General features: G+C 57.6%; 50 protein-coding genes (1 of these 50 running past the window's edge). 24 read left to right on the top strand and 26 right to left on the bottom strand.

All coding sequences use genetic code 11. From position 1 onward, the window contains the following. The first annotated feature begins 25 nt into the window (after positions 1-25). Positions 26-463 (top strand): RrF2 family transcriptional regulator, encoded by a 438-nt coding sequence (locus QUE89_RS14115; protein ID WP_286220704.1) that lies wholly within the window; start codon positions 26-28, stop codon positions 461-463. Here QUE89_RS14115 and QUE89_RS14110 read toward each other — a convergent pair. Further along, positions 460-1,554, bottom strand: coding sequence for a fatty acid desaturase family protein (locus tag QUE89_RS14110; protein WP_286220703.1), 1,095 nt, complete (start codon positions 1,552-1,554; stop codon positions 460-462). The two genes, QUE89_RS14115 and QUE89_RS14110, sit on opposite strands and share 4 nt — an antisense overlap. 53 nt (positions 1,555-1,607) lie before the next feature. After that, positions 1,608-2,711, bottom strand: a complete 1,104-nt coding sequence (locus QUE89_RS14105; protein WP_286220702.1) for a ferredoxin reductase — start codon at positions 2,709-2,711, stop codon at positions 1,608-1,610. Positions 2,712-2,905: 194 nt separating this feature from the next. Here QUE89_RS14105 and QUE89_RS14100 point away from each other — a divergent pair, with 194 nt between their 5' ends. Next, positions 2,906-3,535 carry a TetR family transcriptional regulator gene (locus QUE89_RS14100; RefSeq protein WP_286220700.1) on the top strand — a complete coding sequence of 210 codons (630 nt, stop codon included), beginning with the start codon at positions 2,906-2,908 and terminating at the stop codon, positions 3,533-3,535. On the opposite strand, the gene QUE89_RS14095 is transcribed toward QUE89_RS14100, so the two are convergent. Next, entirely contained in the window at positions 3,525-4,967 is a 1,443-nt protein-coding gene (locus QUE89_RS14095) for a WS/DGAT/MGAT family O-acyltransferase (RefSeq protein ID WP_286220699.1), read from the bottom strand. The two genes, QUE89_RS14100 and QUE89_RS14095, sit on opposite strands and share 11 nt — an antisense overlap. Positions 4,968-5,164: 197 nt before the next feature. Here QUE89_RS14095 and QUE89_RS14090 point away from each other — a divergent pair, with 197 nt between their 5' ends. Next, positions 5,165-5,548 carry a CidA/LrgA family protein gene (locus QUE89_RS14090; RefSeq protein WP_286220698.1) on the top strand — a complete coding sequence of 128 codons (384 nt, stop codon included), beginning with the start codon at positions 5,165-5,167 and terminating at the stop codon, positions 5,546-5,548. Beyond that, the gene (locus tag QUE89_RS14085) at positions 5,545-6,276 is read left to right on the top strand and encodes an LrgB family protein (RefSeq protein ID WP_041339331.1); all 732 of its coding nucleotides are present in this window, start codon (positions 5,545-5,547) and stop codon (positions 6,274-6,276) included. Before QUE89_RS14090 ends, QUE89_RS14085 begins: the two co-directional genes overlap by 4 nt. Before the next feature lie 26 nt (positions 6,277-6,302). On the opposite strand, the gene QUE89_RS14080 is transcribed toward QUE89_RS14085, so the two are convergent. From QUE89_RS14080 to tmpT, 4 genes are all read right to left on the bottom strand, one after another. Further along, the gene (locus QUE89_RS14080) at positions 6,303-7,868 is read right to left on the bottom strand and encodes a SpoVR family protein (RefSeq protein WP_286220697.1); all 1,566 of its coding nucleotides are present in this window, start codon (positions 7,866-7,868) and stop codon (positions 6,303-6,305) included. Continuing rightward, on the bottom strand, positions 7,865-9,160 hold the full coding sequence (locus tag QUE89_RS14075) for a YeaH/YhbH family protein (RefSeq protein ID WP_286220696.1): 1,296 nt from the start codon (positions 9,158-9,160) through the stop codon (positions 7,865-7,867). Before QUE89_RS14075 ends, QUE89_RS14080 begins: the two co-directional genes overlap by 4 nt. Before the next feature lie 33 nt (positions 9,161-9,193). Then, on the bottom strand, positions 9,194-11,116 hold the full coding sequence (locus QUE89_RS14070) for a PrkA family serine protein kinase (protein ID WP_286220695.1): 1,923 nt from the start codon (positions 11,114-11,116) through the stop codon (positions 9,194-9,196). 389 nt (positions 11,117-11,505) lie between these two features. Continuing rightward, positions 11,506-12,159, bottom strand: a complete 654-nt coding sequence (tmpT, locus tag QUE89_RS14065; protein ID WP_286220693.1) for a thiopurine S-methyltransferase — start codon at positions 12,157-12,159, stop codon at positions 11,506-11,508. Between the two features lie 77 nt (positions 12,160-12,236). Between tmpT and QUE89_RS14060 the strand changes: the two genes are divergently transcribed. Continuing rightward, positions 12,237-13,172, top strand: a complete 936-nt coding sequence (locus QUE89_RS14060; RefSeq protein WP_286220692.1) for a D-2-hydroxyacid dehydrogenase — start codon at positions 12,237-12,239, stop codon at positions 13,170-13,172. Positions 13,173-13,255: 83 nt separating this feature from the next. Then, a complete protein-coding gene (locus QUE89_RS14055; protein ID WP_286220691.1) occupies positions 13,256-14,617 on the top strand; it encodes a YihY/virulence factor BrkB family protein in 1,362 nt (453 codons plus the stop codon). Here QUE89_RS14055 and QUE89_RS14050 read toward each other — a convergent pair. From QUE89_RS14050 to QUE89_RS14035, 4 genes are all read right to left on the bottom strand, one after another. Next, positions 14,600-15,649 carry an HDOD domain-containing protein gene (locus QUE89_RS14050; RefSeq protein WP_286220690.1) on the bottom strand — a complete coding sequence of 350 codons (1,050 nt, stop codon included), beginning with the start codon at positions 15,647-15,649 and terminating at the stop codon, positions 14,600-14,602. The genes QUE89_RS14055 and QUE89_RS14050 overlap by 18 nt on opposite strands. A 111-nt stretch (positions 15,650-15,760) precedes the next feature. Then, the gene (locus QUE89_RS14045) at positions 15,761-16,990 is read right to left on the bottom strand and encodes a DUF445 domain-containing protein (RefSeq protein WP_286220689.1); all 1,230 of its coding nucleotides are present in this window, start codon (positions 16,988-16,990) and stop codon (positions 15,761-15,763) included. 263 nt (positions 16,991-17,253) lie between these two features. Further along, on the bottom strand, positions 17,254-17,994 hold the full coding sequence (locus QUE89_RS14040) for a 16S rRNA (uracil(1498)-N(3))-methyltransferase (RefSeq protein ID WP_286220688.1): 741 nt from the start codon (positions 17,992-17,994) through the stop codon (positions 17,254-17,256). A 15-nt stretch (positions 17,995-18,009) separates the two neighbouring features. Further along, positions 18,010-19,359 (bottom strand): adenosylmethionine--8-amino-7-oxononanoate transaminase, encoded by a 1,350-nt coding sequence (locus QUE89_RS14035; protein ID WP_286220687.1) that lies wholly within the window; start codon positions 19,357-19,359, stop codon positions 18,010-18,012. Positions 19,360-19,529: 170 nt separating this feature from the next. Between QUE89_RS14035 and QUE89_RS14030 the strand changes: the two genes are divergently transcribed. Then, positions 19,530-20,030, top strand: a complete 501-nt coding sequence (locus QUE89_RS14030; protein ID WP_286220686.1) for a DUF2505 domain-containing protein — start codon at positions 19,530-19,532, stop codon at positions 20,028-20,030. A 65-nt stretch (positions 20,031-20,095) separates the two neighbouring features. Here the strand turns inward: QUE89_RS14030 and QUE89_RS14025 are convergent, their stop codons facing one another. The 7 genes from QUE89_RS14025 to QUE89_RS13995 all read right to left on the bottom strand — a co-directional run bounded on the left by QUE89_RS14025 (position 20,096) and on the right by QUE89_RS13995 (position 27,264). Next, a complete protein-coding gene (locus QUE89_RS14025; RefSeq protein WP_286220685.1) occupies positions 20,096-20,842 on the bottom strand; it encodes an amino acid ABC transporter ATP-binding protein in 747 nt (248 codons plus the stop codon). A 13-nt stretch (positions 20,843-20,855) separates the two neighbouring features. Continuing rightward, complete coding sequence (locus tag QUE89_RS14020) at positions 20,856-21,527, bottom strand: amino acid ABC transporter permease (protein WP_286220684.1); 672 nt, start codon at positions 21,525-21,527, stop codon at positions 20,856-20,858. Positions 21,528-21,618: 91 nt separating this feature from the next. Then, positions 21,619-22,377 (bottom strand): transporter substrate-binding domain-containing protein, encoded by a 759-nt coding sequence (locus QUE89_RS14015; RefSeq protein ID WP_286220683.1) that lies wholly within the window; start codon positions 22,375-22,377, stop codon positions 21,619-21,621. A 203-nt stretch (positions 22,378-22,580) separates the two neighbouring features. Beyond that, positions 22,581-23,450, bottom strand: coding sequence for a methylenetetrahydrofolate reductase [NAD(P)H] (gene metF, locus QUE89_RS14010; RefSeq protein WP_286220682.1), 870 nt, complete (start codon positions 23,448-23,450; stop codon positions 22,581-22,583). A gap of 12 nt (positions 23,451-23,462) precedes the next feature. Further along, positions 23,463-24,857 (bottom strand): adenosylhomocysteinase, encoded by a 1,395-nt coding sequence (gene ahcY / locus QUE89_RS14005; protein ID WP_286220681.1) that lies wholly within the window; start codon positions 24,855-24,857, stop codon positions 23,463-23,465. A 65-nt stretch (positions 24,858-24,922) separates the two neighbouring features. Then, entirely contained in the window at positions 24,923-26,113 is a 1,191-nt protein-coding gene (metK, locus tag QUE89_RS14000; protein ID WP_286220680.1) for a methionine adenosyltransferase, read from the bottom strand. A 155-nt stretch (positions 26,114-26,268) separates the two neighbouring features. Beyond that, the gene (locus QUE89_RS13995) at positions 26,269-27,264 is read right to left on the bottom strand and encodes an ArsR/SmtB family transcription factor (RefSeq protein ID WP_286222899.1); all 996 of its coding nucleotides are present in this window, start codon (positions 27,262-27,264) and stop codon (positions 26,269-26,271) included. Positions 27,265-27,520: 256 nt separating this feature from the next. On the opposite strand from QUE89_RS13995, the gene QUE89_RS13990 reads away from it, so the two are divergent. The 6 genes from QUE89_RS13990 (at position 27,521) to fba (ending at position 37,161) form a co-directional block, all read left to right on the top strand. Further along, the gene (locus tag QUE89_RS13990) at positions 27,521-28,093 is read left to right on the top strand and encodes a hypothetical protein (protein ID WP_286220679.1); all 573 of its coding nucleotides are present in this window, start codon (positions 27,521-27,523) and stop codon (positions 28,091-28,093) included. Between the two features lie 66 nt (positions 28,094-28,159). Next, on the top strand, positions 28,160-31,624 hold the full coding sequence (locus QUE89_RS17435; RefSeq protein WP_434784073.1) for a thrombospondin type 3 repeat-containing protein: 3,465 nt from the start codon (positions 28,160-28,162) through the stop codon (positions 31,622-31,624). Positions 31,625-31,815: 191 nt separating this feature from the next. Beyond that, positions 31,816-33,816: a transketolase gene (gene tkt, locus QUE89_RS13955; RefSeq protein ID WP_286220678.1), complete on the top strand. Its 2,001-nt coding sequence runs from the start codon at positions 31,816-31,818 to the stop codon at positions 33,814-33,816. Continuing rightward, a complete protein-coding gene (locus tag QUE89_RS13950) occupies positions 33,816-34,847 on the top strand; it encodes a type I glyceraldehyde-3-phosphate dehydrogenase (RefSeq protein WP_286220677.1) in 1,032 nt (343 codons plus the stop codon). Before tkt ends, QUE89_RS13950 begins: the two co-directional genes overlap by 1 nt. 29 nt (positions 34,848-34,876) lie before the next feature. Further along, positions 34,877-36,040, top strand: coding sequence for a phosphoglycerate kinase (locus QUE89_RS13945; RefSeq protein WP_286220676.1), 1,164 nt, complete (start codon positions 34,877-34,879; stop codon positions 36,038-36,040). 56 nt (positions 36,041-36,096) lie between these two features. After that, entirely contained in the window at positions 36,097-37,161 is a 1,065-nt protein-coding gene (gene fba / locus QUE89_RS13940) for a class II fructose-bisphosphate aldolase (protein WP_286220675.1), read from the top strand. 28 nt (positions 37,162-37,189) lie between these two features. Here the strand turns inward: fba and QUE89_RS13935 are convergent, their stop codons facing one another. After that, entirely contained in the window at positions 37,190-38,383 is a 1,194-nt protein-coding gene (locus QUE89_RS13935; RefSeq protein WP_286222898.1) for an MFS transporter, read from the bottom strand. Between the two features lie 227 nt (positions 38,384-38,610). On the opposite strand from QUE89_RS13935, the gene QUE89_RS13930 reads away from it, so the two are divergent. Both QUE89_RS13930 and QUE89_RS13925 read left to right on the top strand, forming a co-directional pair. Continuing rightward, on the top strand, positions 38,611-39,585 hold the full coding sequence (locus tag QUE89_RS13930) for a DnaJ C-terminal domain-containing protein (protein WP_286220674.1): 975 nt from the start codon (positions 38,611-38,613) through the stop codon (positions 39,583-39,585). 15 nt (positions 39,586-39,600) lie between these two features. Then, complete coding sequence (locus QUE89_RS13925) at positions 39,601-39,960, top strand: chaperone modulator CbpM (RefSeq protein ID WP_286220673.1); 360 nt, start codon at positions 39,601-39,603, stop codon at positions 39,958-39,960. Here the strand turns inward: QUE89_RS13925 and QUE89_RS13920 are convergent. Both QUE89_RS13920 and QUE89_RS13915 read right to left on the bottom strand, forming a co-directional pair. Next, entirely contained in the window at positions 39,945-40,676 is a 732-nt protein-coding gene (locus tag QUE89_RS13920; RefSeq protein WP_286222897.1) for a substrate-binding periplasmic protein, read from the bottom strand. The two genes, QUE89_RS13925 and QUE89_RS13920, sit on opposite strands and share 16 nt — an antisense overlap. 126 nt (positions 40,677-40,802) lie before the next feature. Then, the gene (locus QUE89_RS13915) at positions 40,803-40,976 is read right to left on the bottom strand and encodes a DUF6435 family protein (RefSeq protein ID WP_286220672.1); all 174 of its coding nucleotides are present in this window, start codon (positions 40,974-40,976) and stop codon (positions 40,803-40,805) included. A gap of 205 nt (positions 40,977-41,181) precedes the next feature. Here QUE89_RS13915 and QUE89_RS13910 point away from each other — a divergent pair, with 205 nt between their 5' ends. From QUE89_RS13910 to QUE89_RS13895, 4 genes are all read left to right on the top strand, one after another. Continuing rightward, a complete protein-coding gene (locus tag QUE89_RS13910) occupies positions 41,182-42,651 on the top strand; it encodes a DUF5666 domain-containing protein (protein ID WP_286220671.1) in 1,470 nt (489 codons plus the stop codon). Between the two features lie 81 nt (positions 42,652-42,732). Next, on the top strand, positions 42,733-43,590 hold the full coding sequence (locus tag QUE89_RS13905) for a DUF6502 family protein (protein ID WP_286220670.1): 858 nt from the start codon (positions 42,733-42,735) through the stop codon (positions 43,588-43,590). A gap of 2 nt (positions 43,591-43,592) precedes the next feature. After that, positions 43,593-45,110, top strand: coding sequence for a DUF5666 domain-containing protein (locus tag QUE89_RS13900; RefSeq protein ID WP_286220669.1), 1,518 nt, complete (start codon positions 43,593-43,595; stop codon positions 45,108-45,110). A gap of 129 nt (positions 45,111-45,239) precedes the next feature. Continuing rightward, complete coding sequence (locus QUE89_RS13895; protein WP_286220668.1) at positions 45,240-47,180, top strand: methyl-accepting chemotaxis protein; 1,941 nt, start codon at positions 45,240-45,242, stop codon at positions 47,178-47,180. 47 nt (positions 47,181-47,227) lie between these two features. Here the strand turns inward: QUE89_RS13895 and QUE89_RS13890 are convergent, their stop codons facing one another. After that, positions 47,228-48,193, bottom strand: a complete 966-nt coding sequence (locus QUE89_RS13890) for an NAD(P)H-dependent flavin oxidoreductase (RefSeq protein ID WP_286220667.1) — start codon at positions 48,191-48,193, stop codon at positions 47,228-47,230. Between the two features lie 142 nt (positions 48,194-48,335). Here QUE89_RS13890 and QUE89_RS13885 point away from each other — a divergent pair, with 142 nt between their 5' ends. From QUE89_RS13885 to QUE89_RS13875, 3 genes are all read left to right on the top strand, one after another. Further along, entirely contained in the window at positions 48,336-49,064 is a 729-nt protein-coding gene (locus QUE89_RS13885; protein WP_286220666.1) for a DsbA family protein, read from the top strand. Positions 49,065-49,220: 156 nt separating this feature from the next. Next, the gene (trhO, locus tag QUE89_RS13880) at positions 49,221-50,231 is read left to right on the top strand and encodes an oxygen-dependent tRNA uridine(34) hydroxylase TrhO (protein WP_286220665.1); all 1,011 of its coding nucleotides are present in this window, start codon (positions 49,221-49,223) and stop codon (positions 50,229-50,231) included. A 44-nt stretch (positions 50,232-50,275) separates the two neighbouring features. After that, entirely contained in the window at positions 50,276-51,007 is a 732-nt protein-coding gene (locus tag QUE89_RS13875) for a DUF481 domain-containing protein (protein WP_286220664.1), read from the top strand. 10 nt (positions 51,008-51,017) lie between these two features. Here QUE89_RS13875 and QUE89_RS13870 read toward each other — a convergent pair whose 3' ends face one another. The 4 genes from QUE89_RS13870 to QUE89_RS13855 form a co-directional block, all read right to left on the bottom strand. After that, positions 51,018-51,965, bottom strand: coding sequence for a YbgA family protein (locus tag QUE89_RS13870; protein WP_286220663.1), 948 nt, complete (start codon positions 51,963-51,965; stop codon positions 51,018-51,020). 80 nt (positions 51,966-52,045) lie between these two features. Next, on the bottom strand, positions 52,046-54,283 hold the full coding sequence (locus QUE89_RS13865; protein WP_286220662.1) for a glycosyltransferase: 2,238 nt from the start codon (positions 54,281-54,283) through the stop codon (positions 52,046-52,048). Further along, positions 54,280-55,338, bottom strand: a complete 1,059-nt coding sequence (locus tag QUE89_RS13860) for a lysylphosphatidylglycerol synthase transmembrane domain-containing protein (protein ID WP_286220661.1) — start codon at positions 55,336-55,338, stop codon at positions 54,280-54,282. Before QUE89_RS13860 ends, QUE89_RS13865 begins: the two co-directional genes overlap by 4 nt. After that, positions 55,335-56,000 carry a GntR family transcriptional regulator gene (locus QUE89_RS13855; RefSeq protein ID WP_286220660.1) on the bottom strand — a complete coding sequence of 222 codons (666 nt, stop codon included), beginning with the start codon at positions 55,998-56,000 and terminating at the stop codon, positions 55,335-55,337. Before QUE89_RS13855 ends, QUE89_RS13860 begins: the two co-directional genes overlap by 4 nt. Before the next feature lie 227 nt (positions 56,001-56,227). Here QUE89_RS13855 and QUE89_RS13850 point away from each other — a divergent pair, with 227 nt between their 5' ends. Together QUE89_RS13850 and gloA are read left to right on the top strand one after the other, a co-directional pair. Further along, positions 56,228-57,367 (top strand): alkane 1-monooxygenase, encoded by a 1,140-nt coding sequence (locus QUE89_RS13850; protein ID WP_286220659.1) that lies wholly within the window; start codon positions 56,228-56,230, stop codon positions 57,365-57,367. A 105-nt stretch (positions 57,368-57,472) separates the two neighbouring features. Beyond that, on the top strand, positions 57,473-57,671 hold the start of the coding sequence (gene gloA / locus QUE89_RS13845) for a lactoylglutathione lyase (protein ID WP_286220658.1). 350 nt of this gene lie beyond the right edge of the window; only the first 199 of its 549 coding nucleotides appear in the window; the start codon lies at positions 57,473-57,475; its stop codon lies off the right edge, out of view.

The following is a 57,671-nucleotide window of genomic DNA, read 5'->3' as shown; positions in this document are numbered from 1 at the left end:
ATGCAAAGCAGACCTGGAGTACCGAATGCACATCACCCGATACACTGACTACTCACTTCGAGTGCTGATCTATCTTGCGGTGCAGGGTGACCGCCTGGCTACCATCCAGGAAATTGCCGACAGTTATGAAATCTCCAAGAATCACCTGATGAAGGTGGTGCATCAGCTCAACAAGAAGGGCTACATCGAGACCATTCGCGGAAAGAAAGGCGGTATGCGCCTGCTGATGGCGCCGACTGAAATCCGAGTGGGAGTGCTGGTGCGGGAAACTGAACAGGACCTCAGCATCGTCGAGTGCTTTACCTCGAAAAACGCCTGTAAGATCGCGCCGGTGTGCGGAATGAAAGGCATGTTCGGTGACGCGCTGGAGGCATTTCTGCAGGTGCTGGATAAGTACACGTTGGCCGATGTGATTCAGGATCAACATCGGCCCCAGTTGTTACGACTGCTTCAGGTCGCCTAGGCCACATCCAGCGCGGGCAATCGCGCCCGCAGCCGGTCGGGCAGTGAAAAGGCAGCGATGCGTTTGAGCACGGTGCCGTACTGCCGGGCGAAGCTGCCGGTGTTGTAGTGAATGCCGTGCTTGGCGCACACCTCTCTTACACGATCGGATATTTCCGGATACCGATGGGCGGGCAGGTCCGGGAACACGTGATGTTCCATCTGGAAGCTAAGATGCCCACTCAGCAAATGCACCCATCGGCCACCGGTGAAGTTGGATGAGCCAGAGAGCTGGCGCAGGTACCAGTGGCCTTTGCTTTCATTTTTGCCATCGCCCCAGCACTCTTCTTCGGTAAAGGTTTCGGCATCCTGGGTGAAATGACCGCAAAAAATCACCGTGGACGACCACAGGTTGCGGATCAGGTTGGCGCCGATGTTGCCCGCCAACACGATGGGCGCGACCGGGAATGTCAGCAGCGGGAAAAACACATAATCCTTGAAGGCCTGACGCCCGCCCTTTCTGAAAAACTCCTTTAAGAACGGCAGCTTCGATCTTAATGTAATTTCCCGACGGTGCAGCCGTTCGGTTTCCAGTTCGTGCAGGCCCACCCCCCACTGAAAGAAGGTGCTCAGCAGAATGTAGTTAATAAACTGCAGGCTGTGCCTGGGCCGCCACGGCTCGTCGTCGCTCAGGCGAAGCACAGCATAGCCGTAGTCCCGATCTTTACCGATGATGTTGGTGTAGGTGTGGTGCTCGTAATTGTGGGTACGGCGCCAGGAGTCGCTGGAGCAAGCGGTGTCCCACTCGTAGGTCTGTGAGTGCAGGCTGGGATCGTTCATCCAGTCGTACTGGCCATGCATCACGTTGTGGCCGATCTCCATGTTCTCGATGATCTTGGACAGCCCCAGGGCCACGGTGGCCGCCACGAACACCGGAGGAATGAAGCCAAAGGGCATCAAAACCCGGCCACCTACCTCCAGGGTTCGGTGCAGGCGTACTACGCGGCGGATGTAACGGGCATCGCGTTCGCCCAGATCGGCCAGTACGTCATTCCGGATGGCGTTGAGATCCTGTTCCAGCTCTGTGAGCTGGGCTTCTGTCATCTGTTTCATGGTGTGCTCCTTGCCATGCTCTGAGGCACGACCGTTCTGTTCGAAAAAGAAGGTTAAATATCCAGGGACACTGGCCCCTGAGGGATGGAGATGCACAGTTGGATGGTGTCCTCTCCCGGGCCGGATGCTTGGCCGGTGAGGCGATTAACGACGGTGCCGCTGGTTTTCCGGCAGCTGCATTGGTGGCAGATGCCCATGCGGCAGCCGTGTTGTGGCGTCAGGCCCGCCGCTTCGGCGATTTCCAACAGCGGGGCATCACCGGTGGAATCCACATCCAGGTTGCTTCGGGCAAACCGAACCTTGCCGCCCAGGTCCTCGCTGTCGAGGTCTGTTTGTGGTGCAGAAAAATAAGTGCTGTGGATCTTGTCCCGGCTCACGCCCTTGGCATCGAGCAGTTCGCCCGCCAAAGCCATCAAGCCCTGCGGGCCGCACAGAAAAATATCGCGGCAGCCTAGATCGGTGATCTCGTTAAGATCGGATTGGGTCAGATAGCGCGGTTCGCTGCCACCCTGGGAAGCGACGATCTTAACGGTGAGCAGATCATGGAGGGCGGCCAGGTTTTGCAGGTGTTCACCGGCGATCGCATGGTCGTGGTCCCGCACGAAATACAGCAGTGTCACCGGGGCGCGGAAGCCATGGACCGCCATGGTTTTGAGCTGGCTCAGGATCGGAGTAATGCCACTGCCACCGGCAATAAACAGGATGGGGCGGACAGGTTCGGGTATCAGGAAGTCGCCAAACGCCTCGCTGAGGCCTACCACGGCGCCGGATTTCAGCTGATCGTGCAGCCAGTTGGTCACCCGGCCGCCAGGTAGTCGTTTGATGGTCAGGGTAACCAGTCCCTCGTCGTGCCAGAGTGTGGTTGAGCTGGACAGGCTGAACGTGCGGTGGTGACGAACGCCGTCGATCTCGACACAGATGTTCACATGCTGTCCGGCGGCGAAGCCCTGCCAGCGTCGGGCTGGTTTTAGCACGAAGGTTTGAGTGTCGGAGGTGTCCCGGATAATCCGCTGAACTCTGGCCGGTGTGTACTCTTGTACCCACATCGGGTTGATGCGCGCGAGCAGAGGATCGAAGAACGCACTCGCGTCATCCCGGTTAAAGAGCTGCCTGCCAAGCCATTGAAGCGGCGTGCTGTGGTTCTGTCGTGCCAACATGATCTGTTCTCCGAGATGCAGTCTGCATCTTTGTGTACAGTTGTTCACTAATGTGTACGACTGTACACCTGAGTTTGCGGACTCACAACGGGGAGTTCACATCTGGCGCAAAATGACTTGCTTTGGGTACCTTAATTTTTTCGGGTGTGTACACTTGTCACCAAAGCTTCAAGCGCAATGGCTACGGGTAGACGATGGCGGAAAGACAACGCAGAAAGCCGGGTGAGACCCGCGAAAAACTGATGAGTGCGGCGCTCACCCTGGTGGGTAAGGGCCGGCATTTTGCCAGTCTAGGCATCCGGGAAGTTACCCGGCAGGCGGGTGTGGTACCCACCTCGTTCTATCGCCATTTCCGCAACATGGACGATCTGGGCTTGCAGCTGGTGGACGAGTTAGGTCTGGTGCTGCGCCGCATGATGCGGGAAGCCCGTGAGCATGTGTCGCAGGCGGATAAGTTGATTGAGGAGTCAGTGGACATCTTTATCAGCCACGCCCGGGCCAACCGCAGTTTCTTTCTGTTCATGGCGCAAGGATTGGCGGGCGAGAGCAGGGCGGTTCAGGAGGGGATTCGCAGCGAGATGCGTTTCTTTGCCAGCGAACTGGCCAACGACTTGCGCCGGTTACGCCTGGTGGATCATCTCAGCGACAGCGATCTGGACATGACCTGTGATCTGGTGGTGCGCAGTGTTGCCTTCAGTCTGACTGACCTGCTGGGGGTGTCTGCCGACGATGACTACCAGATCGACCAGATCCGGAAGCGGACCATCCGCTTCCTTCAACTGATCTTTGTAGGTGCCGCCAACTGGAACAGCGTTAGCCAGTAACCTTCTTTTTGGTCGCGCGCCGGGTCGTTTTCGGTTTCGGCGGAATCACCAGGCTCTCCAGTTCATCCAGGGCTTCGCCGGTATAAACGGCCAGCTTCTGCATGCTGGGCAAAGTGTCCCGGCAACCGGTATAACCGAAGTTTAGTGAGCCGTCGTAGCTCAGGCAGGTAATGTTCAATGCACCACCGTGTGCAATCAGCGACACCGGGTACATGGCCTCAAGTTTCGCGCCCTCATAATAGAGCGTGCGCTGCGGGCCTGGCACATTGGAAATGGTGACATTGAACACCGGCCGCATGCGACCACCCAGCCCGGACATCAGCTGCAGGATATAGGGCGACATCAGCAGCATGGTGTACTGGGTCAGCGCACTCTTCGGCAGCTTCTGCAAATGTTCCTTGGCGCGCCGGGTGGAGGATTTGATCTCCTGCAGACGGTTTAGCGGGTCGGCTTCGTCGGTCGCCAGGGAAGCAATCATGAAGCTGATCTGAGTGCCGGTGCCCTCGTCGTCCGCCGGGCGAATGTTAACCGGAATGCCGGCTGTCATGGCGGTATCTGGCAGGTCATCCTGCTCCAGCAAGAACCGGCGCAGGGCAGTGCCGCACAGGTACAGCACGATGTCATTCAGTGAGCCGCCGCTTTCGTGGGCCACGGCTTTGATGCGGTCCAGCTGGTAGTGCTGGGTGGCGAATCGCCGCTGGCCAGTAACCCGGCGGTTAATCTTGGAGACCGGCCCCATGAAGGGCGCCGCCAGCCCATCCTCAGGGTGGCGCACGGAGTGCAGCAAGCGGTTGCCAGCTTGCCAAAGCCGTGGTGCCATATCGGCCTGCAGCTTGAGGGCATCTTTGGCCTGGGCAATGGCTGCGGGGATGCTGGCTTCCGCGTCCGTTTTGCTGCCGCGCCGACGCTCGGGCTGTACCGACCAGGGTGGTGCCATGTTGCGCTTGTCGGGATCCGTGGTCAGCACCCGCTGCAAAAGGCGCACGCCGCTGATGCCATCAATCAGGGAGTGATGCATCTTGGTGTAAAGCGCAAAACGGTTGTTTTCGAGGCCCTCAATGACGTGGCATTCCCACAGCGGCCGGGCAAAATCCAGCGGGTTGGAATGCAGACGGGACACCAGAATACCCAACTCACGCTCACCGCCGGGGCGGGGTAGCGCGGAATGGCGCACGTGGTAATCCAGATCGATGTCTTTGTCGATCTTCCATCCGGGAGCGACCAGTCTTCCCAACAATCCGGAGCCGGCCAGTTTGTAGCTCCAAGGCGGAGCAACCTCACCGGTTTCTTTCATGCGGGTGACCAGGTCACGCAAAAAGGTGTCGGGAGCGCCTTCTGGCAGTGAAAAGATTTGCAGGTTCCCCACGTGCATCGGGGTGTCCTCAGACTCCACGGCCAGCCAGGAGGCATCCAATGTTCCCAGGCGTTTCATTCCTTGTTGTACTCCACGAGTTAAAAAATTTACTTGTTAGCTGCAAGTATACTGGTAACGAATTGAGTTCACGATGCTCGCCCCCCTAAAGTTCCGTTTTTTGCAACATTTCTCGTTCGACTTCCGTTGAGTGTTCAGTACAGCCTTAAGTGGCTATGCTCTGAAAAGAACCGTATTCGCCGGCCGGAGCCTTTGCCATGCAGTTTCTCAATGGAATAACGCTGTTGCTGGTGTACCAGTTGGCCGGTGAAATCACCGTGCGCTTGGCGGGCGTGCCCATTCCGGGGCCGGTCCTGGGTATGGTGATGCTGTTCATCACCTTGTGGATTCGGGGCCGGACCCCGGATTCGGTTGAGCAGGCATCGTCCGCATTGCTGGCCCATTTGTCACTGCTGTTTGTGCCGGCCGGTGTTGGCATGATGGCACACTTCGATCGCATCGCTGATGAGTGGCTGCCTATCACTCTGGCGTTGTTGTTCAGCACCGTGATCACCATGATCGCAACGGCACTGATCATGCAGGTGACCACGCGCTGGCTGGTCAAGCCCGACAGCTCTGCGCAGGGAGGGTCGGAGCAATGAACGATCCCGGTCTGAAAGATATCTGGGTTTACCTGTCGGCGTCGCCTCTGCTGGGGCTGACTATCACCCTGGTGGCCTACGGCCTGGCCTATCGGTTTTACCTGCGCACCAGCTCCAACCCGCTGGCCAACCCGGTGGTGACGTCGGTGGCCATGTTGATTGGGCTGCTGCTGCTCACCGACACCTCCTACAACGACTATTTCGAAGGCGGCCAGTTTGTTCACTTCCTGTTGGGACCGGCCACCGTGGCCCTGGCAGTGCCGTTGTATCAGCAGTTCTCCCGGCTGCGTCAGCTCTGGCTGCCGGTGACCATTTCCCTGATCTGCGGCGTGCTGATTGCAGCCGGCAGCTCCATCGGTCTGGCCTGGCTGTTGGGCGGTTCGCTGGAAATCCAGATGTCGCTGGCGCCGAAATCGGCCACGGCACCGGTGGCCATGGGCATTTCTGAAAAGATCGGCGGGCTGCCATCGCTGACGGCAGTACTGACGGTCGCAACCGGTATCACCGGTGCGGTGCTGGGCACCAAACTGTTTGATTGGTTCCGGGTGAAAGACGATGCCGCCCGAGGCATCGCCATGGGCGTGGCCGCCCACGGCATTGGCACCGCCCGGGCGTTTCAGGTCAGCCGTCAAATGGGCGCGTTTTCGGGCTTGGCGATGGCGTTGTCGGCCTTCGCCACGGCTCTTATAGTGCCCTGGCTGGTGGACTGGATGCAGATGTTGCTCTGACCGATAAGCTTGTCGCGTCGAAGACTTCAATCGTCGTCTTCATCGAGAGAATGCCGGGGGCAGTGGTACTCCTCCACCACGGTGCCCTCATCAACACTCTCCAGGTGCACATCAAAACCCCACAGCCGATGTACGTGACGCAACACTTCCTCGGTTTCATCTCCCAGAGGCACTCGGTCGACCGGGACATGTCGGAGGGTTAGTGAGCGATCGCCGCGCACATCCACGTTCCAGACCTGGATGTTGGGTTCGCGGTAACTGAGGTTGTACTGCCGCGCCAGTTTTTCTCTGAGGATGCGGTATCCGGGCTCGTCGTGAATGGCTGTCACCCGGTACACGTCTTCCTGATCGTCATTCTGGATAGAGAACAGCTTTAGGTCGCGCATCACCTTCGGTGACAGGAACTGCTGGATGAAGCTTTCATCCTTGAAGTTGGCCATGGCGAAATGCAGGGTCTCGACCCAGTCGGTACCGGCGATGTCCGGGAACCACTGCCGGTCTTCATCGGTTGGGTGCTCGCAGATGCGCCGCAGATCGGTGTAGATCGAAAAGCCCAGGGTGTAGGGGTTCAGGCCGGAATACCAGGGGCTGTTGAAGGGCGGTTGGTAAACCACGGCGGTATGGCTCTGCAGGAACTCCAGCATGAAACCGTCGTTCACCAGGCCTTTCTCATACATGGCGTGCAACAGCGTGTAATGCCAGAAAGAGGCCCAGCCCTCGTTCATCACCTGGGTCTGGCGTTGGGGGTAAAAATACTGGCCCAGCTTGCGCACGATGCGAACGATCTCCCGTTGCCAGGTTTCCAGCAGGGGCGCGTTCTTCTCGATGAAGTAGAGAATGTTTTCCTGGGGCTCCTCTGGGAAGCGAACCTTATTGTTTACCGCATCGTCGTCATCGTTGAGCCGCGGAATGGTGCGCCACAAGTCATTGATGCGCCGTTGCTGGTATTCCTCTCGCTCCTGTTGCCGGCGCTGCTCCTCGGAGGCGGAAATCGGGGCAGGGCGCTTGTACCGGTCAACGCCGTAGTTCATCAGGGCGTGGCAGGAGTCGAGAATCTGCTCTACTGCATCTACGCCGTGACGCTCCTCGCACTCAGCTACGTAATTACGGGCAAACACCAGATAATCGATGATGGCACTGGCGTCGGTCCAAGTGCGGAACAGGTAGTTACCCTTGAAGAACGAGTTGTGACCGTAGCAGGCGTGCGCAATAACCAGCGCCTGCATGGGCAGGGTGTTCTCCTCCATCAGATAGGCAATGCAGGGGTTCGAGTTGATGACGATTTCATAGGCCAGCCCCATCTGGCCCCGCTGATAGCCCTTGGAGGTGCTCAGGAACTGCTTGCCGAACGACCAGTGGTGGTAGCCGACCGGCATACCGACCGAACTGTAGGCATCCATCATCTGCTCGGCACTGATCACTTCGATCTGGTTCGGGTAGGTGTCCAGCCCGAACTCCGCCGCGCATTTGGCAATCTCTTCGTCGTATTTGCGAATCAGATCGAAGGTCCATTCCGAACTGGTGGATATGGGCTGACGGTCCCCGGACTGCCCGTTTTCCGGCAGGTTGGGACGATCCATGGTGTCGGTCATGCGGCTTTCCTCTCAAACAGCTGGCGGAATACCGGATAGATCTCGCCCGGATCGGCGATCTGTTGCATGGCGAAGCTATTGGGGAAGCGCTCCATGATTTTTTCGTACTCGTACCACAGCATCTGGTGATCCTGGGGCGTGATCTCGGTGTAGGCGTAATACTGCACCAGGGGCAGGATGCCCTCGGCCAGGATCTTGCTGCACACTGGTGAGTCGTCGTTCCAGTTGTCGCCGTCCGAGGCCTGGGCCGCGTAAATGTTCCACTCTGATGGCGGGTACCGGGATTCAACAATCTTCTTCATCAGCTTCAGGGCGCTGGAGACGATGGTGCCGCCAGTTTCCCTGGAATAGAAGAACTCCTCTTCGTCCACCTCTTTGGCACTGGTGTGGTGTCGGATGAACACCACTTCGATCTTCTTGTAGTTCTTCTTCAGGAACAGGTACAGCAGGATGAAAAAGCGCTTGGCAATGTCCTTGTGCATCTGGGTCATCGAGCCCGATACATCCATCAGGCAGAACATGACGGCACTGGTGGCCGGCTGCGGGTGTTTCTGATGCTGGCGGTAGCGCAAGTCAATTTCGTCGATGAACGGAATGCGCCGGATGTTGGCTTTCAGGCGGGCGATCTCCTCCTCCAGGACCTGGATCTGGTCTTCGTGGCTGAAGGCCGGGTCCAGATCCTCGGGCGCCATTTTCAGCGCCTCAAGCTGGTCTTCCAGATCGCGAATCTTTTTCTTACGGGCGCCACCCAGACCCAGCCGTCGGGCATGAGCACCCCGGAGCGAGCGCACCACATCGAGTTTGGCCGGGACACCTTCGGTGGTGAAGCCGGAGCGGACGTACTTGAAGGATTCGGTGTCTTTCAGTTTCTTGCGGGCCAGGTTGGGCAGTTCGAGGTCGTCGAACAGAAAGTCGAGAAACTCCTCCTGGGTGATCTGGAAGGCGAATTCATCCATGCCCTCGCCATCTGGGCTGGCTTTGCCGTGCCCCTGCCCGCCGCCACCGCCGCCGGGCGGCTTGGGGATGGTGTCGCCGGCGACAAACTCCTGGTTGCCCGGGTGGACCATCTCGCGTTTGCCACCCTGGCCATGATGGAAAATGGGCTCCTCGATATCCTGGCTTGGAATGCTGACGCTCTCGCCCCGCTCAATGTCGGTGATCGAGCGCCGTTGCACAGCATCGGCCACGGCTTTCTTGATGTGGTGGCGGTACCGGCGCAGGAACCGTTCCCGGTTCACCGCGCTTTTGTTCTTGCCGTTCAGTCGCCGGTCGACGACGTGGGTCATACCCATAGCGCTACTCCAGTTCAGCGGTTGGCCGCTGACTTAGTGAGACTTACGAACCCGCAGGTACCACTCTGCAAGCAGGCGAACCTGTTTCTCCGTGTAGCCTCGATCGACCATTCGCTCGACGAACTGCTTGTGCTTCTTCTGATCTTCCTGACTGGCTTTCGGGTTGAAGGAAATAACCGGCAGCAGATCCTCTGTGTTCGAGAACATTTTCTTCTCGATCACGCTGCGCAGCTTCTCGTAACTGAGCCAGGACGGGTTGCGGCCCTGGTTGTTGGCCCGCGCCCGCAGGACAAAATTGACCACCTCGTTGCGGAAGTCTTTCGGATTGCTGATGCCCGCCGGTTTCTCGATTTTCTCCAGCTCATCGTTGATGGATGAGCGGTCGAGAATCTCGCCGGTTTCGGGATCCCGGTATTCCTGGTCCTGAATCCAGAAGTCGGCATAGGTGACGTAGCGATCGAACAGGTTCTGGCCGTATTCGCTGTAGCTCTCCAGGTAGGCGGTCTGGATTTCCTTGCCAATGAACTGGACGTAGTGCGGTGCCAGGAATTCCTTGATGAAGCGCAGGTAGCGCTCCTGAACCTCGGGCGTGTATTGCTCCTGTTCGATCTGTTTTTCAATCACATACAGCAGGTGGACGGGGTTGGCCGCCACTTCCGCGGTATCAAAGTTGAACACTTTTGACAGGATCTTGAACGCGAAGCGGGTGGACAGGCCGTCCATGCCCTCGTTTACGCCGGCGGAATCCCTATATTCCTGAATCGACTTGGCCTTGGGGTCGGTATCCTTGATGTTCTGGCCGTCGTATACGCGCATCTTCGAGAAGATACTGGAGTTTTCCGGTTCCTTGATGCGCGACAGCACTGAGAACTGGGCCAGCATGTCGAGGGTATCGGGGGCGCAGGGGGCACCGGACAGGGAGCTGTTCTTCAATAGCTTCTTGTAGATCTCGATCTCTTCGGTAACCCGGACACAGTAGGGCACCTTCACGATGTAGACCCGGTCCAGAAACGCCTCATTGTGCTTGTTGTTGCGGAAAGTCTGCCATTCCGATTCGTTGGAGTGGGCCAGGATGACGCCGTCGAAGGGTACTGAGCCCATGCCTTCGGTGGTGTTGTAGTTGCCTTCCTGAGTCGCGGTCAGCAGCGGGTGCAGCACTTTGATCGGTGCCTTGAACATCTCCACGAATTCCAGCAGGCCCTGGTTGGCTTTGCACAGGCCGCCGCTGAAACTGTAGGCGTCGGCGTCGTCCTGGGAGAAGTCCTCCAGCATGCGGATGTTAACCTTACCCACCAGGGCAGAGATGTCCTGGTTGTTGTCGTCACCAGGCTCGGTCTTGGAGACCCCAACCTGGTCCAGTACCGAGGGATATCTTTTTACAACCTTGAACTGGCTGATGTCGCCGCCGAATTCGTGCAGCCGCTTGACCGCCCAAGGCGAAATAATGTTTTGCAGGTAGCGGGAGGGGATGCCGTATTCTTCCTCCAGAATCTGGGCGTCCTCCGCGGGGTCAAACAACCCAAGGGGCGATTCGTTCACCGGCGAACCCTTGATGGCGTAGAAGGGCACCTTCTGCATCAGGGCTTTGAGTTTTTCCGCCAGGGACGATTTACCGCCGCCAACCGGGCCGAGCAGATACAGGATCTGTTTCTTCTCTTCCAGGCCTTGGGCGGCATGGCGGAAGAAGGACACGATATTTTCCACGGCTTCTTCCATGCCGTAGAACTCGGAGAATTCAGGGTATCGCTTGATAACCTTGTTGGAGAAGATGCGTGACAGGCGATGGTCACGGGAGGTGTCGACAAGTTCTGGCTCGCCAATGGCAATTAACATTCGCTCAGCGGCCGTGGCATAGGCCGTTGGGTCCTTTTTGCAGATCTCCAGGTATTCCTCCAGGGTAAACTCTTCTTCCTGAGTACTCTCATACCTGTTTTTAAAGTGCTGCATGATGGTCATAGATGGCCCCTCGCTTGCTCTCTTATAATCGACTCTCAGTTCACGCAATATCCCCGTTGCATCGGTTCCGCCTGTGAGGGCGGTTGGTGTAGTTATGGGTGGAAGAAATGGATACATACAAGCTGCCCGGCAAATACTGAGCTGCGGCCGCTTGCTTAATTTGAGCTTAGTTCACGCTCGAAAAATAGGACAGTTGGGAAGTGGTTAAGGTTCATTAAATTGTGTTACGGGGTGGGAGGCTTGCTGCCGGCAGGGTGGGGCTGGAGCGCAAGGGGTGTCTTTGTGTGACCGCTTGTTGAAACTCGCTTTGCTCAGACAAACAAGCGGTCACACAAAGACACCCCTCACACTCCGATCAGAATCGCGGGGTGTTTCCGGGGAGGGTGTCGTTACTTCTTCGTCAGGCGGAACACGCTTTCGGTGGCACCGGCCAGGCCTTTGCGTTTGGTGAACGGGTGGTCTTTGGCCAGGGTGTTGGTGACGATGTGTTCGACGGTGTAGTCCGCCGAATAGAGTTCCATCACTTCGTCATCGCTGACGTTAAATGGCGGGCCTTTGATTTCGGTGTCGTAGTCTAGGGTGATCAGCAGTATCTTGGTGTCATCCGGGATGATCGCGGTCAGGTGCTCCACGTAGCTCTTGCGCATGTGGGGTGGCAGGGCGATCAGAGCGGCCCGGTCATAAACCAGGCGGGTGTGTTTCAGGTCGGCCGGAACCAGCTGGAAAAAGTCGCCGCACCAGAGCTCCAGATTGTTGTGCTTGAAGGTAATGAAGGGTTCGCCCGGATGGACCTTGGCTTTTTCGCCGCCTTCTTCGAAGAAGTCTTTGCAGGCGACTTCGCTCAGCTCGACGCCGATCACCGGATGACCACGGTCGTGCAGCCACCACATGTCGTGGGCTTTACCGCACAGGGGGACAAAAACGGCGCTGGCGGCTTTGCCGGCCAGTTCCGGCCAGTGGTCGTAGAGGTACTGGTTAACGGTGCCCTCGTGAAAGCCGATTTCCTTTTTGGCCCAGCGTTCGTGCCAGAACTCATGATCCATGGTTTTCCACTCCCTCTGGTTTGGACGTATGCTCAAGTCTACCCTAATCTTTGCCTGTCTTGATTCAGGAGAAAAGCATGAAAGCAGTATTCCTCGATGCCAATACACTGGGCAACGATGTTGATCTCGCTCCCATTGAGCGTATCACCGGAGATCTGGTTAAACACGGTAAAACGGCGCCGGATGAGGTCGTTGGCCGCATTCACGGCTTCGATACGGTGATCGTCAACAAGGTGGTGCTCACGCGAGAGCATTTCGAAGCCTGCCCTGACCTGACCACCATTGCGGTCGTGGCCACCGGGATTAACAACATCGATAAAGACGCAGCTCGCGATCATGGTATCCGGGTGCTGAACGTGACGAATTACGGCCGCTCAACGGTCGCCCAGCACACCATGGCGTTGATTCTGGCCCTTGCCACCCGGTTGCTGGATTACGATCGCGATGTGCGCGCCGGTCGCTGGGGCAAGAGCGACATGTTCTGCCTGATGGACCATCCGATCATGGAACTTGAGGGCCGTACACTGGGCGTTCTGGGTTATGGTGATTTGGGCCAGGGGGTCATTAAGAGGGCCGAAGCCTTTGGAATGAAAGTCCTGTTGGGCGCACGGCCGGGCCAGTCGGCCTCGGAGGTGGATGGCTACCCGCGCCTGCCCCTGGACGAACTGCTGCCACAGGTGGATGTGCTGTCACTCCACTGCCTGCTCACCGACGACACCCGTAACCTGATCGGTGCCCGTGAGTTAAAGATGATGAAAAACGACGCGCTGCTGATCAACACCAGCCGCGGCGGACTGGTGGACGAGCAGGCGTTGGCGGATGCCCTGAGATCGGGCGAAGTCGGTGGCGCCGGTTTTGATGTCTTGACAGAAGAGCCGCCCCGAAACGGTAACCCGTTACTGGCAGGCGATATTCCCAACCTGATCGTGACCCCACATTCGGCATGGGCAAGTCGCGAAGCTCGACAGAGAATTGTCGATATTACGGCGCGAAATCTCGTCTCCGTGGACTGAACTTGCGCAAAATGGTCAGAATGAGGTGCGTTTTTGGTTATCTGACTGATAACCTGTAAGAAACCTTGAGAACAGGATGCTAAGTGGCTTCTTTCCAATTTAGAGAACGGCTTCAGGCGGCAGAAGACTGGATTCTGGCTAATCCCAACCCACCGAGCAGCTGGCCCTGGACCTGGCTTTATAAGGCAGGTCGCTCGGTTTACGCGCTGGCGCGGGATGTTATCAGTGGCCAGTTGACCCTGCATGCCATGAGTTTGGTGTACACCACGTTGCTCAGTATCGTGCCGCTGCTGGCGCTCAGTTTCTCTGTGTTGAAGGCACTGGGTGTTCACCAGCGCATGGAGCCCTTCCTGTTCCAGTTTTTCCAGCCCATGGGACCTCAGGGGATCGAGTTGGCGGAGCAAATCCTGGGGTTTGTCGACAACATGAAGGTGGGCGTGTTGGGGTCTCTGGGCCTGGCGCTGCTGGTCTACACCGTGGTTTCGTTGCTGCAGAAGATCGAGCGTTCGTTCAACATGATCTGGCGGGTGCCGGACATGCGCTCGATGGCGCAGCGGTTCAGTAACTATCTGAGCGTCATTATGGTGGGACCGCTGTTAATGGTGTCGGCCATTGGTGTCAGTGCCACCATCTTCTCCTCTACCTTTGTTCAGACCCTGATCGAGATTGAACCATTCGGCTCCCTGATTCTGGTGGCCAGCCGTTTTACCCCGTTCTTCCTGGTGGTGGGCGCCTTCACCTTTGTCTACATTTTCATGCCGAACACCCGGGTGAAGCTTCGTTATGCCTTTATTGGCGGTCTGGTTGCCGGGGTGTCCTGGCAGGCTGCGGGGATGCTGTTTGCGTCGTTCGTGGCTGGTTCCGCCAAGTACGCCGCCATCTATTCCAGCTTCGCCATTGGTATCATCCTACTGATATGGACTTACCTGAACTGGATGATCCTGCTGTTGGGGGCCAGTCTGGCGTTCTATATGCAGAATCCAAGCTCGGTTGCCAAGCGTCGGCAGGTCCAACTGGCGCCGGAGTTGCAGGAGAAAGTGGCCTTGGCCTTGATGTGGATGGTGGCGAAACCCTTCACAGAGGGTGAAGCCGCGCCTCAACAGGAGGTGCTCGAGCATCGCTTGAGTGTGCCCGGCGAGGTGACTCGGGGCGTGAGTGACAAGCTGATTCGAGCCGGGTTGCTGTCGCTAGCGGGGCGTCAGGGTGACCAGCTGGTTCCTGGCCGGTCGCTTGATGGCATTTCGATTGCCGACGTGCTCAAGGTGGTTCGTCGCGACGAGGATCGGGTGGTGGACCGGTTGCCGCTTGACCTGCCTTTTGACCTGCTGCATGGCGAGGAAGAGCGATTGACTACGCCCTTCTCCGAGTTGCTTAAAACCGGTAAGACTATTCAGCAAACCGTTAAGGAAGCGGAGCAGGATCCGGTGTCACAGTCGGGCGGGTGAGCGCCCCTCATCACGCAGCATGGCCAGCAACGATTCCCGAACCAGTTTGATTTGCTGTGGGTTAAGTTGCACCACCTTGGGCAGGTCGTCCTCAACCAAATTGCGCTGGTTGGCGTGGTGAAGCACCTCTCGGGTGCCGATGATGATGCCGTCGTTTAGCGGCGTGTGGTCCTGTCTTGGGGCCGGACGTTCTGCTGCCAGCAACAGCGCGCTGAACCTCGGAGGAAGATTCCAGGCCTTGGCCAGCAGCTGGCTGGTGGACCACTGATAACGGGTCATGGCCTGCCGGATCAGTGCGGGGGGCGGGGCGCTGTTCTGATGCGCACGGCAGATCCGCTGCAACTCCCTGAACAGGGTGATGTAGGCCAGGGCCGGCAGAAGCCCTGCCATGAAGTGGGCACTGGTGTCGGCGTTATGGAGCTTGGCAATCTGTTCGGAGGCCCGTGCGCAGGAGAGGCCCCAGCGCCAGACCCGCTTGGCGAACAGTGCTTCGCCACTGTTACGTGCTGCCATCATTGGGCGCATCACAGCCGCAGACACCACATTCCGGATACCATCGATACCAAGTAGAAAAACCGCTTGGTCAATCGACTCGATGATTTTGTCGCCGTGGCGGAAAAAGGGACTGTTGGCAACCTGCAGCAACTGATCAGTCAGTCCCGGATCCCTGAGGATAATCTCGGTCACACGCTGACGGGCGGTGGACTCATCGGTCAGGGCTCTTAGCAACATCGGGAGGCTTAGCGGTTGCCGGGGCAGCTCGTCCAGCTGGTCTTCATTCAGGCGATGTTCCAGTTCGGCCAGAATCTCAGGAGCAGGCGAAGACTCTCCGTTTAGTGCAGAGGGTTTGGCATCCAGCAGCCAGCAAAACAGATTTTCCTCCAGCTTGCGGGTCAGTTCTAGCCCGTTCTCGAGGTCGTCGTCGTTCGTTTGCTCTTTGGCTGGGTTGATCAGCCGTGCTTCCGGTAACACCGGTGTTGGCGGTTGTGGCGATGAGAATAAACTCGTAATCCAGGATAGAAAGCCTGGCATCCATTGCCTCCGAGCCAATCAGTCGTAAAGAGTTACGCATCCTTCCTCGCGCAGTATAGTCGGCGGCCGGACACTTGCACAGTCTGTAACCAGCTCGAAACCGTTCCTAGGCTAGAAAACCGCTTGGCCAAATACGAACACCAGCTGACAGAAACCTGCCGTCATACCGAGGAACGCGCCGACCAGGATCAGCTTGATTTCGTCTTCCTGAAAGCAGGGTCGGAGCAAGTCCTGAAACTCTTCTGAGGACAGGGCGATCATTCGTTCCACCATGATCGATTCGACTGCCCGGGCCCGGTCCTGTTCGAACACCGGGTTGTCGAAGGAGGTCTGGGAAATTTCGATGGCTTTTTCGCCCACCTGCTTTTTCAGGGTGGCGAAGCCAGTGGGCCCAAAGGCGACCTGGGTCAGTGCTTTGCCCATGCCGGCGGTTTCATCCACTAGAGGCTTGATGTGTTTTTTCACCATGTTGCGAGCGCGGTCACCCTTGGGGCCGGTCAGTATGGCGTTAATGATGTTGCCGACGGTCAGGATTTCGTGGGTGACAATGTGGCAGAAGGATTCGGCCACCGCCGGTTGGCGCTTGAGGAAGAGTCCCTGTATCCGGAACGGGCCGACTTTCTTTGGCTGCAGCGGGCGGAAGATGACGTTCAGGGCTATCCAGTTGGTGGCCCAGCCTACCAATAGGCCAAAAAACGGCAGTACCCACCAGCTCTGGTAGAAGTACCAGACGGTCATCTGGATCAGGCCGAACAGGAAGCCGAAGTAGAGGCCGGAATTGACGATAAAGCGAAACTCGACTTCGCCGCACTCCAGGAAGATCTTGTTCAACAACTTTTTGTCGCTGGCCAGCCGTTCGATGACCATACCTTTGATGTCGAGCAGGTCTTCGATGTTCGCCGAGATATCCTCCACGAGGTTGTCGACAAGCTGGGGTGTCGATTTTCGAACCCGGTCATACACCATGTTGCGGGCCGAGGCTGGCAGGTTTTCCCAGAAGGTGGGGTATTCCCGCAGCATCATTTCGTCCACGTATTCTTCGATGCGGCTGTCTACCGTATAGACGATGTGGGTGGCGAGGACTTTCGGGTCAATCTGCTGGAAGATTTCGTTAACGGTGCCGATTTTGGAAATGGTGGCATCGACACTGATGGCGGCCATTTTTCGGGCTTTTGAGGGGATGATGCCTTGCCAGCCCAATAGCGGCGGCTTGCCGATGAATTCCAGCGGGAAGAAGGTCATCTTGATGGCGAGCCAGTTGGTGGTCCAGCCAATCAGCGCCGCGATGATGGGAATGCTGAGGTATTGCCAGAATTCAGGGGTGGTGAACAAGCTTGTCATCCGCTACTCGCCATTACCGGTTGGTGTTACTGCAGAGGTCGCCACCCTACGGAAAGTTCTCTTCAGAACCCGCTCAAGCACATCCATGTGGCGCTTGAGCTCCGCCATCCATGGCTACGCACAGTTCTGAAGAGAACTTTCCGTAGACTGGCCCATATCTGGGAGTCGCACGTGCAGTCAGGCAAGGATAATGTTTGTACTGGTGTGTAGTGTCAATGACTTGGCTGCCGATAAAGAGCGGGCAGTGGGGTTGTGAAGAGTCGTCAGGCTTCGCTTCCAACATCGCCCCACAACCACTGGCATAGGGCCATAGCGGCAACGGGGGCGGTTTCGGTGCGCAAAACACGGGGGCCGAGGGCCACGGGCAGGAAACCGTCTTGCTCGGCGAGGGTGATTTCATCCGCGGACAGACCGCCTTCCGGGCCGATCATCAGGGCAATGCGGCCGGGCTTGGCCATGGCGCTCAGGGATTGTTCGGTGCGGTGATGCAAAACCAGCCGGGCGTCGCAGTCGCGGCTGTGTTCCAGCCACTGTTGAACCGTCATTACCGGCAGGATCTCAGGCACCCGGGCGCGGCCGCATTGTTCGGCCGCGCTGACGGCCACTGATTGCCAGTGGCGCAGGCGCTTGTCTTCCCGGTCGCCTTTGAGTTTTACCTCACAGCGTTCGGTGGTCAGGGGCACAATGCGGGTAACGCCCATTTCCACGGCTTTCTGCACCGCATAATCCATGCGGTCGCCCTTGGAGAGGGTCTGGCCGAGTACGATTTCCAGGGGGGATTCGGTGGCGTTGGCCTCGGGCGCGCCAACCAGCACTTCCACCTGTTTCTTGCCGGCGGTGGTGATGGTGGCGGGGTAGTCTTGACCGTCGCCGTTGAACAGGCGCAATTCCTGGCCTGGCTGCATGCGCAGCACCCTTCCAACGTGCTGGGCGGCGTTGTCGTCCAGGTCAGTTGTCACGCCGTCACTGAGTGGCGAGTCGGTATAGATTCTGGGGATGCGCATGCCTGTCTTTCCTGGTCAGTCCCTAACGGCGATATCGATGCCCTCGGTCGCGACCTGGGCCAGATGGCGAATCTGGTCTTCGGTGATGACGTAAGGCGGCATGAAGTAAACCACATTACCCAGGGGGCGAAGCAAGGCTTCACGGGTCAGTGAATGCTGATATACCCGCACGCCGCGTCGTTCCTGCCAGGCGAAAGGGGTTTTCGAGGCTTTGTCCTTCACCATTTCCACCGCCAGGGTCATGCCGTGCTGGCGGATGTCGCCCACGTTAGGGTGGTCGGCCAGGTGCGCTACCGATTCGGCCATGCAGGCGGAAAGCCGGCGATTGTGCTCAATCACGTTGTCGTCCCGGAAGATGTCCAGGGTGGCCAGTGCCACGGCACAGCCAATCGGGTTGCCGGTGTAGCTGTGTGAATGTAGGAAAGCTTTCAGGGTTTCGTAGTCGTCGTAGAAGGCGTTGTAGACGTTATCGGTAGTCAGCACTACTGACAGTGGCAGGTAGCCAGCGGTCAGGCCTTTCGACAGGCACATGAAATCTGGTGTAATCCCGGACTGCTCACAGGCGAACAGGGTGCCGGTGCGGCCGAAGCCGACGGCGATTTCGTCGGCGATCAGGTGAACGCCGTAGCGGTCGCAGGCTTCGCGCAGTTTGGTGTGGTAGATCGGGTGGTGCATGCGCATGCCGCCGGCGCACTGGATTAGCGGTTCCACCACCACCGCGCAGATCTCGTCGTGCTTCTCGGCCAGCAACTGCTCCATGGCTTCGAACTGGCGCAGGGCGTAGGCTTCGTCGGTTTCACCGGCTTCCTTGTTGAAGGCATCCGGTGAGGGTGCGGTCAGCACTTCCATCAGCAACGGCTGGTAGGTGTCCTTGTACAGCGCCACGTCGCCCAGTGCCAGCGCGCCCAGGGTTTCGCCGTGGTAGCTGTTGCTCAGGTTGACGAAGTTTTTCTTGCCTGGTTTGCCGTGATTCTTCCAGTAGTGGAAGCTCATCTTCAGCGCTGCCTCAATGGCAGACGAGCCGTTGTCGGCGTAGAAGCACTTGTTCAGGCCTTCAGGGGTCACTTCAATTAGCCGCTCCGAAAGATTCACCACTGGCTCGTGGGTGAAGCCCGCGAGGATCACGTGCTCCAGCTGACCAATCTGTTCCTGAATGGCGGCGTTGATGCGCGGGTTGGCGTGGCCGAACAGGTTGACCCACCAGGAGCTGACCGCGTCGATGTAGCGGTTGTTCTCAAAATCTTCCAGCCAGACGCCTTCGCCCCGTTTGATGGGGACCAACGGCAGGGTTTCATGGTCTTTCATCTGGGTGCACGGGTGCCACACGGACTTGAGGCCGCGGGCGACGAGATCGGCGTTGCGCATGGAATATCTCCGGTCAGACTGTCAGGTTCGGGTGAATCGGCTGTTAACCTTGGCGAATATTACAGTTAACGGCGCCGGCTGACCACCTTGCCAAGCACCTTCGACCTCCCGGCCAATGCGGGCTTTTCGCTGGCACCGGACAATCCAGTAAATCTTAACAGGAGGTTGTTATGGAGCTTGAGCTGACACACCCGTACGAGGCGGGTTTGAACGACGTGCTGGGCACGTTTTTCAGTCGGGACCGGATTCTGGAGAAGAACACGCGGGAAGGGTCTCGCAACGTGAAGGTCCGGGAGCTGAGTCTTGATGAAGCCTCGGCGAGAATAGTCATCGAACGGGAGGTCACAAGTTCCACCGACGTACCATCGATCCTGGCCAGTTTCCATCGGGAGTGGAACGAGGTCAGCCAGGATGAGCACTGGTTCCGAAAGAGCCAAGACGAGTGGCATTGCGAGTTCCGGGTCCGTATCGACGGTGTTCCGGCCAAGATTCGGGGCATGATGAAGCTGAAGGGTGACAGCCAGTCCTGCACCAATCAGGTCAGTCTGAAGGTGCGCAGTGATTTACCGCTGATCGGTAAGAAAATTGCCAAATTCCTGGCTGAGGATTCCCGTATCAAGATTGAGGAGGAGTACCAGGCCACGCGCCGCCTGCTGCAGCAGCAGGATTGAACGGCGCCCATAAAAAAAGCCCCACCAATGAGGCAGGGCTTTTCTGCGAGTGTTGAACGCTGGCTTCAGTGCGCCAGCACCCGCGACAGGAACGCCTGGGTGCGTTCGTTCTGGGGGTTGTCGAACACATCGTCCGGCTTGCCCTGTTCCACAATCTGGCCTTCGTGGATGTAAATCACGCGGTCGGCCACTTCCCGGGCAAAACCCATTTCGTGGGTAACCACCATCATGGTCATGCCCTCCTTGGCCAGCTCACGCATAACGTCCAACACTTCACCGATCATTTCCGGGTCAAGTGCCGAGGTGGGCTCATCGAACAGCATCAGCCGTGGTTCCATGGCCAGGGCGCGGGCGATGGCGACGCGCTGTTGCTGGCCGCCGGACAGTTGGCTTGGGAACTTGTCGGCCTGGTTGCCAATGCCGACCCGGTTCAGCAGTCGCTCGGCTGTGGCAGCTGCCACAGTTTCCGAGGTGTCCTTGACCTTCTTCGGCGCCAGCATGATGTTCCTTTTCACGGTCAGGTGCGGGAACAGGTTGAACTGCTGGAACACCATGCCGACTTCCTTGCGGATTTCGGCCAGGCTTTTCGGATTGCCGCTCTTGGGTGCAAGCGGGTGCCCGTCCACCGTCAGGTGGCCGGATTCAAACTCTTCCAGGCCGTTAACGCAGCGGATCAGGGTGGACTTACCGGAGCCACTGGCCCCGATGATCACCACCACTTCACCTTTGGCAACGGTCAGGTCGATGTCTTTCAGGACATGCAGGCTGCCGAAGTACTTGTTCATGCCCTTCATTTGTACGATATCAGTCATGATCAGCGTTCCTTCAGACAGAGGCCAGTCCACGCCGCTCAACAAGGCGCAGGATCAGGGATAGCGACAGGGTGATGGCGAGATACATGATCGCGACCACGAAATACACTTCAAATGCCGTGAAGGTGTTGGCAATGTAAATCTGGCCCTGGCGTACCAGTTCGCCGACACCAATGACTGAGAACAGTGAGGTGTCCTTGATGCTGACGATGGCCTGGTTGCCCAGTGGCGGAATCATGCGGCGGAAGGCCTGGGGCCAAACGATAGACCAGAAGGTCTGGGTACGGGACAGGCCAAGCGACAGGCCGGCTTCGGTCTGGCCCTTATCGATGGACTGCACGCCACCGCGCACCACTTCCGAAATGTAGGCACCGGAGTTCAGGGCAATTGCTGCGATACCCGCAGTCAGGGGCTCGATCGGGCCGCCGATGAGGTCGGGCAGGCCGTAGAAGATGAACAGCACCTGCACCAGAATTGGCGTGCCACGGAAAATTTCGATGTAGGCCGTGGCGGGCCAGCGCAGGAACCATTTTTTGTTGATGCTCAGCAGGCCAAAAAAGATGCCCAGGGCGAAGCCAATCAGCAGGCCGCCAAACGAGATCAACAGGGTGTAGGGGATACCCTCAAGAAGAAAAGGGATGGAGTCGATGGCAGCTTGCCAGTCGAACTGAAACTGAAATTCCACAGTGAGAATCTCCGCAGGGGGTGACAGTCGGGAATAGCCGGGGTGCGGGCACCCCGGCTCAGGGAATCAGACCGTGTAGGTCCGGTTGCCCTTACATGCCTTCCGGCATCGGGCCAAACCATTTTTCGTAAATGGTCTTGTAGGTGCCGTCTTCCTTCATGGAAGCCAGAGCGGCGTTCACTTCGTCCACCCACTCGCTGCCGTCTTTGAGCGCGATGCCGTACTGCTGGCCTTCGTACAGCTGGCCAACCGTCTTAACTTTGCCTTCACCCTTGGTGCGAGCAAAGTAGCCGACGTTCGGTGCGTCGTAGAACACCACATCAATGGCGCGGGACATCAGCGCCATGTACATGTCGGAGCTGCCGGGATAGGGCGTTACACCATCGTCCTGCTCAATGTTCTTGATCAGGTAGTCGTAGCTGGTGGAGCCGATCTTGGTGCCGATCTTCTTGCCTTCGAGGTCTTCGAGGGCCTTGATGCCTTCTTCACCTTCGCGGACCAGGATGCGGAGACCGGAGTCGTAGTACGGGTCGGAGAAATCGACGATCTGCTCGCGCTCTTCGGTGATGGTGATGCCGGCGATGGCAATGTCAACGTTGCCGGTTTGCAGGGCGGGGATGATGCCATTGAAATCCATGGTGTTCAGATCGATTTCAAAGCCGGCACGCTTGCCCACTTCGCGGATAATTTCCATATCGAAACCGATCATCTCACCGGTTTTCTGATCCATCATTTCAAACGGAACGAAGCTGGGGTCGGTCACTACGCGCAGGGTCTCTGCGCTGGCGGTCCCAGCGGCAACAGTAAGTGCCAGGCTAGCGCTAATCGTTTTCAGCCATTTAGTGCTCATGCTTTCTCCTTTCGCTTTTATTAGTGCTCCTTTCGCCTCGTAGGCGGGCCGGATTTCACGGTTGATGACCGAGATTGCCGGGGAGCGATTTGGGAACTGCATCCCGTACACCTTAGCGTATTGCCAAAGGAATTTCAGGAAATCAGATGCTTGGAGGCAAGTAAGAAGCGGTCGGGGCAGGCGCCCCGACCGCTCATCGGAATTCAGAAGGAGATTTTTTCCTGCTCGCTGATCCCGAGGTTCTTCCAGATGCTGAGGCTGGGCTCGGCCTGGTTCAGGGTGTAGAAATGCAGCCCCGGCGCGCCGGCCTTGAGCAGCTTTTCACACATCTCGGTTACAACTTCTTCGCCGAACTTGCGGATGCTGTCGCTGTCATCACCGTAAGCTTCGAGCTGCTTGCGGATCCAACGCGGGATTTCGGCACCGCACATGTCCGAGAACCGTACCAGGTTGGAGAAGTTGATGATGGGCATGATGCCCGGCACCACCGGAATGGTGACGTCCATCTTCTCCAGACGGTCGATCAGGTAGAAGTAACTGTCCGCATTGAAGAAGTACTGCGTGATGGCGCTGTTAGCGCCAGCCTTCACCTTGCGGGCAAAGTTCTGCAGGTCATCTTCGGCACTGCGGGCCTGAGGGTGAAACTCCGGGTAGGCGGCCACCTCCAGGTTGAAGGTGTCGCCGCTGTGCTCGCGGATAAACTCCACCAGTTCATTGGCGTAGCGTAGCTCACCGGCCGCCCCCATGCCCGAGGGCATGTCGCCCCGGAGGGCAACGATGCGGTTGATACCGTTTTCCTTGTACACATCCAGCAGTTCGCCGATTTCCTGGCGGGTGCCCCCTACGCAGGAAAGGTGGGGGGCTGTGGAAATGCCCTGCTTGTGCAGGTTGAGCACGGTTTCAATAGTGCGATCCCGGGTGGAGCCGCCGGCACCGAAGGTGACCGAAAAGAAATCCGGATCCACCTCGGCCAGCTTGTTGCGCACAGTCTGGAGTTTTTCCTTGCCCTGGTCGGTCTTGGGCGGGAAGAACTCGAAACTGAAGCGACGCTTGAACTGTTTCTGACTTTCCATGCTGCCGTCCGATCAGTACTTGTAGCTTTCTGGCTTGTACGGGCCTTCGACCGGTACACCGATGTATTTGGCCTGCTCCGGGGTCATCTTGGTGATCACACCACCAAAGCCTTCGACCATGGCGCGAGCCACTTCTTCGTCCAGGTGCTTGGGCAGAACCTGCACATACACACCTTTTTCGCGGGCATCTTCCGGCAGGTCCGCAAACTTGCGCTCGAACAGGTAGATCTGGGCCAGGACCTGGTTGGCGAACGAGCCGTCCATGATCCGTGACGGGTGACCGGTGGCGTTGCCCAGGTTCACCAGGCGCCCTTCGGACAGCAGGATCAGGTGGTCGTTGGCGGCCTTGTCGCGATACACCACGTGTACCTGCGGCTTCACTTCATCCCATTCCCAGTTCTTGCGCATGTAGGCGGTATCGATCTCGTTGTCGAAGTGACCGATGTTGCACACCACAGCGCCAGACTTCAGGGCCTTGAGCGTGTGCGAATCGCACACGTTCATGTTGCCGGTGGTGGTGACCAGCAGGTCGGTGTTCTGCAGCAGTGCTTTGTCGACAGCGGCTTCGGTGCCGGTGTTAACACCGTTCAGATACGGCGACACTACTTCAAAACCATCCATACAGGCTTGCATGGCGCAGATTGGGTCCGCTTCGGTGACCTTCACGATCATGCCTTCCTGGCGCAGGGAAGCGGCAGAGCCCTTGCCCACGTCGCCGTAACCAATCACCAGTGCTTTCTTGCCCGCCAGCAGATGGTCGGTAGCACGCTTGATGGCGTCGTTCAGGCTGTGACGGCAACCGTACTTGTTGTCGTTCTTTGATTTGGTAACGGCATCGTTGACGTTGATGGCCGGCACTTTCAGGGTGCCTTCGCGCAGCATTTCCTGCAGGCGGTGCACACCGGTGGTGGTTTCTTCGGTTACGCCGTGGCAGTTGGCCAGGATTTCCGGGTATTTCTCGTGGAGCAGGGCAGTCAGGTCGCCACCGTCGTCCAGGATCATGTTCGGCTGCCAGCCATCCACGTCAGCACCGACAGTGCGCTCGAGGCACCAGTCGTATTCTTCATCGGTTTCGCCTTTCCAGGCAAAGACCGGAATGCCCTGGGCAGCGATGGCTGCAGCAGCCTGGTCCTGGGTGGAGAAGATGTTGCACGAAGACCAGCGAACATCCGCGCCCAGCTCAATCAGGGTCTCGATCAGCACGGCGGTCTGGATGGTCATGTGGATGCAGCCCATGATGTTGGCGCCTTTCAGCGGCTGCTCGGTTTTGTACTTCTCGCGTAGGGCGATCAAGGCTGGCATCTCGCCTTCGGCAATCTTGATTTCCTTACGGCCCCAGTCGGCCAGGGAAATATCACGGACTTTGTAGTCGTCAAAATTCTTCAGTTGTTCTGCGGGAGTGCTCATGGTGTTCTCCTGTCAGTCATGTCTTAACTTGGGCGCATGCCGTCTGACATGCGCCCGAAATTGGTTTAGATACCTGAGGCGTCTTTCAGTGCAGCCGCGCGGTCGGTTTTCTCCCACGGGAACGCGGTAAAGGTTTTGCCGCCCACGGTCATCTCGTATGGCTCGCGACCAAAGTGGCCGTAGGCCGCGGTAGCGCGGTACATCGGGTGCAGCAGATCCAGCATGTTGGTGATCGCATAGGGGCGCAGGTCAAAGTGCTCGCGCACCAGCTGAATGATCTTGTCGTCGCTGATCTTGCCGGTACCAAAGGTGTTCAGGGAGATAGAAGTAGGCTGTGCCACACCGATGGCGTAGGACACCTGGATTTCACACTTGTCGGCCAGGCCGGCGGCTACGATGTTCTTGGCGACATATCGGCCAGCGTAGGCGGCGGAACGGTCAACCTTGGACGGATCCTTGCCGGAGAAAGCACCACCACCGTGACGGGCCATGCCGCCGTACGTGTCGACAATGATCTTGCGGCCAGTCAGGCCACAGTCGCCCACTGGGCCACCAATCACGAACTTGCCGGTCGGGTTAATGTGGAACTGGGTGTCCTTGTGCAGCAGTTCGGCCGGCAGGGTGTGCTTTACCACCAGCTCCATCACTGCTTCTTTCAGATCCGCCTGGCTGACGTCTTCGTCGTGCTGGGTGGACAGAACCACGGCATCGATGCCCGTTACCCGGCCATTCTCATAGCTGCAGGTAACCTGGCTCTTGGCGTCCGGGCGCAGCCACGGCAGCAGGCCGCTCTTGCGCGCCTCGGCCTGACGCTCCACCAGGCGGTGAGCAAAGGTGATCGGTGCCGGCATCAGCACGCTGGTTTCGTTGCTGGCGTAGCCGAACATCAGGCCCTGGTCGCCGGCGCCCTGTTCTTCCGGCTTCTTACGGTCAACGCCCTGGGCGATGTCCACCGATTGCTTGCCGATAATGTTGATGACGCCGCAGGTGTCACCGTCGTAGCCCACTTTGGAGGAGGTGTAGCCAATGTCCTTGATAACGCCACGAACCAGGTCTTCAAGATCCACCCACGCGTTGGTGGTGATCTCACCGCCAACAATGGCCACGCCGGTTTTGACCATGGTTTCGCACGCAACCCGGGCGTGCGGGTCGTCGGTCAGGATGGCGTCCAGTACCGCGTCGGAGATCTGGTCGGCCAGTTTGTCCGGATGGCCTTCGGAAACCGACTCGGACGTGAAGATGCTGTAGTCAGACATAAGGTTGCTCCTCTGTGAGCGATTCATAATCGTGCCGGTGCGTGTCGCGCGACCGATACCGGCGGTCGTGTTGTTGGTCTTGCCTGGTGTACGTAATACTACGTACGCCCATATCAAAGTTTTTTGATATTCACTGATGTGGGCTCGGGATTCTGTCAGTCCGTGGTCTTCCAGAACTCCCGAACCTGCACCTGAAATCCGTTCCGTAGGCCGATGAACAGTTGCTCGCCTGCTTTCAGTCCTGCTTCAGCCGCCCAGGCGGTCAGCTCTTCCGGCTCAAAGCCGAGCCAGAGATCACCGCAGTTTTCCTTGGCCCAGTCCTGATCGTGACTGCACAGTTCGCTGATCACGAAGCAGCCGCGGTTATTCATCAGTGCCGCCGCGTCCAGAAAGATGTCGGCCGGGCTAGGCACGTGGTGCAGCACCATGTTGGCAACCACCAGATCAAAGGCATCGCCCCGGGCCAGCAGGGTGTCGGTGACGCCCTCAATCAGGTCGACATTATTTAGCCGCTGATCGATGCAGGTACGGGTGGCCTTGGCCAGCATGTCCCGGCTGTTGTCCAGGGCGACGACATGACCGGACAGCTCAGACAGCACCTTCAGGAAGGCACCTTCACCCGGGCCAATCTCCAACGTGGTTTGCCACGGCTGCCGAGCGGCACGCTTGCGTAGCAATTCCGCCACCGGCTCTGCGTAAAGATCGAAGGCCGCAATCAATTCCTGCTGCTCGCGAAACTGGTCCGAATGCCGGGCAAAGAACACCTGGGACTGATCTGCCCGTTGGGTTCGGATGGCATCGATTTTCGCTTGCAGATGCGACGGCAGCGGCACCTTGTCGACGGTTTCAAAGATCTGGCGGATGGTCTGATCCGTCAGTTTTTCGGTATCCAGATGCAGCGGCCGACGGTAAAAAATGGCGTTGCCTTCCCGCTGGGGCTCCAACAGGCCGGCCTTGTTCATCACCTTCAAATGGTGGCTCATGCCGGACTGGCGCATGTCGAACAGCTGGCTTAGTTCCAATACGCCAAAGGTGTCCCGGCGCAGCACGCGCAAAATCTCCAGGCGCAATGGATCCCCGCTTGCTTTGAAGATCGGGGCCAGGGCGTCCACAGAGGACTTTTCGTTCGCGTGCGTGTTCATGGATGTCATGGTTGGGAAGTGTAGGTGGCTTCGGGTGGTCATTCAATAGCCATATCAAAAAATTTTGATATAGATTTGGAGATTTCCAGATCTTGGGCTCGGCTTGGTTTAGATGAAATATAGCCCGCGGTGATATAGATATATTTTTTATTACTAATTGATCCAGTCGATCGCTGCACGTTTGCTAGAGTGACTGTTTAGCAAGCTTTTTATTCGCTTATTTCTCGGTCCCACCATTGAGCTGAACTGCGACAGGAGGTCGACTTTGTTTTCCCCTCCCGAGATGTGTTTTTCAAGGGTTCGTTTATTTTTCCTTGTTTTTGGTCTTTCCCTCACGCTCCCGGTAGTTGCCCAGCAGAAAGCTGACGGCGACACGCCTGACCGGGTCGGTGCCTCTTTGCAGCTGTATTTACCCGATGACCGACGTGGTACTGACACCTCGAGTATTGGTTATGACGCTTTTTACGAGCGGGAGTTGAAACGTTCACGTGGGTTCTGGCGGGTGCGTATCTTTCACGAAATTCTGGAAACCACTGATCGGTTCGTCTCTGATTTCTATCGCCGAGGAGTAGGGGTCGACTACGGCCAAAACTGGGGGCTGGAGAGAGGTTTTTCCGCTGGCGCGTTCGTCGGTGGTGGTTGGGTCAATAACGACGTAGTCCCGGATGACGGTGACGCTAGCGACTGGTTCGGGACCTTTGGCTTGCAGGTCACCTCTCCCGCACTTTCAGATACGCGTCTGAAAGTGCGCGGAAGTCTAAGGGCAAATTATGACAACTACCAAGGAGGCGTCTTGGATTGGCAGGGCGGCATAAGTTTCGTGCTGCCGCTTCGTTGATCTTTTTGAAAGTCTGGACGTGATTCAACAATGGCGCCACGGGAGCGCTCGACAGGGAGGTCGTTAATGAGCAGGCAATTGTCAGTGTCCGTAGGCATTTTGTTGATGGCGCTAGCGGCGCTTGCCGGTTGCCGCGCTGAAGGGGAAGACCGGGATTCAGACAACGTTATGGGGCAGGCGGATAACTGCCCTGAATCTTCGAATTCTGCTCAGGTGGATACTGACAACGATGGCGTGGGTGATGCCTGCGATGTGGATCGTGATGGGGACAGAATTCGAAATGACAGAGACAACTGCCCTTTGATTCCGAATGAGGATCAGACCGACATTGATAAGGATGGTGTTGGTGACGCCTGCGACGGTCGTATCGATCAGGATGGAGATGGCGTTGCAGATAGCCAAGACAATTGCCCCATTATAAATAACGAAGGTCAAGCCGATTCCGATGGAGATGGCGTTGGTGATGCCTGTGATACCGGCAGAGACCTCGATGGTGATCAAGTTGACGATACCGTCGACAACTGCATCATCGATTTCAACCCCGATCAGTCTGACGGTGATACGGATGGGCTCGGCGATGCCTGTGATCCGGACCTGGACAATGACGGCCTTGATAACGGTATCGATATTTGCCCGCTACTGCCCAATGCTGGACAAATAGACCAAGACGGCGACGGCCTGGGAGACGTTTGTGACGGGGACCTCGATGGGGATGGTGTAGATAACGACACTGACAATTGCGTTTTAGTGTCCAATGCCACCCAGGAAGATCTCGACGGTGATGGCATCGGCGACGCCTGCGACGTGTCCGTCGATACCGATGGCGATGGTGTGGTCAACGGTATTGATAATTGCCCGTTCGATGCCAATGCTCTGCAAGAAGATCAAGACGGTGACGGCATTGGTGATGCATGTGATTTGGATCGGGACAATGATGGCGTAGTAGATGCCGTAGACAACTGCCCGGATGACCCTAACGCAGACCAAATTGACGCTGACGCCAATGGCATTGGTGATGTTTGTGAGCCAGCTGTGCCCGTTGATCAGGACGGCGACGCGATCCCCGATACCCTCGATAACTGTCCAGCCATAGCAAACCCGGGGCAGTCCGATCTCGACCTCGACGGAGTCGGGGATGTCTGCGATGACGACCGTGACGGCGACCTTGTGCTCGATATCGTGGACAATTGCCCTTTGATTCCCAATGCGGCGCAGGAAGACAGCAACGGCGATGGTGAGGGTGACGCCTGTGATCTCGGGGTCGATACGGACAACGACGGTTTAGATGATCCCGTTGATAACTGCCCGTTTGTCGCTAACCCTGATCAGCTGGATTCTGACGCCGATGGCATCGGCGACGCCTGTGATAGCGATGCCGATAACGACTTGGTATTGGATGGCGCTGACAACTGTGTATTCGAACCGAACCCTACCCAGGCGGATTTGGATCTGGACGGTCAGGGCGATGCCTGCGATGACGACGTTGACGGTGATGGGGTAGGAAATCTCGTCGACAACTGCCCGCTGATTGATAATGCCGGGCAGGTTGATGCTGACGGCGATGGGGTCGGCGACGCCTGCGACGTCAATGTTGATCGGGATGGCGATGGCATCGATGACGGTATCGACAACTGCCCCAACATCTTCAATTCGAATCAGATCGATACCGACACAGATGGCGTGGGGGATAGCTGCGACTCGGACCTGGATAACGATGGTATTGAAAACGCCACCGATAACTGCCCGTTAATCATCAATACCGATCAGTTGGACCTGGATGGCGATGGAGTCGGTAATGCTTGTGACCCGGACCGCGACGGCGACACGATCCCTGATGGGGTGGATAATTGTCCCGCCCTCGGGAACATCGATCAGTCGGACCAGGATCTGGATGGCATCGGCGATATCTGCGATCCGGATCTCGATGGTGACACGATAGATAACGGTAGTGACAATTGTCCGATTGATGCTAATAGCGACCAGGCCGACCTCGATAACGATGGTCTGGGCGACGCCTGCGACACGGATCGAGATGGCGATAGCATTAACGATGGCGTCGACAATTGTCCGCTACTGACCAATAGCGATCAGTCCGATGTCGATGGTGATGGCGAGGGCGATGCCTGCGATTCGGACATCGACGGCGATGGCGTCGACAATGGATCAGACAACTGTCCTGTGATCGCGAACGCGGACCAGGCCAACCTGGATGGCGACCTTGAAGGTGACAGTTGCGATGCCGACCGTGACGGTGATGGCGTGGATGACGGTGTCGATAATTGCCCGTTGATTTCGAACCCAACCCAGGCCGATGCGGATGCCGATGGTATTGGTGATGCCTGTGATGTGAACACCGACAGCGATTCGGACGGTATCCCTGACGGTGGGGATAATTGCCCGGTGCTGGCGAATCCCGCTCAGGAGGATAGTGACGGGGACGGCATCGGCGACATTTGTGATCCCGATACCGATGGCGACAGCATTCTCAATGGCATTGATAACTGCCCAGTCGTTGCCAATCAGGATCAGGCAGACCTTGACGCTGATGGCGCCGGAGATGCGTGTGACGCGGATGTAGACGGTGACGGTTGGGATGATGGTGCAGATAACTGTCCGCTGGTTGCCAATGCCGATCAATCAGATCTGGATGCCGATGGCGCCGGGGATGCTTGTGACGCCGATGATGACGCGGACACCATTGATGATTCGAGCGACAACTGCCCGCTGCTGGCAAATACCGACCAGTCAGATTTGGATAACGATGGGGTGGGTGACGCCTGCGATACGGATCTGGATGGTGACGGCGTCGATAATGGGGTCGATAACTGTCCCGGAATTGCGAATCAGACTCAGGTAGACACAGACGGGGATGGTGAAGGCGACGCCTGTGATGCAGACGTCGACGGAGACAGCGTTCTGAATAATGAGGATAATTGTCCAACCGTTGCCAATTTCGACCAGCTTGACCGGGATCTTGACGGGATTGGCGACGCCTGTGACCAGACCAACGCTGTAAGTTGTGGCGGCGGCTCGCCCTTTCAGCCGCTCCAGGCGCCGAATGCCGTAACGTCAGACGGTGTTTTTGGTGTGCTTTGCGCGCTCTGTGGTGTGGCTGATCCGGAACTTGCCATTGACGCCGATCCGGTAACGGCAGCGGGCATGACATCCACCATCGGACTAGCGGCTGGCTCGTACCTGACGGTGAACAGCTTAGTGCCCGCAGCCTATACAGCAACGCCAATGGAGGGGCGTACCGTAGGCATGATGGTTTCTCGCCCAAATGCCGTTCTTACAGTGGATGCGCTCAGTGGCATCGAGATTCTTACCCGGCGCAATGGAGTGCTACAGCAAAGGGCTGGAGCTGGTTCGGTGTTAGCCCTGCAATTGTTCGATGTGCCGGAAAACACTAACCGCTTCTTCCTGAATTTTATGGCCACGCAGGATTTTGATGCCATTGAGCTCCGTTTTGGGGGAGTGGCAAATGTGTTCTCGGATCTGCGAGTTCACCAGGCCTGCGTCGCGAATCCGTAGGGGTTTCGGCAACTTCGGCGAGGTCTTTCACAGGAGGTATTAACTCTACTGGAGTTACAGACGTAAAATTTCTTCGGTCCGGTGTCAGCGCATTTGCCCATTGCCTACTTAATCGGCGAAAATACGCGCCTTATTTTTTGCGGTTACTATCACATCGCGTTTATCGCTGACCAAATACTGGAGAAACGTCAATGCCGTCTCGTAAAGATCTCGCCAACGCCATTCGCGCGCTGAGCATGGATGCGGTTCAGAAAGCCAAGTCCGGCCACCCGGGTGCGCCCATGGGGATGGCGGATATCGCCGAGGTGCTGTGGAACGATTACCTGAGCCACAACCCGGCCAACCCTCAGTGGGCCAACCGTGACCGCTTCGTGCTGTCCAACGGACATGGCTCCATGCTGCAGTATTCGCTGCTGCACCTGAGCGGTTATGACGTTTCCATCGAAGATCTGAAGAATTTCCGTCAACTGCACTCCAAGACCCCGGGTCACCCGGAGTACGGCTACACGCCGGGTGTTGAGACCACCACCGGGCCGCTGGGCCAGGGCATTGCCAACGCCGTTGGTTTTGCGATTGCGGAAAAGGCCATGGCCGCGCAATTTAACCGTCCGGGCCACGACATCGTGGACCACTACACCTATGCGTTCCTGGGCGATGGCTGCCTGATGGAAGGTATCTCCCACGAAGTCTCCTCGCTGGCGGGCACCCTGGGGCTTGGCAAGTTGATCATGTTCTACGATGACAACGGCATCTCCATTGACGGTGAAGTGGACGGCTGGTTCACCGACAACACCCCGCAGCGTTTCGAATCGTATGGCTGGCAGGTGATTCCGGCTGTTGATGGCCACGATGCCGACGCCATCCGCGCCGCCATCGAAGCTGGCCGCGCTAACGCCGAGCAGCCGACACTGATCTGCTGCAAGACCGTGATCGGTTTCGGTTCCCCGAACAAGCAGGGTAAAGAAAGCTGCCACGGCGCTCCGCTGGGCGAAGACGAAATTGCCCTGACCCGCGAGCAACTGGGTTGGGAACACGGTGCCTTCGAAATCCCGTCTGAAATCGCAGCGGCCTGGGACGGACGCGAGAAGGGCGCAGCTGCCCAGTCCGAGTGGGAGCAGAAGTTTGCTGCTTACGAGCAGGCTGAGCCCGAGCTGGCGGCTGAATTCAAGCGCCGCATGGCCGGCGAACTGCCCGCTGATTTCTCAGAAAAAGCCCAGGCGTACATTCAGGAGTGTCAGGACAAGGGCGAGACCATCGCCAGCCGTAAGGCCTCCCAGAACACCCTGAACGCTTACGGCCCGTTGCTGCCGGAACTGCTGGGCGGTTCCGCCGACCTGGCCGGTTCCAACCTGACCATCTGGAGTGGCGTTGAAGGCCTGACCAAAGAAGACGCCAGCGGCAACTACATCTACTACGGTGTACGTGAGTTTGGCATGGCCGCCATCATGAACGGCATCGCCCTGCACGGTGGCTTTGTGCCCTACGGCGCTACCTTCCTGATCTTCATGGAATACTGCCGCAACGCCGTACGTATGGCGGCCCTGATGAAGCAGCGCTCTATCTTTGTCTTCACCCACGACTCCATTGGTCTGGGCGAAGATGGCCCCACGCACCAGCCGGTTGAGCAGTTGGCCAGCCTGCGCACCACGCCGAACATGAGCACCTGGCGCCCGGCCGACACCGTTGAATCTGCGGTAGCCTGGAAAGCAGCACTCGAGCGCACCGATGGCCCGACCGCCATGGTGTTCTCACGCCAGGGTCTGCCGGCCCAGGCGCGTGATGCCCAGCAGCTGACCGACGTGGCCAAGGGCGGTTACATCCTGTCTGACAGCGAAGGCACCCCCGAGCTGATCCTGATCGCCACCGGTTCTGAAGTAGGCCTGGCGCAGGATGCTGCCGCCAAGCTGCGGGAGCAGGGCAAGAACATCCGTGTGGTTTCCATGCCGTCTACCGACGTATTCGATGCCCAGAGCGCCGAGTACAAGCAGAAGGTTCTGCCGCTGGACGTCACCAACCGCGTTGCCATCGAAGCTTCCATTGCCGACTACTGGTACAAGTACGTGGGTCTGGACGGACGCGTTGTGGGCATGACCACCTTCGGTGAATCTGCGCCCGCCGGTGAGCTGTTCAAAGAGTTTGGCTTTACCGTCGACAACGTGCTGGAAGTGGCCTCAGAACTGCTGGAAGCCTGATGACCAAGTCCGCGCCGTTTCGAATTGCCATCAATGGGTACGGCCGCATTGGCCAGTGCGTGTTGCGTGCGCTTTATGAAAACGGTTTTCGCGATCACCTGCGGGTGGTCGCGATCAACGAACTCTCGGACATCGACACCATCGCCCACCTGACCCGCTATGATTCCACTCATGGCCGGTTTCGGGGCGAGATCGAGGTGCAGGGCCAGGACCTGATCGTGAATGGCGATCCCATCCGGGTGCTTAGCCACACGGAACCGGCCGAGCTGCCGTGGGATCTGCTCGATGTCGATCTGGTGCTCGAGTGTTCCGGTGCCTATTCCGACCGGGCCACGGCTGAGCGTCACCTGGATGCCGGCGCCAAGCGCCTGCTGTTTTCACAGCCTGCGGAATCAGACGTCGATCGCACCGTGGTCTTCGGCATCAATGAAGACCAGATTGCCGCGATCGATCGGATTGTGGCTGCTGGTTCCTGCACCACCAACTGCCTGGTGCCAGTCATTCAGGTGCTGGATGAGGCCTTTGGTGTCGAGCATGGCACCACGACAACCATCCATGCGGCGATGAACGACCAGCCGGTTATCGATGCCTACCATCACCAAGACTTGCGCCGAACCCGTAGCGCCCTGCATAACATCGTGCCGGTCGATACCGGGCTTGCCCGGGGCATAGAGCGATTGCTGCCGCACATGCACGGCCGGTTCAGTTCTGTAGCCATGCGAGTCCCTACCCTGAACGTCTCCGCCATTGATATGGTGGTGAACGTTGCCCAGGCCACCGACGTGACAGCCGTCAATGAGCTGCTGAAGAAGACAGCAGCCGGCTCACTGAAGGGCATTCTGGGATACACCGACGAATTGCTGGCCAGCTCCGATTTCAACCACGATGCCCATTCGGGTGTGGTGGATGGCGGCCAGACCCGCGTCACGGGCGGAACCATGGTGAAAGTATTGTGCTGGTTCGACAACGAGTGGGGTTTTGCGAACCGTATGCTCGACGTCAGCAAGAGCTGGTTAACCCATCATTCTTAATCTGAAATTTTGTTGAAGGGACGAACACTATGGCCATTAAGAAAATGACCGACCTGAACCTTGCCGGCAAGCGGGTTCTGATTCGCGAAGACCTGAACGTGCCGGTAAAGAACGGCCAGGTGGCAAGCGACGCCCGTATCCGCGCGTCACTGCCCACCATCAAGGCTGCCATGGAGGCGGGTGCCAAGGTCATGCTGATGTCCCATCTGGGTCGTCCGGAAGAGGGCGTGTACGACGAAGCCTCTTCCATGAAGCCGGTTGCGGACCACCTGTCCGGTGTTCTGGGTCAGGACGTTCGCCTGATCAAGGATTACCTGAGCGGTGTTGAAGTCGCCGATGGCGAAGTGGTGCTGTTCGAGAACGTCCGCTTTAACAAAGGCGAAAAGAAAGACGACGAAACACTGGCCAAGCAATACGCTGCCCTGTGCGACGTCTATGTGATGGATGCCTTCGGCACCGCCCACCGCGCCCAGGCCTCGACCCACGGTGTTGCACGATTCGCCCCGGAAGCCTGCGCTGGCCCGCTGCTGGCAGCCGAGCTGGAAGCTCTGGAAAAGGCTCTGGATAAACCGGCCAAGCCAGTAGTTGCCATCGTTGGTGGCTCCAAGGTATCCACCAAGCTGGACGTGCTGAACGCTCTTGAAAAGGTGTGTGACCAGATCATCGTCGGTGGCGGCATCGCCAACACCTTCCTGGCTGCGGCCGGGCATCCCGTTGGCAAGTCCCTGTGCGAGCACGACCTGACCGACACCGCCAAAGACATCGCTGCCCGGGTCGATATCCCGTTGCCGGTTGATGTGGTAGTTGCCAGCGAGTTCGCCGAAACCGCCACTGCAACCACCAAGAACATCGAAGACGTGACCGAAGACGACATGATCCTCGACGTTGGCCCGGTCACGGCCGGTCGCTTCGCCAAGGTTCTGAAAGATGCCAAGACCATCCTCTGGAATGGTCCGGTTGGCGTCTTTGAATTCGATCAGTTTGGCAACGGCACCAAGGCCCTGGCCAATGCCATTGCCCACAGCGATGGCTTCTCATTGGCCGGCGGTGGCGACACCGTGGCAGCCGTTGACAAATACGACATAGCTGACAAGATTTCGTACATTTCCACCGGTGGCGGTGCCTTCCTGGAGTTTGTAGAAGGCAAAACCCTGCCGGCAGTCGCTGTTCTGGAAGAGCGTGGAGCCGACTAAACAAGTCTGCCAAGAATTCAACTGACTCATAAACGTTTAAACCAAGGAGACAACCCATGGCCCTGATTTCGTTGCGGCAAATGCTGGACCACGCCGCCGAGCGTGGTTACGGTGTGCCAGCCTTTAACGTCAATAACCTCGAGCAGATGCGCGCCATCATGGAAGCGGCTGATAAGACCGACTCCCCGGTGATTGTTCAGGCCTCTGCCGGTGCCCGTAAGTACGCCGGAGCGCCGTTCCTGCGCCACTTGATCCTGGCGGCCATCGAAGAGTTTCCGCACATTCCGGTGGCAATGCACCAGGATCACGGCACCAGCCCGGCCGTGTGCCAGCGCTCCATCCAGCTGGGCTTCAGCTCGGTGATGATGGACGGCTCCCTGGGTGAAGACGGCAAGACCCCGACCGACTACGAGTACAACGTCGACGTTACTCGCCGCACCGTAGAAATGGCCCACGCTTGTGGCGTTTCTGTTGAAGGTGAACTGGGCTGCCTGGGCTCACTGGAAACCGGTCAGGCCGGTGAAGAAGACGGTATCGGTGCAGAAGGCACCCTGGATCACAGCCAGATGCTGACCGATCCGGAAGAAGCTGCCGACTTCGTCAAGAAGACCCACGTTGATGCCCTGGCTATCGCTATCGGCACCAGCCACGGCGCCTACAAGTTCACCCGTCCGCCGACTGGTGACATCCTGGCCATCGACCAGATCAAGGCCATCCACGCCCGTATCCCGGACACCCACCTGGTTATGCACGGCTCAAGCTCCGTACCCCAGGAGTGGTTGCAGATCATCAACGAATACGGTGGTCAGATCCCGGAAACCTACGGTGTTCCGGTTGAGGAAATCGTGGAAGGTATCAAGCACGGCGTGCGTAAGGTCAACATCGACACCGACCTGCGTCTGGCCAGCACTGGCGCTACCCGTCGCTTCCTGGCCGAGAATCCGGCCGAGTTCGATCCGCGCAAATTCCTGAAAGCCACCATGAAGGCCATGACGGACGTGTGCATCGATCGTTACGAAGCATTCGGCACTGCCGGCAACGCCAGCAAGATCAAGGCGCTTAACCTTGAGCAGATGTTCGAGCGTTACGCCTCCGGTGAGCTAGATCCTAAGGTCCGATAAACAGCTTCGATAAACCGGTCCGATAAGCTCAAGAAACCGATGCTTGATAGGCCTCCGCACTGCGGAGGCCTTTTTCGTTGTGTCGCCAGGCCGCCAGAAAAATGACCAGGCCGATGGCTGCAGTCGTCGCCCCTACATAGCCTGTGGATGACCAGCCATACCCGGCCGTTATCGCGATGCCGGCGAGCCAGGGCCCCAGGGCATTGGCCATATTGAATGCAGCGTGGTGTGACGCAGCAGCCAGAGTCTGCGCCCCGTGTGCGACATCCATCAGATGAGTCTGCAGGGCAGGCCCCAAAGCGCCCATCATCGCCACCAGGAAGCAGGCAGCCAACAATGCTGGTAAAGACCCCGTGGTCGATGGAAACGCCAGCAGAATGCCCGAGCTTAGCAGCAGGATGACGCCCACCGCACGGAACCCCAGTCGATCGAACAGCCAGCCCCCCAGCAGATTGCCAATGAAGCCTCCCAGGCCAAATACTGCAAGGCCAATCGGAATCCAGTACGGGGCCACTTCAGTGACCTCAAGCAGCGTTGGAGCGAGGTAGCTCAACACCGCGAACATGCCCGAAAAGCCGATGGCGCCGATGGCGAGTGCGAACCAGATGCCAGGCTTGTTGAACGAGCAGATCTCGCTAAATGAACCCTGGCGTTGCTCGTCCGGATCCGGGGGGAGCACCCAGATCACCATGGTGAGGGTAACGACGGCAATCAGCCCGACAAACGCGTACACGTAGCGCCAATCCAGCGATTGCCCCAACCATGCAGCCAAAGGGTTTCCTATCAGCAGTGCCAGAGTCAGGCCCATCATCACCCTGGCCACGGCTTTGGCCCGCTGATGGGGAGGAACCAGTGACGCCGCCACCAGGGACGCAATACCAAAATAGGCACCGTGCGGCAGGCCCGCGACAAACCGGGCAATCATCACCCCGGTGTAGCCGTCGGCCAGGGCGCTCGCCAGGTTACCTACCGCGTAGAAGGCCATCAGCCAGATCAGCAACTGGCGGCGGAAAAACCGGGCGCCAATGATCGCCAGCACCGGTGCACCGACCACCACGCCCAGTGCGTAGGCGCTGATGAGATGACCCACCTGGGGTTCTGTCACACCCAGATCCAGGGACACGTTAGGCATCAGTCCCATGATGGCAAATTCGCCGGTGCCGATGGCGAAGCCGCCAAGCGCCAGGGCAAATTCGATCAGGAAGATCTGTAGTCGGGTCATCGATGCGCTAGTCAAAAGAACTCCGTGTCATGGGGCTATCGGGAAAAGCCGATCATTGTCGCTGCAACAGGACAGGGCTGCCATAAGGGCTACCACAGTGATGCCCCACTTGACCTACCGCAAGTACCGCAGCGCTCCTGCTTGTATTTCTGCAATCAGCGACAACTATAGGTATCAGAGAGCGAGAGGTTTCAGGGCTCAATCGTTGGTCGTGTTTGGGGAACAACATGGACTTCAAAGACTATTACGCCGCACTGGGTGTGAGTGAGTCTGCCTCCCCCGAGGAGATTAAAAAGGCCTACCGGAAACTGGCCCGAAAATACCATCCGGACGTCAGCAAAGAGGCGAAAGCCGACGAGAAATTCAAGGATGTAGGCGAAGCCTACGAAGTACTGAAAGATCCGGAAAAGCGCGCCGAGTATGACCAGTTGCGCAAGTACGGTGCTCGGGCTGACGGGTCGTTTGAACCACCTCCAGGCTGGCAGAGTGCCTCGGGGTTTGGTGCCGGTGGCTACACCGAGGCCGACGCCCGGGGCTTCAGTGACTTCTTTGAGGAGATCTTCGGAGGCGGCGGCCATGGTGGCTTTTCCCGCGGTGGCTTCGGCGGCGCAGGCGGCGGTTATCGCCAGCAAATGCGTGGCGAAGATGTGCATGCCCGGCTCGCGCTGTTTCTGGAAGAAGTCTTTCAGGGGTGCGAGAAGAAGGTGTCATTCACCGTGCACGAGGCCGACCAGCAGGGTCGTTTCAGGCCCCGTCAGAAAACCCTGAATGTGAAAATTCCTGCCGGAATGCGAGATGGCCAGCATCTGCGACTCAAAGGTCAGGGCTCACCGGGCTTTGGCGGCGGCGAGGCCGGCGACCTGCTGCTGGAAATAGAGCTGGCGCCGCACCCCACCTTTACCGTGGAGGGCAGGGATGTGCTGGTTACCGTGCCTGTAGCCCCATGGGAAGCAGCGCTTGGGGCCAGTGTCACCGTACCAACCGTCGGCTCCAGGGTCAGTGTGAAAGTTCCCAAGAACTCATCCAGCGGTCGCAAACTCAGACTCAAGGGCAAGGGGCTTCCCGGTAAACATCCAGGCGATCAGATCGTGGTTCTGCAGATTGTAATGCCCGAGCAGCACAGTAAGGAGGCAGAGCAGCTTTATCAAAAGCTGGCCAAGGCGGAAAAGCCATTTAATCCACGCAGCAAACTGCATCTTTAATCAGGGAGAGACGGCATGGCCCGGAAAGATTCAGTGCTAACCGTTGATGTTGCCGATTCGAGGGTGACGTTCTCACTCCGGGAAATGTGTGACCGGGGTGAGTGCCACGCTGAGATGGTTTTAAAGATGGTGAGCTACGGCATCATTGAGCCGATCGAGCCGTCAGAGTCCGGTTCCGAACAGACCTGGGAATTCGATCTGGCCGCCCTGATGCGACTGCACAAAGCCATACGACTGCAGCGGGATCTGAAACTGAACCTGCCAGGGCTGGCGATGTCGCTGGATCTTCTAGACGAAGTAGAAATCATGCGGCGGGACATTGCCCGACTTCGCCAGCAACTGCGTCACTTATCCCGGGATCAGGGTGGTGATTGAGTCCCAAATATCCGCGCTAGGGTTCCGTCCTCTTTCATGTCGGTGAGCACGTCGTTGAATAACGGCAAATGCGCCTTAATCGGAGAGGCCTTGGACAGGCCGATATAAAACGGTACGGATTTGAAGGGGCCCTGGTAAATCGTCAGTGATTTCCGGAGATCAGGTCGGTCTTCAAGCGCTGATTCTCCGGCAACTCCGTTTACCAGGAAGATATCGATACGGCCGAGTGAAAGGCGCAGCATATTGCTCAGTATTGTCGGGGCGGAGTCGAGGGTCAGTTTGTGCTCTGTGACCGCCTGATTGAATGCTTCGCCATAGGTGAAACCGTCTGTAACTCCAATCTTGAGTCCCTCAAAGTCCTTGAACGAGCGAAAATCCCGGTCAAAGCTGCGGTCGCTGCGAGCCCAGACCAGGTTAGCATCGCGATGGACCGGAATCGGGAAGTGAAGATAAGTGGCTCGGTCGTCATTGTGGGTGAGTAGCATAACGCCATCGTACTGTCCCTGTTTGGCCCAGAGCAGGCAGCGTTTCCAGGGCAGCAGTCGAAGTTTGAATGCCATCCCCAGCCTATGTTCAAGTTCTTCAAATAGCTCGACGGCAATACCTGCTTCAGGTTGCCTGCCGATGCCTCCTATTGTGTAAGGGGGCCAGGGGTCCTCGCAGAAACGGTATGTTGTCCGCGTTTGGTCGGCGGAACTGGCTGCACTGAGCCCCATTGCCAGGAGCCCCGGTGTCAAAAAGTACCTTACGAACGTCCGAATTGTTCGTGTCATCTTGTATGCCTTTGATCTCGTCCCAGCACCTCAGTATAGCGTCAGATTCTCGGGGAAAAGTATCAAGGCTTACTTTTTGGCCGGCAGCTTCTCGATCTCGGCGTAAATTTTCTCCGCTTCTTCCATCAGCGTGCCGTGAGTGCGCAAGTCGCCATTGCGTTGCGCGTGCAGGGCTTTTTCCAGTTTGTCTTCATAGGCTTTCTGGAGCTTCTTTCTCGGATCGCCTTTCAAAAATCCCAGCATCGGTTTGGACCTGTATTGACAGAGTACTGAGAACCTTACGTTGTTTGGCCCATAAAGTTCACGAAAATTTTTTGATTGAAAGCTAGACATTGTCAATTTTTGGGATAAAATTCCCATTTCTAAATTTGGGAAATTAATCCCATTTATGGGTTGGTTGATCAATGGCGACCGCCTGCGGACGCAATAACAAGCTTGGAGAAAAACAATGAATCGCAAACCTTTAGCTATCGCAGTGAAGCTGGCCATGACCGGCGCCCTGGCAAGTGCCATTGTCGCGTGTGGCGGCGGTGGATCCGGAGATTCTGAGGGCGGTGGTACCTCATCAGGCGCCAGCGTTGGTGCGGTTTCGGGCTTTGGCAGTGTCTACGTCAACGGCACCCGCTTTGAGACCAATGGTAGCGTTACCAGCGACGACGGTTTGGCGCGCGAAGATGAGCTTGAGAAAGGGATGATTTTGCAGGTTGAAGGTAACTGGGATGAGCGGGGCGAGGGCCGGGCAGACAGAATCAGTTACGACGATACGCTCCGCGGCCCTGTTTCTGTTATGAGCTGGGATGACGTAGCCCGCACAGGAACTCTGACCCTTCTAGGCCAAAGTATCTCGCTGGACGGAAAAACTGTTTTCCGTGGCGCGACTCCGACGGCCATTGCCAGCAACCCTCAAGGATACCGCGTTCGGATCAGTGCCTGGCGCCTGCAGGATGGCAGCTTCCGGGCAAGCTTTGTCGGTGCCCGAGCCATCGGTGTGGAGTTCAATGACAACAACGAGGTCGAGATTGAAGGCGTTGTCGCCAACTTGGACACAAGCGCCCAGACTTTCACCATTAACGGCTTCCAGATCAATTACACCAGCGCTGTCGGCGATGATGATTTCTCCGTTGATGATCTGGCGAACGGAATCGTTGTGGAGGTGGAGGGTTACCTGGACGGCAACACGATTATGGCCGAGGAAATCGATGATGAGGATGACCTGTTCAACGACGATGACGACGTCGAGATCTCCGGAAGCATCTATGACTTTGACGCCTCTAGCGGTCAGTTCTCGCTGAATGGTGTCAGGGTACAGATCAATGGCGACACGGAATTTGACGATCTCTCTGAAGGCAGCCTCGTCGATGGACTTTTCGTAAAGGTTGAAGGGGAGGCGATCAACGGCGTAGTCGTTGCTGAAGAGATTGAGGGCCGGGAATCTGATGCTGAACTCGATGGCCGTATTGAATCCATCGATCTGGACAACGAATCCATGATCGTCAGTGGAGTTCGTGTTCAACTGACAGGAAATACCCTGATCGATGATGACGATCAGGATCAGGATGGCCGCCACAGTCGAGCCCGTGACATCCAGAGCCTCCAGGTAGGTGACTATCTAGAAATTGAAGGTCGTCAGAATAGTACTGAGGGCGGATTCCTCGAAGCCATCAGTATTGAGCGCGAGGACAGTGACGAGGATGACGATTTCGAGCTCGAAGCCCGAGTGAGCGCGATCGGAGCCGATACCGTGACGATCATGAACCTGGAGGTCCTTCGTAATGGCTTCAGCCTGTCCGGTGTCCAAGTTGGTGATGAAGTGGAAATCGAGTATCGCCCGACCGGTGGCGGTCAGTACGAATTGACCGGAAATGTCGACGTTGATGGCAGTGAGGACAGCACCCCCGCGGATGCTTCCCAAGTCTGAGCAGCCAATGCCAGCCCTGGCCGGTTTGCGCCGGCCAGGTATTCTGGCTTTTGACGTAGCTATGGGAATACAATCCCAAACATGAAAAAGACCTCCTCCCTGCATCAAGCGCTGTTCCGCATCCTGCGTCCTTTGACGCGGTTGCTGTTGAGGAACGGCATTCCTTTCGGCGAATTCTCCGAGCTGGTGAAGCGTGCCTATGTAGAAGCCGCTCTGGAGGATTTTGACGACGGCCGACGAAAGCCCACCGATTCCCGTGCTGCGGTAATGACCGGGCTGACCCGAAAGGAAGTAAAGCGTCAGCGTGAAATCCTTGCAGGGCAGAACACGGGCTCGAGCGCGAGCGATGTGCTTCATTCCAACCGGGCGTCGCGGGTGGTGTCGGGCTGGGTACACGATACGGCCTTCCAGACCAAAGCCGGAGAGCCAGCCGTTTTGTCTTTTGACGGACCGTTGAGCTTCAGCGAATTGGTTAAGCGGTACAGCGGTGACATGCCTCCCCGTGCGGTGCTTGATGAATTGCTTCGGGTCGGCGTCGTTTCGATAGATGCGGAATCAGGCGGGCTAATCTTGCAGCAAAGAGCTTATGTTCCGGCCGGAGACAGCGAGGAAATGCTCCAGATTTTCGGCGAGGACGTGTCTGATCTTATAGCGACAATTGATCACAATCTGGTTAGCGGCGAATCTGGCCAGTCACCAATGTTCCAGAGAACTTTGACCTACAACAACATTCCTCCGGAGATGATGGAGAGCTGGCGCAAGCATGCAGCTGCCCAGTCCCAGACACTGCTGGAGCAGTTGGATAAATGGCTGGGGCCCCACGATCGAGACATTTCGGGGCAAGGCTCTGGCTGTTTGTCCGGGGATCCTGTCCGCACGGGCGTAAGCGTCTTCTTTTTCGAAGAACCTGCCGGCAAAGGCCGGAAACGGGGAGATTAGTTATGACACGGCAACTCCGTAATCGTGTTTTCGAGCTGCTCGCCGGCTCAATGGCCTTTGGTGTGATTGCCGCTTGTGGTGGTGCCGGAGGCGGCGGGCTGGATGTGGCAGATGGAGGAATCCGGGGAACCGGTTCAAGCGTTGGGCCAGTTTCAGGGTTCGGGAGTGTGTTTGTTAATGGGGTGAAGTTCAACACAGATGGCATCCCGAATCAGGAAGTGGAAAGTAATGATGGTGTTCAGTTAGAGACAGATCTCAGTGAAGGAATGATTCTGAGAGTCGAGGGCCAGTGGCGAGATGATGGCACGGGAACGGCTGATCGACTTAGTTACGACGATACCTTGCGTGGTCCGGTTGAGCAGGTCGTTGCTGATCCAAGCGGTGCTGGTGAGTTTGTAACCCTCACAGTCATGGGACAGTCAGTGCGGGTTGATGGTCAGACCGTCGTTCGCGGCACAACCTACGCCACCCTGCTTGGCGGCTCCCCAATCAGTGACCATGTCAGAGTCAGCGCCTGGCGCCAGGCTGATGGCTCTTACCGGGCTGGCTATATTGAGACGATCTCTCCAGATCTGACCGATGTTGAGCTGGAGGGTAGAGTATCGGCGGCTGATGCAGCGCAGAACGAAGTCACGATTGGCACAATTACCGTTCAGTACGACGAGAGTGCAGTCAGTTTTGGTTCCGGGCTGACAGAGGCGGATTTGGCAAACATCACGGCATTGGAAGTTGAGGGCAGCCTCGCTGGAAATGTGTTGACTGCAGTCACAATAGATCGGGACGACGCCCGTCGTTTCAGACGTAATAATGCCGGCGATATTGAGTTCACTGCGACAATCGATTCGTCTTACACGCCTTCCGGGACTACCTCTCGTCCCGGAGAATTCCGGATGGGAGATCTGACGGTCAGGGTGACGGAAACCACCGAGCTTGATGACGACGTCACGCTCGCGGATTTGACCGAAGGGCTTCTGGTCCAGGTGGAAGGCAGTTTCATCTCGGAAACCGTTGTTGAGGCGGAAGAGATTGAGCGCCGGGATGGCAATGCAAAGGCCGAAGGGGTTATTTCATCAGCTGCTGACAGTGTGTTTTTTGTTGGTGGCGTTGAAGTTCGGGTCTCACCGACAACAACATTTACCGTTGAAGACGGTTCCGACGTTACCTTCCTGACTCTTCCAGTTGGTTCCACGACAGTGGAGGTTGAGGGGGTTGAGAGGCAGCAGGGAACTGACACCTTTATCGAAGCGTTGAAAGTCGAAGTGGACGATGAAACGGCCACTGTTGCCGATCGCGACCGGTATGAACTGGAAGGTAAGCTCACGGCCATTACCCCTAGCTCCATCATGATTCTCGGGGTGTCGATAGATGCGGCTCCAGCAAGCTATGCGGATAATTCTCAGGCAGAAGTCATTAACCGATTCGGCAATGGAGAAACTCTGATTCTCGAAGTTGAATATTCACGGGATGGGAACAATTTCATTGCCGACGAAATCGAACTCGAGGAAAACGATGACGATTGACTACAAAATCCGTACATAAATACGGCCCACTAAGGCCCGGGGTTTGCTATACATACGGCAACATGCTTTGCAAGGACGCTGGTAACGGTTGTACAGGATGCATGACGCACACACGCTAGCGGGGTCCGTATGTCATTTGATTTCCTACGGCGGCTGATCTCCAGCCGCCTTCTCCGACCGGTATTCCTGATCCTGATCATCGCCGGGTTGGTTCAGGTACTGGTCAGTCAGTGGCTGATTTCAAATCAGGTCGAGCGCCTGGTAGAGACCGCAGGTTCAGCGCTTGAGGCCAGCAGTGATCAAGTCAGCGACTCCTTCGGCGAAACCCGGGAGGACGTGCGCGGTCGCCTGCAGACCATGCGGGAGAAGAGCATCGATGAACTTGCCAGTGCCCTGACCAAACAACAAACCGAGCAACAGCAACGGGTTTCAGACAATGTTCGCTCGGCTGTCATGGCTGAGGCACAGGGCCTGGCTAATGTTCTGGCGGCGGTTGCCGCGCCCCTGATCTGGGATCGTGACATACCCCGCCTGACCGATCTTGTTGAACTGGCCGACGCGCGCGAATCGGTGCTGTTTGCCATTTACTACGATCAGTACGGCAAGCGCATGACCCGCTATGTCGATCGCACCGACGATCGAGTACGCACTCTTATGGACCAGGGCGAAGGTCGTGGTGCGGCAAACAAGGTCCTCGATGCGGCCAGCCGTGATCCTAACGTAGTGATCATCACTGCCGACATCAAACCGCAGGGTTCAGCCATTGGCCAACTGAAGCTGGGCTTGTCCCTTGAAGGCATTAACCGGGATCTGGCGCAGTTGGAACAGGAATTCAGCGCCACCATCACCGGCAGTATCGACGCCTCCCGCCAGACGCTTGAAGCCGAAACTGAACTGGTAAACCAGCGGCTGCAACAGCAGCTGGCGGCTATGGACGCCGATACCCAGGCGCGAATTCAGAGCACGGTGGAGTCCCTGAATGACGAGGCGTCCAGCCTGGCCGCCAACCTTTCGATTCTGGCGATTGGCTCCATTGTTGTTCTGATCGTTCTGGTTGCTGCGGTACTCGGTGGCGGGCTCCTGCCCCGCGTGTTGCGCTTGAGTGCGGCGATCTGGAGCATCGCCGATGGCGAAGCCGATTTGACCCGCCGGGTCACGCTCAAAGGCAAGGATGAGTTGACTGAAATGGCGCGCGGCATGAACCAGTTCATCGCCCGGATTCAGGAGCTGGTGTCCGATGTGAAGGCGTCTGCCGAATCTGCCGCGGGTCAGGCCCGGGAGCAGGGCGAGATCAGCCAGGACGCAGTTGCTGCGGTGAATCATCAGCAGCGGGAAGTGGCTGAGGTGTCCGAAACCATGGCCGCCATGTCCCAGAGTATTTCGGAAGTGGCCGACAGCATTCAGGAAGTCGCTGGCTCGGTTCAGACCATCGGTGCAGAGAGCGAGGCAACCGCCAGTATCTCCCGGGATGTGCGTGAGCGTCTGGATGCGGTGGTGCGACAGGTTGAGAAAGCGGTTGAGGCGGTGAACGCGCTTAACACTCAGAGCACCGAGATAACGTCGGTACTGTCGGTGATTGGTGCGATTGCTGAACAGACCAACCTGCTCGCACTGAACGCCGCAATTGAAGCGGCGCGGGCCGGGGAATCCGGCCGCGGCTTTGCCGTGGTGGCGGATGAAGTGCGCACGCTGGCCAGCCGAACCCAGGAGTCCACCACTGAAATCGAAGGCATTATCGCGCGCCTGCAGCGTGGCAGCCATGAAGCGGTGTCGGTGATCGATCAGGTATCAGGACAGGTTGCCGATTCCTCAACCGAATTCCGCAAGGCCGATGAGCACTTTGAGGAGATCAATCAGTTGCTGGGCAACCTGCAGGAGCGGGCACTGACGATTTCCTCAGTTGCCGAGCAGGAAGGGCGCCATGCCGGCAAGGTCAGCGTCAGCGTTGACGACATCGCCCGGTCATCCGAAACCACCGTTGAAGCCATCCACCGGTCCGACAATGCCAGTCAGAAGATTGGTGAGTTGCTGGCGGCGCTTCAGGCCAAGGCGTCCCAGTTCCGGGTTTAACTCGGGCGGAGTGAACAGAAACGGGCACCTTCGGGTGCCCGTTTCTGTTATTGGCCCAGGCGCGAATGGGCTTTGGCGTAGTCCGCCTTCAGGCAATTAACCAGAGCCTGCACACTGACCACATCGTGAATCTGGCTCACGCCCTGGCCGGCGGACCACACGGTTTTCCAGGCCTTGGCCTCGTCGCTTACCGGCTTCAGCTTTTCGCCATAATCGATCTCACCGGCCTGGTTCAGTTTATCCATCGGGTAACCGGCGGCTTCCAGGCTCTGACGCATGAAGCTGGCGGGAATGCCCGAGACCACCGGGGTGTGGATGATGTCCGCCGACACCGCCTCAATAATCATGTTGCGGTAGGCGTCCTCAGCCTGGGACTCCTCAGTGTTGATGAACCGGGTGCCCAGGTAAGCCAGATCGGCACCCATGGCCTGCGCCGCCAACAGGTCCTCACCGTGGGACAAGCCGCCGGCTAGCAGGATGATGCCGTCGAACACCTCGCGGATCTCATGCACCAGCACAAACGGATTGATGGTGCCGGCATGGCCACCGGCCCCGGCTGCCACCGCAATAATGCCATCAACGCCGGCTTCCGCCGCCTTACGGGCATGGTGCTGGTTGGTAACATCGTGGAACACTAGCCCGCCATAACTGTGGACCGCATCGACCACCTGGCTGGCCGCCCCCAGGGAGGTGATCACGATGGGTACCTGGTGCTTTACGCACAACTCCAGGTCTGCCTGCCAACGGGGGTTGGTGCGATGCACGATCAGGTTGACGGCATAAGGAGCTACTTGTGCCGATGGGTTTTGCTGGCGGAAACTGTTGAGCTCACTGTTCATCTGTTCCAGCCAGCTTTCGAAGCCTTCACTGCTACGCTGGTTAAGGGCAGGAAAACTGCCAACCACGCCTTCCTTGCAGCAGGCCAATGCCAGCTCGGGGCCGGAGATCAGAAACATGGGCGCCGCCACCAGGGGCAGGGAGAGCTGATTGGCAAGGGATGCAGGTAAGGCCATGAGTTTTCCTTAATTTTTGTTGGAACTTTTTTAAGTTATAAAGGATCTTAGCTTGCCTCGGTGGCTGTGAAAACGGTAGCCAACGATCGAAATTCCGGGAATTTCTTCCCCACAATACCTAACGAACAAGAAGGAGCCCGCAATGGGTGAAGCCAAACGTCGCAAGGAAACCGGCGCGCCTGCGCCTCGTAAAGCAAGCAACAAGCCTCTGTATATCGGGGTGGCCTTGCTGGTCCTGGCGGCTGTTGTATTGGGACTGTTCTTTCTCACTGCACAGCCGGAGCCCACGTCTGACGAGCTGCCGGTGGCCGGCGCCAATGCCGATCCGTTCCCGGCAGAACTGGACCAGTACGGTGTCTCTGTAGGGCCGGAGGACGCTCCGGTGGTGGTGCGCGAGTTTGCTGATTATCAGTGTCCGGCCTGTGGCCGTTTCTCAGACGCCAGCCAGAAGCTGAAACAGCAGTACGTGGATTCGGGTAAGGTGCGGTTCGTGTTTTTTGACCTGCCCCTGCAGCAACACCAGAACGCCATGCCAGCGGCGATGGCAGCTCGATGTGCAGGCGATCAGAACGGTTACTGGGACATGCACGACCAGCTGTTTGATGCCCAGACCGAATGGAGCAGCTCAGGCGATCCGGTGGAAACCTTCAGCCGATATGCCGGCGACCTGGGTCTGGACGAGCGGCGTTTTCGTCGGTGCATGACCACCGAACTGCACCGTGAAGACGTTGAGCAGAGCCGTCGCGTGGCCATGCAGCTGCGGGTCAGCAGTACCCCAACGGTACTCGTAGACAACATTCGCCTGTCTCGTCCCGGTTGGGGCCAGCTGTCGGCGGTAGTTGAGCGCGAGCTGAACAGCGCGGCACAATAAGTGGTCGAAAGGTGTAGCTAACAGGGGCACTGCGGTCAGCCCGCACTTGATTGCAGGTCAGAGTTGGTTAAAATTTGTGCCCGCTCTGGCTTGCGCCATTGAGCAAATGACCAAACCCATGCTCCGGATTTACGGTCCGGCCCGCAGGAGATATTGATGAGCAATGACGTTGTTGTCTGCGCGCTGTATAAGTTCGCAGTCCTGAATGATTACAAGACCCTTCGTCAGCCGTTGCTGGACCTGATGCTTGAGAAAGACGTGCACGGCACCCTGTTGCTGGCACGGGAAGGCATTAACGGCACCATTGCCGGAAGCCGCGAGGGCGTTGATACCATCAAGGCTTGGCTCGGTAACGACGAGCGTTTCGACGGCATCGATTACAAAGAATCCTTTGTTGATATCCAGCCGTTCAAGCGCACCAAGGTGAAGCTCAAGAAAGAGATTGTCACCATGGGCGTTGAGGGCATCGACCCGAAGCGTACCGTTGGTACTTACGTCGATCCCAAAGAGTGGAACAACCTGATTTCGGATCCGGACGTGGTGCTGGTGGATACCCGAAACCAGTACGAAGTGGAGATCGGCACCTTTCAGAATGCCGTAAACCCGGCCACCGATACCTTCCGTGAGTTCCCGGCGTACGTGAAGCAGAATCTGGATCCTTCCAAGCACAAGAAGGTGGCCATGTTCTGCACCGGCGGCATTCGCTGTGAAAAATCCACCGCGTACCTGAAAGAACAGGGCTTTGATGAGGTGTACCACCTGCAAGGCGGCATCCTGAAGTACCTGGAAGAGGTGCCGGAAGAGCAGAGTCTGTGGCAGGGTGAGTGTTTTGTATTTGATGATCGGGTTACCGTGAATCATTCGCTTGAACGTGGTGATTACGATCAGTGCCACGCCTGCCGTCGGCCGATTACCGAAGACGACAAGCAGCGTCCGGAGTTCGAGCAGGGTGTCAGCTGCCACCAGTGCATCGATACCCTGACGGAAGAACAAAAAGCCCGCTTCGCCGAGCGTGAGCGCCAGATGCGTCTGGCCGAGCAGCGTGGTGAAACCCACGTGGGTGGCGAGGCGGCGCGCATCATCGAAGAGCGCAAGGCCCGAAAAAAGGCCGAGCGCCAGCAACACGCCCAGAAAAGCCAGGCCGGCGAAACTGCCCAGAATACGTGAGGTATCCGATTCTGCGCAGTTCCGCCGGCTAATAGGGAGAGGTTATGGAGCTCAGAAAAGCAGTCGCGGTTGCATTAATCGGGGCTGCGCCGCTGGCCCAGGTAAGCGCCGAGGACAAAGTGGGCGCAGAGTTCGAGTTGGGTGTGCTGATGACGTCCGGCAACACCGAGGAAACCAACTTTAATAGCCGGTTCGCGATTACTCAGGAATCCAGGCGCTGGCGGAATGGCGCCGAGTTGAGTGCCCGGCACACCGAGGCCGAGGACGAAACTACAGCCGAGCAATATAAAGCCGAAGGCGAGACCAACTACAAGTTCGATGAACGGCAGTACTGGTTTCTGCGCGGCTCCTGGGAAGATGATCGTTTTTCCGGTTACGCCTTCGAGTCGTCAATCACCGCCGGTTACGGTAACCGGCTCTGGGAATCCGGCAAACGCTCATTCTGGAGTGTCTCGACCGGTATGGGTTACCGATACAACCGCTTGGATGAGCCGGATGATGAAGGTAACGAGAAGGAAGACTCGGTCATCGCCCGTTTCGCCACGCAACTGGATTATGCTCTCTCAGACCGTGCCTTGTTTCGTCAGAAACTCAGCACGGAAGTAGGTCTGGAGGAAAACAACACCATCAGTGAGTCGGAGACCGCCTTGCAGGCGAACGTGGTTGGCAACTTGTCCATGAAAACCGCGTTCCGGGTGAAGCACGTTTCCGATCCGCCTGAGGGTAAGGAGCGGACGGACACGGAAACGGCGATTACTCTGCTATACACCTTCTAAGCGTGTCGGCTCAGACGTTGTTGCGCAGCCCCAGCTCATCCGGGTAAGGGGTCAGGTACTGTTGGGCGCTCAGGTAATCCACCGGTTCCCGGCGCTGGGCCATGCGTAGCAACGTCATGGGCACTACCAATGGGACCTCGCCGCGGTGGTATGCGTCCATCTGTTCCAGCATGACCTTCCGATCTTCCTCGCCCATGGCGTCTTTCAGATACCCCAGCAGATGCTGCATGGCATTGATGTGCGAACCACGGCTGACTTTCTTGCTCATGGCTTCCATGAACAGATGGATATAGCGGTCGGCAATGCTTTCCAGCGGTTCTGATTTCAGGTCGCCGAGCATGGGGCCAAGCTGTCGGTAAATCTTTTCGGAGTGGGCCAGTAACTGGAACTTGTGACGGGTGTGGAAGTTGATCAGAGCCTTGGCGCTAAGCTGCTCGCCGGCGACATTCTGCATCCAGTCATCGTAGGCGAACACCCGTTCGATGAAGTTTTCGCGAATCATGTTGTCGTTCAGGCGGCCCTCTTCTTCCACCGGCATCAGCGGGTAGGCCTTTAAGAGCGCATCGGCAAACATGCCGCGGCCGTCGCGGCGGGTGACCTGGCCGTTTTCGTTATGGACCTTGATTCTCTCCATGCCGCAGCTGGGAGATTTCGCCATCAGTATATAGCCGCGCAAGTTTGAAAGGGTGGGGATGACGTCATCGATAAACCCTTCCATGGCGGCGGTGTGGTCCGCCTGCCCCTTGGTCTCGATGATTCGCATGCCTTCCGGGTATTCCCGCAAGTGGATGGCAGGGCGGGGCACACCCAGTCCGGCTTCCAGCTCCGGGCAGATGGACCGGAATTCGAAGTGCTTGGACAGTACCTGAGTGCAGTAGCGGGAGTGCTTGTGGCCACCATCATGGCGGACTTCCTTGCCCAGCAGGCAGGTGCTGATACCAACGGGAATCTGGGACACGTAACCTCTCCGAAAAATAAAAGGGTCTTTTTGATACGTGATTAAAGTCTAGACCGATCAGCCCGGAAGAGTGAAACGGCCTAACTATCCCAGTGTCGGTTTTTCCTCTTTTCGGCCAGCGCCAGGGTACTGGCGTAAATGGTGCGAACGTCCGTGGCAAACTGTCCCACCGAAAACTCTTCCGCAAATTCCAGTGCCTGTTTTGCCAGTTCCTCGCGCAGGCTGTCTTCTTCCAGCAGCCGCTTCACGGCCTGAATCCACTTGTCCTGCCGCTCCGGCGTCTTGAAGCCGTTGTGGCCGTGCCGAACCACGTCTTCTATACCACTGGAGCGAACCGCCACCACCGGCAGTCCGGCAGCCATGGCCTCCAGAATTACCATGCCCTGGGTTTCTGATTTTGAAGCAAACAGGAAGGCATCACCCAGGCGATACCAGGTTGCCATCTCATCCGGTGGCACCGCGCCCACCAGAGTGAAATGCTCCTGCAGGCCAAGGTCATCGATTTTTTGTTTGAGCCGGTCACGCTGGTGGCCGTCGCCAATCATCAGGAACCGGAATGGCACATCGGTCTCCGAGCGGAGGCTGTCGATGGCCTCAATCATGAAGTCGATGTTCTTCTCGTTCGAGAGCCGGGACACGCTGACGAACACCTTCTCATTGCTCAGCCCGAGCTGTTCCCGCAAGCGCTGAATGTCGTCTTCATTCACGTCCTGAAAGCGCTGGTACTCAATGCCCGTGGGCTGAACATAGGTGGGGGTCTTCACGCCGATCATGCGCAGGTATTCTTCCGTGGAGTAGGTCGGCACGATCACACCGTCGCACTTGTTGGCGAAGCGCTTGATCAGGGCATGGGAGATCAGGTTACGGAACAGCATGCCGGGAAGGGGTACGAAGTGGGCGTAATGCTCCAGCCGGGTGTGATAGGTGTAAATGGCGGGCACCTTCAAGGTACGCGCCATGAATAGCCCCAGGGAGCCGAGCCAGAACGGGTGATGCAGGTGAATAATGTCCGGACGGAACGCTTTTACCGCCTTGCGGATGCGAGCCAGGAAAATATTGGCCAGTCGGAATTCCCGCTTTTCACCCATGGCCAGCAGCGAAGGTACGCGCACTACCTGGTCCTCGTTTTCCGGTTGGTCCTTGTACCTCGGGGCGACGATGAGGAGCTTGTCGCCCAGCTCAACCAGGCCCCGGCGCAGACGTTCAATGGAGATGGGCACGCCACCAATAAACGGCAGGTAGTTGTTGGTGAACATCGTCACCCGTAACGACTTCTGGAGCCAGGGCGAAGGGTCCAGATCGTAATCGGGATAGTAGTCCTTGCCGATAAAGATCGCGGTGTAGAGCTTGATGGTGATGGCGACAAACACGGCCAGCAGCAGGATGAAATTCAGGTAGCCGGAGTAGATCAGCGAGTAGATGAAAAACCAGAAACTTTCCAGCTGCTTCAGGATCTCGTGTTGGCCCACCTGCAGCCGTTCCAGGGAGTGGCTGGCGTTGCCATCGGCATCCACGTTCACCTTCACGAAGTGGTAAAAGCTGGTGTCGTTGTTCAGCACCAGGCCACCGGCGCCGCCGGTGGTGATGAAGGTGGTGTCGTCGCTGGTGGCCTCGGAATAGAGCGACAGGTTGGCCGAGAACACCAGATCAATACCGTGACGCTTGATCTCCCGCATCAGTGCGCTGCGGAATTCCGGAGGCTGCAGGTAGTCACTGCGTTGATCGAAGGGTGCGTTCGCCTCTGGCTCCATGGGCGGGTGGCCAATGAACAGAATCCGGGCCTTGGAGCTGTCTTGGGCCAGCAGGTCATTGAGCCAGCGAATCTGCCACTGCCACGGCGTTTTGCCGGTGCTGTCCAGGAAGATCAGCCGGCTGTTGCCCGCCAGGATGCTGAAAAAATGGGGCCCGAAATGATCGTAAAACCGGAAGCTGCCGAAGTCCTCGTACTCGTGCGCTCCAAATGTCAGCAGGTAGGGAATGTCCAAGTGCCCCAGGCTGCCATACAGCGCACGGTACTTGTCCTCACCACCACCGCTGACCGCGTTGCCCGCAGACACCATGAAATCGATGCCGGAGTTATTCAACTCAGGAACAATTCGTTCCTCGAAGATGCCGATGGAGTTGTTGATGTTGCCCACCACCGCGAAACTGACCGGTGATTCGGGATCGGTGGCGCGCTGAATACGTTCCACCTGTTCCGTATGCAGGCCCTTGAAGTCCTTCATGAACAGGTTGAGGTAGGCCTTGTAGCCGACCAGAAAAATAACGATCAGCAGGCACAGATAGAACAGCAGTTTCAGTGGGTTTCGGAAGATCATTCCGGTTTCCTGCGGTCTTTAATGAGTTCCCTCTGCAGCACAATCAGTCCGATGATCATGCCCAGGTATATGGTAAGCAGGCGCCAGCTTACGGTGACCAGCACCAGATGGTTGCCCGACAGAATATCCCGAAAGAAGCTTCCAAATACACCTTCGGAAATACCGGAAGCCCCAGGTGTGGGTGAAAAATACATGACGAAGGTGGTTACGACCAGCAGCCCCAAAGAGACCAGATAATCAACGGTGTAACCCAGGCTGTACATCAACAGGGCAGGGAAACTGAACAGGCTGAGCAGGAACAGAGCGGTGAACAGGACCGACAGGCCTACATACAGCGGCTGGCCCTTCAGGTAATCACCAAAGCTGTCGGAGAACCGGAGCATCTCCCGGCGTGCCTTGAACTGCCAGCGCCGGTGTCGGGCATCGCTGATCAGGTGGAAGCGGTGCAGGGTCACCAGGATCTGGGTCAGGGGTGCGATCAACCAGTGAGTGCGGAACAGCAGTACCGCGAAAAAGGCCAGATAGATAAAGATGAAAATCGCCAGTGCAACACCAATGGAGCCGGTGATCGTGTGGTCTTTCAGGGCCCGGAGTGTCAGCAGGAAGATCGGGGTCAGTGTGAAGATGAACATCACGGCCAGCACTGTGCGGATGGTGGTGGCGGCCGTTGCCCGGCCCATGGGCACGCCGTGCCGGTGCAGGTACCAGATTTGGGCAAAACCGCCGCCGGTGGCCATGGGTGTCACGTTGGAGAAGAACAGGTTGATGAACACCAGCCGGAACATCACCTTGAGCGGCAGCCGGTGCCCCAGGGCGCGCAGGGTGAAATACAGCCGCAGTCCATCGGACACAAAGTAAACCAGCAACAGCAGCCCGACCATCAGCAGCGTGGTGGGCGCAATGAGGCGCGGATCGAAAGTAAGGCTGCGCTCGGCAAACTGGTCGTAAACCGCGTACAGGCCGGCAGCGGTCATGGCGATAAAGATCAGGCTGAAGACTGCGAGTCGCCGCCAGGACGTTTGTTTCGAGTAATCGCTTTCGGCTACGTCGCTCATGGTTTGCCTGCCAGAGCTTGCTGAATGAGTGCCTGCTGAGTTTCAGCAAACTCACGAATCAGGGCCTGGGCGGCGGCGCTGTCCCGGGCCAGTACGACAGCTGGCAACTGGGTAAAGAACGCGCTGGTGTGTTTCAGGCCCTGACGGTATCGGTCGGCGCTTAAATAGTAGGCCCGGCTCACCGCTGGCTTGAAGTTGGACAGTGCCTCCGAGAGGTAGGGATTGCCCACCACCTCACAGCAGGCTTCCATCACGCCAAAACTCGCCTCTACGACGGCGGTGATGTCGGCTGATGGTTTCTTGGAAAGCTCCACCACATTGGTCACAGCGGCAAGCATGGGCTCGCGATGCTTCTCCTGCCAGCGTTCGCACAGCCTCGTCACCAGCATCATCAGCAGGTGCATGTAAACGTCGTACAGCTCGGAGGCGTGTTCCGCATCTAATCGGGTTGCCGAAGCGCCTTTACGGGGTGTGATGTCCACCAGATGCCAGCGTTCCAGGGTGTACAGGGCTTCCTTGACCGAGGCCCGGCTCACTTTCAGCTCACCGGCCAGTCTGGCCTCCTGGATGCGCTCCCCCGGCCGAATGTGCCCGGTCATGATCCGCTCGGCCATGAAATTGGCGATCTGCTCGGCCAGGGTATTCGGCGCCTGAAAATCCATAACGGCTCTCTAGCAAGGTGCGTTCAGAAAAGGGGACATCGGTGTGGGTGAGTCTACCACAGCCTCCTGTCACAAAAGCCACAAGCCCCTGATCCGGCTGGGCTTTCGTGGGCGTGATCAAGAAATGGACGGAAACGAATTGACGACTGATGTATTGTAGGACAATAATGCATAAAACAAGAGGCGAATGACCCGTCGCCACGAAAACAGTCGAAGGAGAGTGCACAATGAATACCAGCCACCTATCGATCAGCCGAGAGGCTACCCGCCGAAGAATCCTGCTAACCCTGAAGAAGTACAGCTACCTGATCGCCATGCTCCCGCTGGCGTTACCACCTTTGCTGCTGGCGGCCGGGCAGGCCACCAGCCTGGAGAACCTGTTTGCCTGGGGCGTACCGGTGGTGGTGTTCGGGATCATCCCGGTGCTGGACCTGCTCTTGGGAAAAGACGCCCTGAACCCCGATGAAGAGGTGGACGTGCCGAAGATGAACAGCGAAGCCTTCTATCGGGTAATCACGCTCGGGTGGGTGGTCGGATACGCGGTGCTGCTGGTGTGGAGCATGCTGGAGTTGGCCTCGGGCCAGTTCAATGCTATCGGGGGCATCGGCTGGGTGATTTCCATTGGTATTGTCGGCGGCCTAGGCATCAACGTCGCCCACGAACTGATCCACAAAGACGGCAAACTGGAAACCCGAGCCGGCGGCTTCCTGCTTTCCCTGGTCTGCTATGCGGGCTTCAAAGTGGAGCACTTGCGCGGCCACCATGTGCATGTATCCACGCCGGGCGATGCCTCGTCTTCTCGCTACAACCAGTCCCTGTACAACTTTCTGCCTCAGGCCTACCTGCGTAATTTCCTGAATGCCTGGAAACTGGAAGCCCAGCGCCTGGAGCGCAAAGGCGAAAAAGCCTTCAGCTGGCGCAACGAATTGATCTGGTGGTACAGCATCAGTGCCCTGGTATTCATTGCTTTCACTGTCGCCTTCGGCTGGCTGGGTGCCGCTTTCTTCCTGGTCCAGAGCTTCATCGCCTTCACCCTGCTGGAAATCGTCAACTACCTGGAACACTACGGTCTGCACCGCCGCAAGCTGGACAATGGCCGCTACGAACGCACCGCGCCTGAGCACAGCTGGAACAGCAATTACTTCCTCACCAACGTGTTCCTGTTCCACCTTCAGCGCCACAGCGACCACCACGCCTACGCCAAACGCCGCTACCAGGTACTGCGCCACCACGACATCGCCCCGCAGTTGCCGGCCGGCTACGCCGCCATGATCGTCCTGGCCACCATCCCGCCGCTGTGGAAGCGCATCATGAACCCCCGTGTTGAGGCTTATTATCGGGGGGAGGAGCATCAGTTGGCTTCTTGATTCGTTCGATTCGATTGATTAGGGGCCGGGCGGCCCCCCTTGAAATCCCTTTGAAACGCACGCAGGTATATGCTTTGAATCCTGCGAATAACGAAGGGAAATACCATGCCCAAGCATTTCGAACAGGCCGCCGGCCTATATGAGGATCCCGTACCGGAAACCGAAGGCTACGTCTTCAACCAGACCATGATGCGCATCAAAGACCCAGAGCGCTCCATGGATTTCTACACCCGTGTAATGGGCATGCGCCTGGTTCGCAAGCTGGACTTCCCGGAGATGAAATTCAGCCTGTATTTCCTGGGCT

The organism is Marinobacter sp. LA51 (assembly GCF_030297175.1).
GTDB lineage: Bacteria > Pseudomonadota > Gammaproteobacteria > Pseudomonadales > Oleiphilaceae > Marinobacter > Marinobacter apostichopi.
The sequence above is the reverse complement of the archived record's forward strand: the minus strand, read 5'-3'. Positions and strand labels throughout refer to the sequence as shown.

What these genes read in the sequence shown, in the direction of transcription:
- QUE89_RS14040 (WP_286220688.1), bottom strand. Translation starts at nt 17,994, where the DNA reads ATGCGCATCCCCAGAATCTATACCGACTCGCCACTCAGTGACGGCGTG.
- QUE89_RS14075 (WP_286220696.1), bottom strand. Translation starts at nt 9,160, where the DNA reads ATGGGTATGACCCACGTCGTCGACCGGCGACTGAACGGCAAGAACAAA.
- QUE89_RS14060 (WP_286220692.1), top strand. Translation starts at nt 12,237, where the DNA reads ATGAAAGCAGTATTCCTCGATGCCAATACACTGGGCAACGATGTTGAT.
- QUE89_RS13945 (WP_286220676.1), top strand. Translation starts at nt 34,877, where the DNA reads ATGGCCATTAAGAAAATGACCGACCTGAACCTTGCCGGCAAGCGGGTT.
- QUE89_RS14115 (WP_286220704.1), top strand. Translation starts at nt 26, where the DNA reads ATGCACATCACCCGATACACTGACTACTCACTTCGAGTGCTGATCTAT.
- tmpT (WP_286220693.1), bottom strand. Translation starts at nt 12,159, where the DNA reads ATGGATCATGAGTTCTGGCACGAACGCTGGGCCAAAAAGGAAATCGGC.
- QUE89_RS13920 (WP_286222897.1), bottom strand. Translation starts at nt 40,676, where the DNA reads ATGGGGCTCAGTGCAGCCAGTTCCGCCGACCAAACGCGGACAACATAC.
- QUE89_RS14110 (WP_286220703.1), bottom strand. Translation starts at nt 1,554, where the DNA reads ATGAAACAGATGACAGAAGCCCAGCTCACAGAGCTGGAACAGGATCTC.
- QUE89_RS13910 (WP_286220671.1), top strand. Translation starts at nt 41,182, where the DNA reads ATGAATCGCAAACCTTTAGCTATCGCAGTGAAGCTGGCCATGACCGGC.
- QUE89_RS13930 (WP_286220674.1), top strand. Translation starts at nt 38,611, where the DNA reads ATGGACTTCAAAGACTATTACGCCGCACTGGGTGTGAGTGAGTCTGCC.
- QUE89_RS13890 (WP_286220667.1), bottom strand. Translation starts at nt 48,193, where the DNA reads ATGGCCTTACCTGCATCCCTTGCCAATCAGCTCTCCCTGCCCCTGGTG.
- QUE89_RS14080 (WP_286220697.1), bottom strand. Translation starts at nt 7,868, where the DNA reads ATGACCGACACCATGGATCGTCCCAACCTGCCGGAAAACGGGCAGTCC.
- ahcY (WP_286220681.1), bottom strand. Translation starts at nt 24,857, where the DNA reads ATGAGCACTCCCGCAGAACAACTGAAGAATTTTGACGACTACAAAGTC.
- QUE89_RS14025 (WP_286220685.1), bottom strand. Translation starts at nt 20,842, where the DNA reads ATGACTGATATCGTACAAATGAAGGGCATGAACAAGTACTTCGGCAGC.
- QUE89_RS14090 (WP_286220698.1), top strand. Translation starts at nt 5,165, where the DNA reads ATGCAGTTTCTCAATGGAATAACGCTGTTGCTGGTGTACCAGTTGGCC.
- QUE89_RS17435 (WP_434784073.1), top strand. Translation starts at nt 28,160, where the DNA reads ATGAGCAGGCAATTGTCAGTGTCCGTAGGCATTTTGTTGATGGCGCTA.
- fba (WP_286220675.1), top strand. Translation starts at nt 36,097, where the DNA reads ATGGCCCTGATTTCGTTGCGGCAAATGCTGGACCACGCCGCCGAGCGT.
- QUE89_RS13855 (WP_286220660.1), bottom strand. Translation starts at nt 56,000, where the DNA reads ATGGATTTTCAGGCGCCGAATACCCTGGCCGAGCAGATCGCCAATTTC.
- QUE89_RS13850 (WP_286220659.1), top strand. Translation starts at nt 56,228, where the DNA reads ATGAATACCAGCCACCTATCGATCAGCCGAGAGGCTACCCGCCGAAGA.
- QUE89_RS14050 (WP_286220690.1), bottom strand. Translation starts at nt 15,649, where the DNA reads ATGCCAGGCTTTCTATCCTGGATTACGAGTTTATTCTCATCGCCACAA.
- metK (WP_286220680.1), bottom strand. Translation starts at nt 26,113, where the DNA reads ATGTCTGACTACAGCATCTTCACGTCCGAGTCGGTTTCCGAAGGCCAT.
- QUE89_RS13900 (WP_286220669.1), top strand. Translation starts at nt 43,593, where the DNA reads ATGACACGGCAACTCCGTAATCGTGTTTTCGAGCTGCTCGCCGGCTCA.
- QUE89_RS14035 (WP_286220687.1), bottom strand. Translation starts at nt 19,359, where the DNA reads ATGCGCAACGCCGATCTCGTCGCCCGCGGCCTCAAGTCCGTGTGGCAC.
- QUE89_RS14085 (WP_041339331.1), top strand. Translation starts at nt 5,545, where the DNA reads ATGAACGATCCCGGTCTGAAAGATATCTGGGTTTACCTGTCGGCGTCG.
- QUE89_RS13950 (WP_286220677.1), top strand. Translation starts at nt 33,816, where the DNA reads ATGACCAAGTCCGCGCCGTTTCGAATTGCCATCAATGGGTACGGCCGC.
- QUE89_RS13895 (WP_286220668.1), top strand. Translation starts at nt 45,240, where the DNA reads ATGTCATTTGATTTCCTACGGCGGCTGATCTCCAGCCGCCTTCTCCGA.
- QUE89_RS13915 (WP_286220672.1), bottom strand. Translation starts at nt 40,976, where the DNA reads ATGCTGGGATTTTTGAAAGGCGATCCGAGAAAGAAGCTCCAGAAAGCC.
- QUE89_RS14030 (WP_286220686.1), top strand. Translation starts at nt 19,530, where the DNA reads ATGGAGCTTGAGCTGACACACCCGTACGAGGCGGGTTTGAACGACGTG.
- tkt (WP_286220678.1), top strand. Translation starts at nt 31,816, where the DNA reads ATGCCGTCTCGTAAAGATCTCGCCAACGCCATTCGCGCGCTGAGCATG.
- QUE89_RS13935 (WP_286222898.1), bottom strand. Translation starts at nt 38,383, where the DNA reads ATGACCCGACTACAGATCTTCCTGATCGAATTTGCCCTGGCGCTTGGC.
- metF (WP_286220682.1), bottom strand. Translation starts at nt 23,450, where the DNA reads ATGGAAAGTCAGAAACAGTTCAAGCGTCGCTTCAGTTTCGAGTTCTTC.
- QUE89_RS14095 (WP_286220699.1), bottom strand. Translation starts at nt 4,967, where the DNA reads ATGAAACGCCTGGGAACATTGGATGCCTCCTGGCTGGCCGTGGAGTCT.
- QUE89_RS13865 (WP_286220662.1), bottom strand. Translation starts at nt 54,283, where the DNA reads ATGATCTTCCGAAACCCACTGAAACTGCTGTTCTATCTGTGCCTGCTG.
- QUE89_RS14100 (WP_286220700.1), top strand. Translation starts at nt 2,906, where the DNA reads ATGGCGGAAAGACAACGCAGAAAGCCGGGTGAGACCCGCGAAAAACTG.
- QUE89_RS13905 (WP_286220670.1), top strand. Translation starts at nt 42,733, where the DNA reads ATGAAAAAGACCTCCTCCCTGCATCAAGCGCTGTTCCGCATCCTGCGT.
- trhO (WP_286220665.1), top strand. Translation starts at nt 49,221, where the DNA reads ATGAGCAATGACGTTGTTGTCTGCGCGCTGTATAAGTTCGCAGTCCTG.
- QUE89_RS13875 (WP_286220664.1), top strand. Translation starts at nt 50,276, where the DNA reads ATGGAGCTCAGAAAAGCAGTCGCGGTTGCATTAATCGGGGCTGCGCCG.
- QUE89_RS13925 (WP_286220673.1), top strand. Translation starts at nt 39,601, where the DNA reads ATGGCCCGGAAAGATTCAGTGCTAACCGTTGATGTTGCCGATTCGAGG.
- QUE89_RS14105 (WP_286220702.1), bottom strand. Translation starts at nt 2,711, where the DNA reads ATGTTGGCACGACAGAACCACAGCACGCCGCTTCAATGGCTTGGCAGG.
- QUE89_RS13995 (WP_286222899.1), bottom strand. Translation starts at nt 27,264, where the DNA reads ATGACATCCATGAACACGCACGCGAACGAAAAGTCCTCTGTGGACGCC.
- QUE89_RS13860 (WP_286220661.1), bottom strand. Translation starts at nt 55,338, where the DNA reads ATGAGCGACGTAGCCGAAAGCGATTACTCGAAACAAACGTCCTGGCGG.
- QUE89_RS14015 (WP_286220683.1), bottom strand. Translation starts at nt 22,377, where the DNA reads ATGAGCACTAAATGGCTGAAAACGATTAGCGCTAGCCTGGCACTTACT.
- QUE89_RS14045 (WP_286220689.1), bottom strand. Translation starts at nt 16,990, where the DNA reads ATGACAAGCTTGTTCACCACCCCTGAATTCTGGCAATACCTCAGCATT.
- QUE89_RS14070 (WP_286220695.1), bottom strand. Translation starts at nt 11,116, where the DNA reads ATGACCATCATGCAGCACTTTAAAAACAGGTATGAGAGTACTCAGGAA.
- QUE89_RS13885 (WP_286220666.1), top strand. Translation starts at nt 48,336, where the DNA reads ATGGGTGAAGCCAAACGTCGCAAGGAAACCGGCGCGCCTGCGCCTCGT.